Origin of the sequence: Clostridium sp. MCC328 (genome assembly GCF_018785465.1) — a bacterium.
Classification (GTDB): Bacteria; Bacillota; Clostridia; order Lachnospirales; family Lachnospiraceae; genus Pilosibacter; species Pilosibacter fragilis.
The window spans coordinates 1-43,132 of record NZ_WQPW01000002.1 but is presented as its reverse complement, the minus strand read 5'-3'; the positions used below and the strand labels follow the sequence as shown (position 1 = coordinate 43,132).

General features: G+C 39.2%; 41 protein-coding genes and 2 pseudogenes. 7 read left to right on the top strand and 36 right to left on the bottom strand.

Annotated elements, in window-relative coordinates; all coding sequences use genetic code 11:
- Positions 1-406 precede the first annotated feature (406 nt).
- Both GPK83_RS00640 and GPK83_RS00635 read left to right on the top strand, forming a co-directional pair.
- Positions 407-1,273 (top strand): transposase, encoded by an 867-nt coding sequence (locus tag GPK83_RS00640; protein ID WP_252196183.1) that lies wholly within the window; start codon positions 407-409, stop codon positions 1,271-1,273.
- Complete coding sequence (locus GPK83_RS00635) at positions 1,266-2,054, top strand: transposase (protein ID WP_345941739.1); 789 nt, start codon at positions 1,266-1,268, stop codon at positions 2,052-2,054. Before GPK83_RS00640 ends, GPK83_RS00635 begins: the two co-directional genes overlap by 8 nt.
- Before the next feature lie 215 nt (positions 2,055-2,269).
- Here the strand turns inward: GPK83_RS00635 and GPK83_RS00630 are convergent, their stop codons facing one another.
- Genes GPK83_RS00630 through GPK83_RS00620 form a run of 3 tightly spaced genes read right to left on the bottom strand, consistent with a single transcriptional unit; the run spans position 2,270 to position 4,280 of the window.
- Positions 2,270-3,298, bottom strand: coding sequence for an NAD(P)-dependent oxidoreductase (locus tag GPK83_RS00630; RefSeq protein ID WP_215703741.1), 1,029 nt, complete (start codon positions 3,296-3,298; stop codon positions 2,270-2,272).
- Positions 3,299-3,306: 8 nt separating this feature from the next.
- Positions 3,307-4,029: an IspD/TarI family cytidylyltransferase gene (locus GPK83_RS00625; protein ID WP_215703740.1), complete on the bottom strand. Its 723-nt coding sequence runs from the start codon at positions 4,027-4,029 to the stop codon at positions 3,307-3,309.
- An 11-nt stretch (positions 4,030-4,040) separates the two neighbouring features.
- Positions 4,041-4,280 carry a hypothetical protein gene (locus GPK83_RS00620; RefSeq protein WP_215703739.1) on the bottom strand — a complete coding sequence of 80 codons (240 nt, stop codon included), beginning with the start codon at positions 4,278-4,280 and terminating at the stop codon, positions 4,041-4,043.
- A 315-nt stretch (positions 4,281-4,595) separates the two neighbouring features.
- Here GPK83_RS00620 and GPK83_RS00615 point away from each other — a divergent pair, with 315 nt between their 5' ends.
- The 4 genes from GPK83_RS00615 (at position 4,596) to GPK83_RS00605 (ending at position 7,302) form a co-directional block, all read left to right on the top strand.
- On the top strand, positions 4,596-5,153 hold the full coding sequence (locus tag GPK83_RS00615) for a DUF6431 domain-containing protein (RefSeq protein ID WP_215703738.1): 558 nt from the start codon (positions 4,596-4,598) through the stop codon (positions 5,151-5,153).
- A 75-nt stretch (positions 5,154-5,228) separates the two neighbouring features.
- Positions 5,229-5,555 (top strand): helix-turn-helix domain-containing protein, encoded by a 327-nt coding sequence (locus GPK83_RS16730; RefSeq protein ID WP_252196182.1) that lies wholly within the window; start codon positions 5,229-5,231, stop codon positions 5,553-5,555.
- Complete coding sequence (locus GPK83_RS00610) at positions 5,552-6,496, top strand: DDE-type integrase/transposase/recombinase (RefSeq protein ID WP_252196181.1); 945 nt, start codon at positions 5,552-5,554, stop codon at positions 6,494-6,496. The genes GPK83_RS16730 and GPK83_RS00610 overlap by 4 nt, the downstream gene beginning before the upstream one ends.
- Entirely contained in the window at positions 6,496-7,302 is an 807-nt protein-coding gene (locus tag GPK83_RS00605) for an AAA family ATPase (RefSeq protein ID WP_215703737.1), read from the top strand. The genes GPK83_RS00610 and GPK83_RS00605 overlap by 1 nt, the downstream gene beginning before the upstream one ends.
- A gap of 186 nt (positions 7,303-7,488) precedes the next feature.
- Here GPK83_RS00605 and GPK83_RS00600 read toward each other — a convergent pair whose 3' ends face one another.
- From GPK83_RS00600 to GPK83_RS00445, 33 genes and pseudogenes are all read right to left on the bottom strand, one after another.
- Positions 7,489-7,866 carry a 2-C-methyl-D-erythritol 4-phosphate cytidylyltransferase gene (locus tag GPK83_RS00600; protein ID WP_252196180.1) on the bottom strand — a complete coding sequence of 126 codons (378 nt, stop codon included), beginning with the start codon at positions 7,864-7,866 and terminating at the stop codon, positions 7,489-7,491.
- 18 nt (positions 7,867-7,884) lie between these two features.
- On the bottom strand, positions 7,885-9,507 hold the full coding sequence (locus GPK83_RS00595; RefSeq protein ID WP_215703736.1) for a sulfatase-like hydrolase/transferase: 1,623 nt from the start codon (positions 9,505-9,507) through the stop codon (positions 7,885-7,887).
- A gap of 60 nt (positions 9,508-9,567) precedes the next feature.
- Entirely contained in the window at positions 9,568-11,004 is a 1,437-nt protein-coding gene (locus GPK83_RS00590) for a lipopolysaccharide biosynthesis protein (protein ID WP_215703735.1), read from the bottom strand.
- Between the two features lie 29 nt (positions 11,005-11,033).
- Positions 11,034-12,251, bottom strand: a complete 1,218-nt coding sequence (locus GPK83_RS00585) for a CDP-glycerol glycerophosphotransferase family protein (protein ID WP_215703734.1) — start codon at positions 12,249-12,251, stop codon at positions 11,034-11,036.
- Position 12,252: 1 nt separating this feature from the next.
- Positions 12,253-13,218 (bottom strand): hypothetical protein, encoded by a 966-nt coding sequence (locus tag GPK83_RS00580; protein ID WP_215703733.1) that lies wholly within the window; start codon positions 13,216-13,218, stop codon positions 12,253-12,255.
- A gap of 13 nt (positions 13,219-13,231) precedes the next feature.
- Positions 13,232-14,329, bottom strand: coding sequence for a glycosyltransferase (locus GPK83_RS00575; protein ID WP_215703732.1), 1,098 nt, complete (start codon positions 14,327-14,329; stop codon positions 13,232-13,234).
- 28 nt (positions 14,330-14,357) lie between these two features.
- Complete coding sequence (locus tag GPK83_RS00570) at positions 14,358-15,488, bottom strand: EpsG family protein (RefSeq protein WP_215703731.1); 1,131 nt, start codon at positions 15,486-15,488, stop codon at positions 14,358-14,360.
- Position 15,489: 1 nt separating this feature from the next.
- Positions 15,490-16,545 (bottom strand): glycosyltransferase family 4 protein, encoded by a 1,056-nt coding sequence (locus tag GPK83_RS00565; RefSeq protein WP_215703730.1) that lies wholly within the window; start codon positions 16,543-16,545, stop codon positions 15,490-15,492.
- Between the two features lie 37 nt (positions 16,546-16,582).
- Positions 16,583-17,407 (bottom strand): glycosyltransferase family 2 protein, encoded by an 825-nt coding sequence (locus GPK83_RS00560; RefSeq protein WP_215703729.1) that lies wholly within the window; start codon positions 17,405-17,407, stop codon positions 16,583-16,585.
- On the bottom strand, positions 17,407-18,333 hold the full coding sequence (locus GPK83_RS00555; RefSeq protein WP_215703728.1) for a glycosyltransferase: 927 nt from the start codon (positions 18,331-18,333) through the stop codon (positions 17,407-17,409). Before GPK83_RS00555 ends, GPK83_RS00560 begins: the two co-directional genes overlap by 1 nt.
- A gap of 41 nt (positions 18,334-18,374) precedes the next feature.
- Positions 18,375-19,136 carry a WecB/TagA/CpsF family glycosyltransferase gene (locus tag GPK83_RS00550; RefSeq protein WP_345941738.1) on the bottom strand — a complete coding sequence of 254 codons (762 nt, stop codon included), beginning with the start codon at positions 19,134-19,136 and terminating at the stop codon, positions 18,375-18,377.
- A 20-nt stretch (positions 19,137-19,156) separates the two neighbouring features.
- The gene (locus GPK83_RS00545) at positions 19,157-19,714 is read right to left on the bottom strand and encodes an SIS domain-containing protein (protein ID WP_215703727.1); all 558 of its coding nucleotides are present in this window, start codon (positions 19,712-19,714) and stop codon (positions 19,157-19,159) included.
- A gap of 20 nt (positions 19,715-19,734) precedes the next feature.
- Positions 19,735-21,045 (bottom strand): HAD-IIIA family hydrolase, encoded by a 1,311-nt coding sequence (locus GPK83_RS00540; RefSeq protein WP_215703726.1) that lies wholly within the window; start codon positions 21,043-21,045, stop codon positions 19,735-19,737.
- 8 nt (positions 21,046-21,053) lie between these two features.
- Positions 21,054-22,001: an NAD-dependent epimerase/dehydratase family protein gene (locus tag GPK83_RS00535; RefSeq protein ID WP_215703725.1), complete on the bottom strand. Its 948-nt coding sequence runs from the start codon at positions 21,999-22,001 to the stop codon at positions 21,054-21,056.
- 1 nt (position 22,002) lies between these two features.
- Positions 22,003-22,431: a serine acetyltransferase gene (locus GPK83_RS00530; protein WP_215703724.1), complete on the bottom strand. Its 429-nt coding sequence runs from the start codon at positions 22,429-22,431 to the stop codon at positions 22,003-22,005.
- Positions 22,432-22,436: 5 nt separating this feature from the next.
- The gene (locus GPK83_RS00525) at positions 22,437-23,423 is read right to left on the bottom strand and encodes a GHMP kinase (protein WP_215703723.1); all 987 of its coding nucleotides are present in this window, start codon (positions 23,421-23,423) and stop codon (positions 22,437-22,439) included.
- Positions 23,424-23,739: 316 nt separating this feature from the next.
- A complete protein-coding gene (locus GPK83_RS00520) occupies positions 23,740-24,243 on the bottom strand; it encodes a DUF1972 domain-containing protein (RefSeq protein ID WP_345941737.1) in 504 nt (167 codons plus the stop codon).
- Between the two features lie 236 nt (positions 24,244-24,479).
- Positions 24,480-25,436 (bottom strand): tyrosine-type recombinase/integrase, encoded by a 957-nt coding sequence (locus GPK83_RS00515; protein ID WP_215703722.1) that lies wholly within the window; start codon positions 25,434-25,436, stop codon positions 24,480-24,482.
- A gap of 64 nt (positions 25,437-25,500) precedes the next feature.
- Positions 25,501-26,919, bottom strand: a complete 1,419-nt coding sequence (locus tag GPK83_RS00510) for a hypothetical protein (RefSeq protein ID WP_215703721.1) — start codon at positions 26,917-26,919, stop codon at positions 25,501-25,503.
- Between the two features lie 49 nt (positions 26,920-26,968).
- Positions 26,969-28,417, bottom strand: a complete 1,449-nt coding sequence (locus GPK83_RS00505; protein ID WP_215703720.1) for a flippase — start codon at positions 28,415-28,417, stop codon at positions 26,969-26,971.
- 44 nt (positions 28,418-28,461) lie between these two features.
- Complete coding sequence (locus tag GPK83_RS00500) at positions 28,462-29,529, bottom strand: hypothetical protein (protein ID WP_215703719.1); 1,068 nt, start codon at positions 29,527-29,529, stop codon at positions 28,462-28,464.
- Positions 29,522-30,610: a glycosyltransferase gene (locus GPK83_RS00495; RefSeq protein WP_215703718.1), complete on the bottom strand. Its 1,089-nt coding sequence runs from the start codon at positions 30,608-30,610 to the stop codon at positions 29,522-29,524. Before GPK83_RS00495 ends, GPK83_RS00500 begins: the two co-directional genes overlap by 8 nt.
- 68 nt (positions 30,611-30,678) lie before the next feature.
- A complete protein-coding gene (locus GPK83_RS17255) occupies positions 30,679-31,275 on the bottom strand; it encodes a hypothetical protein (RefSeq protein ID WP_345941740.1) in 597 nt (198 codons plus the stop codon).
- A 9-nt stretch (positions 31,276-31,284) separates the two neighbouring features.
- Positions 31,285-31,692 (bottom strand): annotated as a pseudogene (locus GPK83_RS17250) (glycosyltransferase family 2 protein); the annotation flags it as partial.
- 78 nt (positions 31,693-31,770) lie between these two features.
- Complete coding sequence (locus GPK83_RS00485) at positions 31,771-33,177, bottom strand: sugar transferase (RefSeq protein ID WP_215703716.1); 1,407 nt, start codon at positions 33,175-33,177, stop codon at positions 31,771-31,773.
- Positions 33,178-33,849 (bottom strand): glycosyltransferase, encoded by a 672-nt coding sequence (locus GPK83_RS00480; protein ID WP_345941736.1) that lies wholly within the window; start codon positions 33,847-33,849, stop codon positions 33,178-33,180. It abuts the gene before it with no gap.
- 245 nt (positions 33,850-34,094) lie between these two features.
- On the bottom strand, positions 34,095-34,685 hold the full coding sequence (locus GPK83_RS00475; protein ID WP_215703714.1) for a hypothetical protein: 591 nt from the start codon (positions 34,683-34,685) through the stop codon (positions 34,095-34,097).
- Complete coding sequence (locus GPK83_RS00470) at positions 34,672-35,958, bottom strand: AAA family ATPase (protein WP_215703713.1); 1,287 nt, start codon at positions 35,956-35,958, stop codon at positions 34,672-34,674. Before GPK83_RS00470 ends, GPK83_RS00475 begins: the two co-directional genes overlap by 14 nt.
- Positions 35,959-36,151: 193 nt before the next feature.
- Positions 36,152-37,147 carry a kinase gene (locus GPK83_RS00465; RefSeq protein ID WP_117515547.1) on the bottom strand — a complete coding sequence of 332 codons (996 nt, stop codon included), beginning with the start codon at positions 37,145-37,147 and terminating at the stop codon, positions 36,152-36,154.
- A 224-nt stretch (positions 37,148-37,371) separates the two neighbouring features.
- Positions 37,372-38,679: an HAD-IIIA family hydrolase gene (locus GPK83_RS00460; RefSeq protein WP_215703712.1), complete on the bottom strand. Its 1,308-nt coding sequence runs from the start codon at positions 38,677-38,679 to the stop codon at positions 37,372-37,374.
- Positions 38,680-38,746: 67 nt separating this feature from the next.
- Positions 38,747-40,363 carry an O-antigen ligase family protein gene (locus tag GPK83_RS00455; RefSeq protein WP_144364151.1) on the bottom strand — a complete coding sequence of 539 codons (1,617 nt, stop codon included), beginning with the start codon at positions 40,361-40,363 and terminating at the stop codon, positions 38,747-38,749.
- A gap of 216 nt (positions 40,364-40,579) precedes the next feature.
- Positions 40,580-41,236, bottom strand: coding sequence for an RloB family protein (locus GPK83_RS00450; RefSeq protein ID WP_215703711.1), 657 nt, complete (start codon positions 41,234-41,236; stop codon positions 40,580-40,582).
- 2 nt (positions 41,237-41,238) lie between these two features.
- Positions 41,239-42,540, bottom strand: a complete 1,302-nt coding sequence (locus GPK83_RS00445; protein ID WP_144364148.1) for an ATP-binding protein — start codon at positions 42,538-42,540, stop codon at positions 41,239-41,241.
- A gap of 269 nt (positions 42,541-42,809) precedes the next feature.
- Between GPK83_RS00445 and GPK83_RS00440 the strand changes: the two are divergent.
- Positions 42,810-43,132 (top strand): annotated as a pseudogene (locus GPK83_RS00440) (glucan-binding protein); the annotation flags it as partial.

The window sequence follows — 43,132 nt, the reverse complement described above, 5'->3', positions numbered from 1 at the left end:
TTGTATTGCCTACAAATAGGATAGCACATTTTGTTGAAGTTTCTTTATATTATTTTATCTAGCACAACAGGTTAATTTAGTCTTTGCATATCAGCATTTAATACATGTTGAACATTTACAGATATCTCTACAATCTCATCATCTGACACCAAAATCTGTACTTTTCCATCAGGAAGAAAAATTTGTGTTTTTTCTCTAAGCGTATCTAATCTTTTCGATATCAAATTAGCAAGCCAATAGCCATATGGCAAATAATTGTAATTTCTTTCATTACATGCATATCTGAGTATTCCGTTTGAATAGTGCATCCTTTTCGGAAATTCAGGGTTCTTCCGCAATCACCCGTTTTTTACTTCCAATGAATTTATTTCTGTGATAAAATATTGGTATCAAATAAAGGCGGTATATGATAATGAAGAATGATTCGTTAAAGTTGGATATGTTTTTCCCGGATGAGTTGCTGTCAACTACTTCTGTTAACCATGATGACAGTTCTATTCATATTAAAATGCGATCCAAAACACATTCTTCCAAATGTCCAGAGTGTGGTCAGGAAACCCAAATTTATCATGGGACATATTTACGCAAGGTTCAGGATTTGCCGATTCTTGGAAAAACTGCACGACTTCATATAACAGCTCATGAGTATGTTTGTAATAATGAATCCTGTTCAAAAGTTACATTTGTTGAAGATTTTGACGGGTTTCTCAGTTATTATGGACGCATGACAGAACGATGTGCTGATTTCATCTGCATGCTGGCCATGGAAACCAGTTGTGAAGGATGTGCCCGTATCTGTCGAGCAATGAATCTTCAAATCAGTGGAGACAGCGTCATCCGCCTTTTAACCAAACGTTATCGTCTGCAGCCTGTCTCAGAATGTGGAAGTGTCATTGGTGTTGATGATTTTGCATTTAAAAAGCGACATACATATGGAACGATCATTGTAGATCAGGCTACCCATAGATCTGTTGCGATTCTTGACGGGCGTGATGGGATGAGTCTCAAGGAATGGCTTAAGAATAATCAGCATATTAAAACAGTTACACGAGACAGGGCAAATGCCTATTCATCTGCCATCCAGGAAATTTTGCCGGATGCTATGCAGATAGCGGATAGATTCCATCTGCATCAAAACCTTTTGGAAGCTATTAGGAACACAGTTAATTCTGTTATTCCTGTAGATGTCCGAATTCCTATAAATTATGAAAAAAAGGAAATGACCGCTGAGCTCGAAGAGACTTGTAAAAAAAATGCATTGCAATGTGGATAACCTTTTAGATTACAATGAAAAAAGTGTACAGTTATACAATGCGATCCACGAATACTCAGAAGCAGGGTACAACAAATGTGAAATATCTAAAATGCTTCATTGCAGTAGGAATACAGTAGCGAAATATCTTGAAGGTAACTATGATTCTTTATGCTGCAAACACTTTTATAGCGGAATGGATCAATTTTATGATTATATCATCAAAGAACTATCATCTGGTGTGAGTAGAAAAGATGTTTTACGACGTCTCATCCCAAAAGGTTACAAGGGCGGTCATACAGCTGCTTATGATTACATGAATAAGATCATCGAACGTTTTCATATTGATATTGCGGTATATAAAAGTTCCTCATCCGATGCAATTCAGAAAAAGAAAAAGCTTCAGAAATATGATCACCTGTCAAGAAATGGTATTTTTCGTTTTCTTTGGATGAATCAAGAGATAACTGATAGCCATAAATCATATCTAGTGGAGACTTATCCGCAACTTAGAACTCTGATGTCATGTATTCGGGAATTTCGGGAAATTTTTCAACGAAAAAGCATGCCTTGCTTATATCTGTTTATTGAAAAACATAAAAACAGCGATCTTAAGGAACTTTCCCGTTTTGCTTCCGGACTGGAGAAAGATTTATCTGCCGTAGAAAATGCTGTAGCCAGCCCCCTATCGAATGGTTTTGTTGAGGGTACAAACAGCAAATTGAAAATGATAAAACGTACCATGTATGGTCGTTGTGGTAAGGAGCTATTAGCCGCAAAGCTTATATTGTCAAATGGATAAAACGGGTGATTGCGGAAGAACCCTATTCAAACGGAATATGCAACTTTCACTGTTGATTTTGAGGCAAGACTGCCGGAATATCTGCGTAATGCGCTTCACCCAGAGGTTGCAATAGCATAAATCACTATTTTGTTAGCTGAAATATTGAATTTTCAAGGTGCGAAGCCCATTTTAGGTATGGGAAGTCTTAGTCAGGAATCAAATATTTTCGTAAATTATCCCATTAGTTCCTTTAATATATAAACTGTATGTTTAAGTCCCTCTTCAACAGTGAAACTATCTCTATACCCCAATTGCTTAATTCTATTATTGTTCAACGACGAATTATTCATTGGATTAAATGCTTTTAATTCATTCTCTGTTGGATCAGCAATTATCAATTTCACATTACCTGCTTCAGCGTATATTTTCGCCATCTGTCTTATCGTTGTAATTTCATCATGGCCTATATTATATGCCTGCCCTTTTTCTCCTTTTAATAATGCTGTAAGTATTTGGATGGCACAATCTACCGAATAACAATATGATCTTTTTTGTAATCCAGAGCTTTTCATAACAAGTTTCTCTCCAGTTGCTGCTTTAAATGCAAAATCAGAAGAGATACGTTTATCTGCTTTTTTTGCAGACGGTCCATAAATATGACCTGGCCGTGCAATTACGCAATCCACACCAAATTCCGACGCATAAGACTTGCACAGCATTTCCGAAGCTCTTTTAGCAACAGTATATGAAGACCGAATATTGTCAATATCTACTTCGCCATAATCACCTTCCATAAATGACTCTACCGTCTTTTTGTTTCCATAAACTTCACTTGAAGAAATATAAAGCAGTCTTTGAGTTCCATTATTCTTAGAATAATTCAATAGTGCATGTACGCCATCAAAATTTGACAAAATAGTTTCCACAGGTTTTTCTGTATATAACTCTGGAGAAGCCAATCCAGCTCCAGAAATAATATAGTCTGGTTTTATATTCAAATCTATTTTTTTTAATGCATCATAGTGAACGTACTCAACCTTATGACATCCATCAAATCTAAACTGGAATTCTTTTTCACTTCTTGCTCCAACGTATACCTTATCGATTTTATTATACGTAACAAGCACATCAACTATTGCAGAACCTATCAATCCTAAACCACCAGTGACAAATATTTTTTTTCCATCAAGTTTAGTTAAATCTGAATTTTCAACCGCCCTCAGCAAATCTGCTTTGTAAAGTGTAGATTCTAATAGCCTCATAATTCGCCTCACTTTTTTATCCATTCATCATTCTTTGCATTTAATAAAGCTTTAAAAATCTCAATATCTTCTACTGTAGTAATCTTAATATTTTTTTCCGATCCTTTTGAAAAATAAGTCATATAGCCATATTTCTGCATCAATGAACATGAGGCAGCCATATTGGTTACTCCATCTTTAATTGCTTGGTTGTGAACCTTCCACAGTTCATCAAATGCGTACGAATGCGGTGTTTGGGTTCGCCACAGTTCATCTCTATTTAAAGCTTCGTTCGATTCTATACCATCTTTTGAAACAAAAACTACTTCTGTAGTAGGAATCACGGCAACCGCAGAACCATATTTTTTTTGCTTTACAAGATTATCTGTAATCACATCCTGCGGAAGCATCGGCCTATTACCATCATGAATCATAACAACAATATCACTTGTCGATTCATGATCCTCCTTAATTGCTTTTAAACCATTATAGATTGATTCCTGACCAGTGGAACCTCCCGTAACAATTTTCTTAAGTTTTGTAATATTAAACTGTCTTGCATATGCATCAAGGACTGCACTCCAGCCTTCAAGGCACGCAACATAAATTTCATCAATACTGGGATGCTGTTGGAATGCTTCTAATGTATATATAAGAATCGGTTTATTTTCAACAGTTAAAAATTGTTTGGGCAGGTCTTGATGTGTCCTTGTTCCCGTTCCTCCAGCAGTTAAAATAGCAATATTTTTCATAGCGCAATTCCTCACTTAATACTTTGATATCCATACTCATTTGGCAAAAGTTTACTACATTTGCCGCTATTTGATTTCCAATTCGGATTAGGAATTCTCCAATCTTCGTTATAAATACATTTTAAAATGTCTTCTGCATTATCTGGAACCGGGACTGCTACACCATCAACGCTAATTAGTGTGTCACGCGTCGAATTATAGTTCCTATCTACCGCAGCTTTACCGCAGATTAAATCCGGCATCTCCTTCATATCATCTATCTTAACGTGCTGTTTTTTACGGCACGTTTTTATCTGCTATATTGACTATTCCCATTTTTTCCCATATAGTCTTTTCGTAACCAATAAAAAAGAGAAAGAACAGCCCCTCCTACAGTTCGTTCTTTCTCTTCACCAATTCAAGTGCTGCAAAGCAGGTCCTCTGCAGGGCCATGCCCTAATAAATGGTTACCTGTCATATAAGCAGTCACTTCGCATCGTTATGCAATTACTATGATAAGAAAAAACTTACTGTTATGCAAGATATTTCGTATAAAAATTTCATCAAAATCTCTGTTTGACTCCTACATGGATAAATTTCAGCCCTGTCTTGAGACCTGCCCCATCTGTGGAAGCACCGGTAACTGTCATATCCACGACTACTATGACCGTTCCCTGATTGATTTTCGGTTCGGAGCTCCAGAAATATACAGTCTTTGTGTGATGAGGGTCTTCTGTGACAGCTGTGAGCACGCTCATGCAGTCCTTCCGGATGTCATCATCCCCTATTCCGTCTACAGCCTGCTCTTTGTTCTGCGTCTTCTCGGACAGTACTTTGCAGGCCGTTTTACCGTGGAACAGCTCTGTGAAAGATATGGCATCTCACAGAACCAGTTCTACAAGTGGCTCGCCTTATGGAAATCACACAAGCAGGACTGGCTTGGGCTCCTGGACAATTATGCAGTCTCTGACCTTTCCTTTCTCAAAGGCATCCTTCTGGCAGACTCCTTCTCGGATTTCTCCATGAGGTTTGTCCGTTGTTTTACGTATTCCTTCCTACAGTCCCATAAAAATCCAGTTCCTGCCGGTCTGAAAAACGCACGCTACCATCAGCTGGTGTTTGCTCCTGACATCTCCATCTTCTGACCACACGACTGGGGGATGGATGGCTCCGTGATCTCCGCTTATGATAAAGAAAAACCTAAGAAGGAGGCTTTTCCCATGAGCAAAGACACTGAAACTCTCAAACATGACGCCGAAGTGGCTCAGTTCCGCTTCGCCCTGATAGCTCCTGTCATCCAGGGGCTTTATCCTGATGCCTCGGCTACGGCTTACTACAAAAGGGTCACCGCGTCCCCGCTGACCCTTCCTGATGGTTCCACGGTCACCTACAGCTACAAAACACTGGAAAAATGGAAGTCCCAGTACAAACTCGGTGGACTGGATGCCCTGATGCCGACTGTCAGATCGGACAAAGGGATTTCCGTTCCCTCAATGACGAGTCCATCGCGGAAATCTACCGGATCAAGAAGGAGCATCCACGCATGAATGCCACGCAGATTTATGAGCATCTCGTGAAGGAATCCTTTCTCCCGGCAACCGTCAGTGTGGATTCCGTGCAGCGTTTTATCCGGTTCAACGATCTCAAATCGGCAAGAGATCCGAACCTCCGGGACCGTAAGGCCTATGAAGAGGACGAATTCGGCAAGATCTGGCAGGCGGATACCTGTTACCTTCCCCACATCACGGAAAACGGTCAGACCAGACGCGTTTACTGCATCATGATCATTGATGACCACTCAAGGCTCCTGGTCGGCGGAGAACTGTTCTATAACGACAATGCCTGTAACTTCCAGAAAGTTCTCAAGTCTGCCATCGCTGCCTATGGCATCCCGGACAAGCTCTACGTTGACAACGGCTGCAGCTATTCAAATGAACAGCTGTCCATGATCTGTGTCTCCCTCGGCATTCTACTCCTTCACACAAAGGTCCGTGATGGCGCTAGCAAGGGCAAGGTGGAACGCCATTTCCGTACCCTGAAGGAGCGCTGGCTCTATACCCTTGATATCAGTTCCATCACTTCCCTGACACAGTTCAACGGGATGATACGGGATTATATGCGGTCCTATAACACCACCTTCCACAGGGGCATTAACTCCACTCCCATGGAGCGTTTTCAGGCTTCTAAGGATCATCCCCGCAGACCACAGTCTGTACAGTGGCTGGATGACTGTTTTTATAACCGCATCACACGCAAAGTCCGCAAAGATTCTACCATTACCATCGACTCTGTCTGCTACGATGTTCCCATGCAGTTCATCTCTGCAAAGGTGGATATCCGCTATCTTCCGGATGACATGGATTCCGCTTACATTCTGTCGGATGGTAAGAAGTTCCCCATCCGCAGGACCAACCGCAATGAAAACTGCCATACGAAAAGGAACAATCTTCCTGGTATCGATTATTCCAGAGCCGGAGGTGATGCCTGATGTACAACTCCTACTACGGACTCACCTTCAATCCTTTCGACAAACAACAGCTGAAGGAAAAGGACCACTTTATTTCCAGGAACTTCACCGAAATGACTAACCGTCTGAATTATCTTAAAGATATCCGGGGAATCGGAGTATTTACTGCCAGACCGGGTATGGGAAAGTCTTTTTGTCTGCGGTGTTTTGCTTCCAGCCTGAATCCAAGCCTCTTCCACATGGAATATCTGTGCCTGTCCACCATTAGCGTGGCTGACTTTTACAAGCAGCTCTGTTCTATCCTCGGGGTCTCCGACAAAGGCGGTAAGACCGGTATGTTCAAGGCCATCCAGGAGCAGATCACCTATCTTTACAAAGAAAAACGCCAACCCCTGCTCCTTGCAATTGATGAAGCACAGTACCTGAACACCGGAATCCTGAACGATATCAAGATGCTCATGAACTACGGCTATGATTCCGTAAATTACTTTACACTGATCCTGTGCGGGGAATCCCATCTCAATGACACACTCCGCAAACCAGTGCATGAAGCACTCCGGCAGCGGATCACTGTCCACTACAACTACGCCGGGCTTTCTGATAATGAAGTTTCAAAGTACATCCTGCACAAGCTTCAGCTGGCAGGTGCCGCTTCCACCATCATTGAGCCGGCGGCACTTGCTGCAGCACACAGCTTTACGCAGGGGAATCCCCGGCTCATTGACAACCTGATGACGGATGCCCTGACCATCGGCTTCCAGCAGGACAGGAAAGTCATTGATGCCGAAACCATCCGTGCTGCTGTTGATAACCAGGGACTTTATTGATGAGATTTTCAAAGTGCATTTCTAAGGCCGTGACTCAGGTCATGGCCTTATTTCAAAAGCAGCGTAGCTGCCTTTCAAACAAGGCTACGACAATCTGCGGGCAAGCCGCGGAGAACCTGCGGCAAGTGCCGATACGGCACGATCGGGAAGGCAAGTTCGCCGAAATCAAAGTGCGGTTTGTGCCTCTTACAATGTGCCGTCTGACATCAAAGGACGAACGCCATCATGTATAAGGACAATACTTTTTTCATTTCCGGCTATCTCTTTTGCCGCTTTTAATCCATTGTAAATAGACAACTGTCCTGTTGTACCGCCCGGAACAACTGATTTCACTTTTTCGATTCGGAATTTGTATAACAAATCTTTTAAATATTGAATCCAGCCATTAATACGCACAACTACAATCGCATCGATATCTTTATGCTTTTCAAAATGTTCCAGTGTATGAATAATGATTGGCTTATTATACATTTCTAAGAACTGTTTTGGTCTCTCTTTACTGTGCATTCGGCTTCCAACGCCTCCTGCAAAAATAACAGCAATGTTCATTTCATTTTTCTCCATTCGATTATTAATATACAGTCAATAAACTATTTCTTTTGCTTTTATTGTATATGACAAATAGCCCTTTATTATTGGATTTACAATATTGAATTCTGCCTCATCTAATTCGGATATACCACTTTCACTTGTAATGCGATAACGTTCCTCATCAGGTATTGCGTATACTTTATCAATTAAGTTATTTACATCGTTATTTGAGAAAAGGGAGTCCCCTAAAAAATAGTTATCCCCATCAATATCAAGAAAATCCAATAATGTTGGTGCAAAGCATAAGCTATTTCTTCCTTCGGCATTAATTTCTTGTGCTTCTATTTTGTTGTACCAAATCAACAAAGGAATTTGATCACAAAAATAGTCCTCTCTTGTATAACTTGGCTCAAATGTCCTAATAAAATCTTCATCTTCGTACGTACAATGATCCGTAGTAAAAACAACCACCAAATCGTTGTATTTATCATTATTTTCAAAATTTTTCATGAATTCGCCAAAATAGTAGTCTGCATTTGCAAACCTATTTAACAGCCCGTTTTTTCCATCTCCATATTTAACTTTTGATTCATCAAAAGTTGCATGTGTGCCAAACGTATATATAACAATAAAATCAGGCTTGCTATTTTCATAGGACTCTTTCACTTCATTCTCAAGCAATTCATACGCCTCATCATCTCTTAACCATGTATTCGTATTATTCGATGTAATAATTCGATCGAAATCAAATGTTTTTAAATAATTTGTAAAATCCTGATTGTTTGGTTCCGTATTAATCAGTGTTGTTTGATAGACATTATCATGCATTATTTTCTGAAGCGAAATCAAAGTATTTTCATCATTGTTATTATATTGATGCCCTGAATATAATTGTCCAATGAGTCCCCTATAAGTTGCTGCCGTGTGATTATAATAGTTTGTAAAATTCAACGACTTATCTTCGTACATACGAACATTAGGCATTATATTTCTTTCATCATCTATAATATTTTGGGATAATCCTTCTGTAAAAATAAGCACAACATCTGGATTTTTCTTTTGTAACGGAGATGATACATAATTTCCGATTGTATCCTTATAAAACATCGAATCTAACATCTCAAAATCAGAGTTACCACTTTGTGCAATTTTATTGTACCTTGCTTGTCTTGCATAGATATTTCTAAATAGTAAAATACTATTTTCAATAGGTGAAGCATTTTCTCCGGAATTCCATATTATAAATTCCATGAGTAGTAAAACACATACTAAACCACATTTAGAAAACGACTTATAAAACCTCCCCTCTATTTTAGGAGTTGGAATGCACAATGCGACTATGAAAGGAATAATATATAACAAATACAGTATAGCTTTTCCACTAATTCCCTGTATAGACTCTAAGTTAGTCACCATTATCAATGAGACAAAGTTTCCCGCAAAACGATATACTATAATCTCAATTCCAATGATTAAAAGTAAAATACAGTTTATTAAATATCCCAATATTTTGTTAATGGAAACTAAATATCCGCTTGCAAGTAGAATTAAAGTTAATTCTACAAGACCAACTAATATAAGTATTGTTTTTTTATACATATATGTAACTTGTAAAAATAGAACAAGAAAAAATATATATTTAAAAAACTGTGCTATACGCAATTTATTTTTCATAAAAAGAACTTACCTCGCATCTTCATTTAGTTGTTCTATTTTACTGTTACATATCTCTAATTATTTAATAAATTTCTTCTTAGCAAAACTTACTAAATAGATAAATTCTTGGCTTCTAGTAATTGATGAAATCAAGATATAAACCGCTACTCCTACACAAGCCTTGATTACTATTTCTAAAACATAATTATAAAACGTCATTAAGCCACAAATATAAACTGCAACTCCCATTATCAATGACAGAATTGCAACACTCAACACATCTTTAACTTGCTCGCTAAAACGATAATTTATAAGCTTTCCCATCGTTCCAAAATTCATAAGCATTGCATAGAAAGAATAAATTGCAGTTGTTACAGCAACCCCCATAGTTCCATAATTTAATCCCAGAACTAAAAGAATTAAAAACACTGGTTTTTTCACAAACTCTAATTTCAATAACACATCGCTTCTTCCAATTGCCTTGATAGTTTGAAGTCCAGTATCACCTACTAAGCCAAATGCTACAGAAATACTTAATATTTTCATGTACTCAATAGACGGTTCCCACTTTTCTGTAAGGAGCAAAATAATTAAAGGTTTTGCTGTCATGGCTAATCCTATCATTATGGGAAAGGAAATATATGTCATCATCCTAATCGCTCTTCTTGTTATGTTCCTAATTGAATCGTAATCATCACTATAATTAGCAAATGCCGGAAACAAAACTGTCATTACTGAATTACTTACATTTGAAGAAACCAAAGATGGTAATTGATTTCCTTTGTTATAATAGGCCAAATCTGCCGATGAAAACGCTTTTCCTATTACCAATGATTGTAGTTGATCGAAGAAAGTCCCAATTACGCTTGTGCATAAAACTTTCCATCCATATGACATTAAGCTTATTGCACGTTCTAACTTAAACCTAAAAGATGGTTTCCAATCAATTGTAATCGATAAAACAATCGTATCTACAATCGTATTACCCAAATTTTGTGCCACTAATGCCCATGCTCCAAAACCTTTATATGCCATTATAATACCTATAATTGCTGAAACTACTGTACCGCCAAGCGTTGAAAAAAAGAATTTTTTAAACATCATATTTCTTGAAATATACGCACGTTGAATTGTATTATAGCCACTTATTGGGATTCGTAAGGCCATAACACGCATCAATGGTACAATACTTTCATTATTGTAAAAGCTTGCAATTATAGGTGCTAAAAAATAAATTATAAAATAAATTACTATCGACGATATAACACTACATATCAGTAGTGTTGAAAAGTCCAACTGATCTGCATCCTTTTTTTGAATTAACGCTGCTCCAAAACCATTTGATACAAAAACATCTGCTATACTTATAAATATTAGTAAAATAGCTACCACACCATAATCTGTTGGTGACAATAACCTCGCCAAGACAATTGAAACAACGAAAGAAACTATTTGAGCTATGCATCTTTCACCCATTGTCCAAAACACACCACTAATAATGCTATTGTTACGCATAAATCAAATTTCTTCCTCCATAATTTCGATTAAAATTCATCGTCTATACCCAATTGCGAACAAATCCAATCAGCCGCATGTTTTGATGCCATACCATTATCATACATGGTGTTTATTTTAAAGTAATCATCCAATTTAATCTGGTATTCTTCATTGCTAAAACGATTTACGGCTTCAATTGCTTGCTCATTTGACAGACAAATGCCATACGGGAGCTGATAAAATTCATCATATACGCCTCGTAGTTGCTTATACTTCTCAAAATCTAAGCAAATACGAAAAATAGGTTTTCTTAATATCAGAAAATCATATGCGACAGAGGAATAATCCGTTATTAAGCAATCCGCAGTTAGCGACAACTCTTTAAGATCTTCATATCGAGTAGCATTTATTAGATTATCTGTAAAAGCAAATGATTTTTCATGTTGTACGACATCTGGGTGAAATCTTATTAACATAACACATTTTCGTCGAGTGTTATTTTCAAATGCATGTATCAATTTCTGGAAGTCCAATTTATATCCATCAAGAGAGCCATCATCTCTAAATGATGGAGCATACAAAACAATATAGGTTTCCTCTGATATTCCAAATTTTTGTTTAACTTTTTTCTTTATTGAAACGTCATTTTTTGCACAAAATAATGGATCTATTGATGGAGCTCCTATTTTTAAATATTCCACTTTATCATTAAGCCAAAATGATCGTTTGGCCAAATCCAAGCTTTGTCTATTTGCAACTATAAATGCATTTGTGATCATACCATCATATTGAGCTACCGGAATATACCCAGGCCACAGTTTATCTTCTGCATCTTTTTCACATTTTTTCCCAAGAAGATTTCCATGCCATGTTTGCATATATTTTTGACTCGGTCTTTTCTTTGTCCTATGTCCAGTTCTGGTATTATCTACCCACACTTTTGCCGTGGATTGATGATATATAGCCCTGATAGAATTGATTTTAACCTGCGTAACCCCGTCTGGAAAATTATCATGATACTTCCTTACAAACCAAATAATTTTCAGATTGAGTTTTCTTTGCAACAATTCCTCGCATATAAATTTAGGATCACCACCAAATCCAGTTCCCTCAAAACTATCAAACGTAATTTTAGAATCATCTATTGGCAATTGACGAAAAACGCAAGAAAACACCGGTTGAATCAAAAAGAAACACTTGTCATGTATTTTAGGCCAAAAAGTCTTTTCCTTTATGTTCTTTTTTATTTTATTGTAGATAACCATTTTAGCTTTTTATAAACCTTTCAATTTTCGTGATTATTTTGAAAATCCTATTTCCAAGAAAATAATACAATTTATAGTAAACAGGTAGTTCGTTAAAGATCATAAAATCTATGATTTCATAATGAGCAGAACAGTTGTATGTGTGTATTCCCTCTATTTTTCCATTATGATCAATATGCATTATATGATTACATGCTTTTTTATAATCTATATTTGCCAACTCATGCTCTTTATAAGGATTGTACGAATCCAACGCCCAAAAGACCAGTCCTTTCCCATACATACCTTCCGTACAATTTTGAGCTATACGAATTAAATTACTTTTAGTTTTAATTACTTTACCCGCATTGCGTATGCCATAATCGCCTTCTGATAGTTCCCTTTTGCTATCGGGAATAATATTAAGGTCTTCATCTAACTCATACATCACATTATGTACATAACAGAAATTTTTTCTTTCGTTAGTACTTTTCTCATCCATTAGTGAGGTTATAAACAGATACTGTCCCAAGTCATTTTGAAAAACAACGCTATCGCATGCCTTCACATTATTTAAAATCACTTTATCTTTTTCCCATTTGTATGGGAACGAAATACATTTATACAAAATAACGCTATTTGATGCCTCACTCTCCGGTATCATATATAAATGATTTTTGTTCTCAAAAATCATTGGAAATGATAAATGAAATGCCTCATCGATAATGATGACTGGTTTACTTGCAACATTATCTACGACTTTGCTACAAGCAATCGATCCCTTACCTCTAAATTCATCAAAATATTCATAGAAAATATATACATCCTCACCATTTTCTACAATAAACGGATCTGCAGCCCAATATCTTTTTCCAAAAGGAAATTCGATTTCCTTAAAATTATAATTATCTGTTAGGTAAAAGAAATCATCCGGATCACTTTTTTCCCTCAATCCCAAATAATAATACTGAACATGAATCTTCGCCATACCTTCAATCCTCTTATAGTGACATCTGTTTTAATAATTTGCATAATTGAATTGCTGCCTCAGGCAAATTAAAACCATTTGCGGACATAATCACATATGCCTTTTCTCGTTCTTCCGCTTTTCCATTTACTATTGTTTCTGCCCACTTTTTTGCTCCATCAGCCAGTCGTAACATCTTTGTTGTATCTAATACACATATCTGTTTTGTTATTCCTTCTGATGCAGCAACTAACGGCAATCCTGATGTCTGTGCCTCAATAGCCACCATAGGCATACCTTCAAAATATGATGGAATAATTACATAATCTAAGGCTTGCATTAATTCATTTACATCATTTCTGAGTCCCAATAATTTCACGTGAGCTTCTAAATTATGATTTTTAATAGCTTCCTTTAGTTGATTTTCAAGCGGTCCTTTTCCAATAATATAAAGTATGCAATCTTTTTGCTTGTTGATTTCTTCACATACTTTTATTGAAAATATTGGATTTTTTTCAGGGCTTAACCTTCCAATAAATCCTATCGCCAACGTTTCGTTACAGCCGATTTCACGTCTTTTTTTGTTTCTTAGTTCTTCATTAAATCTGTACTTATTGCCATCGATTGCATTAGGAATATATACCACTTTAGTTTTTACAACATTTTTCGGAAACATCCATTTAGCAGCAAAATCTGAACATGCCCAATAATCTGTAACATATTTCTTTATCTCTATCCTATGAATATAATGGAAAAAAGTCTTTTTTATTTTATTGGCTCCCGTTCCCATCATAGAAGAGCAGTGACTATGTAAAATTATTTTTTTAATACCGTAAATTTTTGCATACTTAATAATGTTAATCGTACTCAAATCAACAGCCAAACTCCACAGCACATCATAATCAGGGGCATGTTTTTCCATAAAATTCTTAATTTCGTTCTTAGAAAAACTGCTTACCGTAAAAACACTACCACCAGCTGCGATAACTTTGTCTGCATCGACAACACCTTTATAACCTAAAACATCAAAGGTAATATCTTCATCAATTTTAATTATTTCGTTAAAATATCCATAGAAGAATGATTCTACTCCTCCATAGTTTCCACATAATCCTGTAACTAAAATTCTCATCGTCAAATTCCTTTAGTTCGTAAGCTCGCTAGAAAATACTATTTATAAGTATATTATTTTGTAAGATGGGTTTTAAAATCGTAGGAATCAAATACATACCAACAGAAATGTACGCTATTCCCAGTATGAACACAAACACACCCATAAATACTAACGCATTATTTTTTGATATTTTTCTTTTAGATAAACCATCTGATTTTAATGCATTAAACAAAATAATTAAGTTCATAATAGTCATTGACTCTTGTAATCTATAAACCTCACCTGTATATTTTATAATCAGTCCATATATGCAAAGAATACTAATGTTAGCTTTCATTGCGAGCATAACTTGGCTCTTATTAACATAGCCGGATTTTTTATTCAGTATGTAAAAACATAAGAAAATAAGCAATGCTGCCGTAAATGTAACATTTAATAATGCACCACCATAATGTCTCCAAGAAGATGATTGATATTCAGCAGAAAAGTAAGCTCCCATTCGACTGCCTGCACCAAATACTTCAAGTATTTTCATAATATTTTGGGGCGAAAGTAAAAATACTATTAGGAAGTTAAAAAATGCTGTAAAAACAATATTCGTTTTGAGATCAAATTTTTTAGCCACTAACAAAACAAGCCAAATCAAGCTGGCAGAATGTATGCATGCTGCAATCAAGATCAAACAAATATATTTAAAATCACTTCGCGATAGCTTAAATTTGTTAATTTTTATCAAAACCTTGTCGTCCTCAAATAGATAACGAATTGCAAAAACAAATATGGCCGTTGCCAAAGCATGACGCATCTGAGCAATATTTAAAGGAAATGGATATATCATGTACAAACAACATACTATATTCGGATACTTTGAAAGTTTCCAAACTGTTGTAAAAATTAGTAATAGCTGAATAAAAGTAATTATGGCCTTGTATTGATAAAACGTACACCCGGCTTTTCGGAATAGCAAAATGATTGCATTGTATAAAATTTCACTATTTCCCGCCCATAATTCCGGGGAAGCATACCTACTCATGTATACTTCCTGTTCATCTGCAATTCCTGTGGTAAATGCCATTAAAATCCACATCCAAATAAATAGAACTATGTACAGAGCTTTATTCTTTTTTGAAAATATACTCATCAAAAATAGCAATATTGTAATACATCCAACAATCATCTTAACCCTCTTGTTGAGAAAATATCTTTTCTAATTTTTCCACAGACTTTTCCCAATCTAATGTCATAATTACATTTTTCATTTCATTTTGAATACTTTTTTGTAATGCTTTATCAACTATAAGTTTTTCTATATTTTGAATCATCTGTTCAATGTTTCCAGGCTCTGAAATCATCATATTCCCTTTATGAACTCCAATATCTTGTACGAAGCCCACATTAGTTCCCACAACAAGACAACCACAAGCCATTGCTTCCAAAGGAGTAAGCCCCCAGCCTTCCTCTAAACTCGGGAAAATAAAAATATCTGACTCTGAATACATTTTAACCAGTTCTGCTTTTGTTGGATTCTGATGATATTCAACATAAGATGGAATGTTTGAACTATCGCAGAATCCGAACATTCTCAATTTGCTGTTAGGATATTTTTCTCTGATTTTTTCAAATACTTTAATTCCTTCAGCAACCCCCTTTTTAGGTAATGTATGATTTAGCATTAAAAAACATATGTCATTAGTATCTTTATCAATATTTACATGATGATATATCTCTGTATCTAAACCGTTGTAAACAACTGGATATGGTCCTATCCCCAGATTCTGTTTCAACTTTTGATTAATCCAAGACGAAACAACAATTTTATTTAATGGTAACTCATATGACTTTTTTACAATCTCTTCATTATCCCATATTTCAAAGTCCTGAATAAAATAGAATTTTTCCCCTTTTTCAGGCGATAACCGATCTACCTTATAGGCTGTTGGCCAAGCCGTAGCAATAATTACATCAGCAGCTCGAATAGATTTATCTGTAATTTTCCAAACAAAATGATCTATCTTATTGCTATATTTCTTATAATTAAAAATTGCTTTTACTGTACAATAAGCTTGATGTATTCCATTTACAAAGGCACTTTTATATCGATGCATATTACTTGCTTTAATTTCTTTATACACTCGAACATCGTGACCTCTTTTTATAAGCAAATCAGCATATTTATATACCACATCAATTCCTCCAGATGAGCCTATCGGAGGCAAAATAAAATCTATAAGCATTTTCTTACTATATGATTATGAAATCATTTTTCCTTTCTCAATACGCATTTTTCCACCCTGATAAAATTGAACGTATTTTTTCTTTCTTATTATCTTCATACAAAAGAACAATAGCAATCATCTTTAAATTTCGATAATTTCCTCGTATAAAGCGAATCCATAAATGATGCTTTTTCGGATAATATACATTATTCCTGGCAATATAATATTTTCTAAATGCAGAATGTCCTGTAACATCTATCTTCCAAAATAAAAAACGACATTTAACACTATTTCCCAACTCATGCAAAAGATGAACGTCTTTTACTTGAATTACCCCATACCCATTTTTTCGCATGCGATAACAATATTCAAAATCGACAGAATCTATAAACATGCTTTCATCATATTCACCGATTTGTTTCCAATACTCAATTTTTGAAAATGCACCTGACGTAATGCAAGTATTAACATGACAATATTCTTTATTGGGATTATGACCAACTACTCCGACATTTCTGTCAACAATAACAGGTGCAACAATCCCTAGTAAAGGCTCTACATCTAAATACTGTTTCATTTTATTGACATATGATGCATCACATACAGAATCTTGATCCAAACTAAGCATCCAGTCATAATTATTATTGGATCCCCATTGCATTAGTCGATTCAGTGCCGCGGCTATACCTATATTTTCATCTGAATGAATTAAAATCGCATTATGAAATACCGATATGCACTCCTGTATATCTGCAAAATTACTTGATCCATTATCAAAAATTACGACCTCAGGAACTTGGATACATATTGCACAAACATTTTCTTTTAGACGTTCAATATCTGGATTGAACGTTACAATTCCTGCATATATTTTTTCCATTACTCCACCATATTTTTCCCTTTAACTGACCATTCACTTGGTGTAGCTGCCATACCATCTTTAACGCCTTTAACGGTAGCCTTTAATACATCTATTTTTTTCCCAGCCCTAAGAATACTTGGTATCATAAATGAAATAACAAAACCAATATAGCCTTTGCAATTATAGTTTTCATATCCTACCGAGCCATATTTTTTTAATTTTTTATTCACATAAATAATATTTCTATTTGTATAGTAAACTCTTAAAGGACTTACTGATTTTTTATATGAAAATTTCGCAAAATTCTGATTATGCATAATTTTGCTCACGCCAACCCAGAATTGTTGTTTCCACTCACTTTTGGGAGTTATTTTTCCAAACTCCTGATCCAAAATCCACTTGTTGAGTTTCAAAATTTTGTATCCACTTAGCGTAATTCTCTTGCAAAAGTCGTTATCAACAAGATCTATAAACATCCATTCGTCAAACTTTCCACATTTTTCCCAAGCTTCTATTGATGTACACGATGCAGATGTAATACAGAAATTCACATACTCTTCCGCTTCATTATCTTCTGCCTGTAGATATGTCCTTCGCCTGTCGATAACCTGTGGGCAAACAATACCAATATTTTCGTGTGTTCTTATACTCTCTTCAAAACCATGAACCATCCCATCTGGAATCAATGAGTCCTGGTCCATAGTTATCAGCCACTTATATCCATCAGCCTTTGCCTGCTCCATGATTCGATTAAGCGCATATGCTATGCCACAATTTTTATTTTCTGAAAGATAAGTGACACCATCGTAATCGCCATCTGATATATCAGAATTATCAAATATATATATATCCTTCACTTGCTTTTTTAAACGGGATATATTTTTTTCAAGTCGTTCCTTCTCAGCATTAAACACCACTATACCAGCAGCAATACCACCTATCATTCCAAGAATTCCCCCTTTACAATGATCCTGTATACATTGTATTAACTGTTATGTTTTTGATACTTCCTTGCTAATTCAAAAATTCTTATATCGTCAACAAAGTATCTACGGAACATTCTCTTCGGCTCTTGTAAGAAACGATAGAACCATTCCAGTCCAATATTCTGCATCCAAAGCGGTGCCCGCTTCACTTTCCCAGCTATGAAATCGACACAGCCACCCATGGTAATTGAAATTGGCACTTGATATTTATCTTTATTCTGGTAAATGAACTTTTCCTGCTTCGGACATCCAAGGAAAACGATTAAAATATCTGCATCACTAGCTTTGATTCGCCTATTAGCTTCTTCTAACATTTCCTCATTTTTTTCAAATCCGAATGGAGGCGAATAGGAATCCACAATATTTAATTCAGGCAACCTCTTTTTTATATTTTCCGTTGCCTTGAATAAAACATCTTCCTTACCGCCAAACAAGAACACCCTATAATCTTTTTTAATTGCTAGGTCAAAAACATCCCAGACAAAGTCTGTCATACATACACGTTCTTTGATTGGATTACCTAAATACCGCGAAAGTTTGACTACAATTTGTCCATCGGTCAAAATCAGATCTGCTTTATCACAGATTTCTTTTAATTCCGTATCGTCCTGCATTTTAACCACAATATCAGAATTCGGAGTTACTACATAATGATTGCCGCCAGCCTGAATCAAACTATCGACTGCATTTTTTGCTTCGGACGCAGTCAGATTATCAATGTATGTATTTAAGAATTCAATTCTATTAGTATCAACTACCACTATCTTCTCCTCACTAACTTTTAATGGCTTAGAACATACATCATCATGTGATCCAACATCATATGGATATCTTCAGAAATCTGCATATCATTGATATTTACATGAATATTATAATCGGCCATTTCTTTCATTTTTCCGCCAGAGTATCCAACAATAGCAATCGTTGTACCACCGATGCTTTTCGCATACTCAATCGCATTGACAACATTCTTAGAATTACCTGATCCAGAAATACCAATCAAAATATCTCCACTCTTCATTTTATTTTTAAGTGGAAATCTGAACACTTCTTCATAACCAATGTCATTTGCAACCGCCATTAATGTCGGGATGTTGTCATTCAAGCATTCAAAATTGTATTTAACATTCTGATTTTCACTTACACCCTTATTAAAGTCACAACAATAATGGCTTGCCGTTGCAGCCGATCCACCATTACCACAAATGAAGATTTTTTTTCCCTGCAAACGAGCATCTTCTAAGATATTCATAACACAACTAATCGAATTCAAATCAAGCCCTTCGAGTACAGCCATCTCACGCTCACGGTAAGCATTAAGTGCCTTAGTATAGTCCATTTGTGAATATTCCTTTCTATTCAATTGCTTAAAATAAACTGAACCGCCTCTAATAAATTTTCTTTTTCTGATGTTGGTACAACATCATACTTTCCGTCTTTGCCAGCTTCCCCTGTTTTCACAAGAACCGTCCTCATTCCTGCATTGATTCCAGTCTGAATATCTATTGTCGTATCTCCAACATACCAGGATTGAGTCAAGTCGATATTATACTTGTCTGCTGCTCTTTGAAGCATTCCAATTTTGGGCTTTCTGCAGTCACAATCAATCTTTAGCTCCGGTACTTCACCCAAATATCCCTTATGTGGGTGATGCGGGCAGAAGAAAATATCATTCAAAAATGCGCCTTTTCTTCCAAGGTCTGTTTCCATCTTTTTATGGATGTTATCAAGTTCTTCAAAGGTACATTCACCTCTTGCAACAACCGGTTGGTTCGTTGCAACAATCACCAAATATGGAGACTGATTCAACAGTCTTATACCTTCAGCCGCCCCTTGAATAAGCTCGAATTCATCAACACTTTTCAGAAAGCCCTTATGCTCATTGATTGTACCGTCCCTATCAAGAAATACGGCTTTCTGTTTGTTTTTCAGGCACTTGGCATCCCAGACACCATCAAGCTGTTCTTTGCACACCGCTGTAAACCGATCAGGTGTCCCTGCATCTTTAACATACTCTGGCGTGTTATATGCAAAGACGTGTCCATTTCCCATTAATGGCTTTACTAGCTGCGACTCGTAATCCACCCCTTTTTCTTCTGTTATTTGCGTCAGCAGACTACTTTTAAAGATTGAGAGTCCTGCATTTACACAATTTTTATAATTGTAATCCCTTATGCTATTTTTAGAATCGATTCCGGTCACCCTGTCATCTTTATCCACAATAAGCAAATCCGAATCATATGGATGAGCATTTGGATGTGCTAAGAGTGTTACCACTCCATTTTTTTGCTCGTGAAATGAAAGAAAGCGATTCCAATCTAGTTCAAACATTACATCGCCAAAAACAAGAATTACATCTTTGTTTTTTGCATACCTTTTTACATAATACAGTGCACCTGCTGAACCAAGTGGAATGCTTTCTCGGATATACGCTATACTCACACCCAACTTAGAGCCGTCCGAGAAATATTCTTCGATTTTTTCGCCCAAATGCCCAGTTATTAGCACAAACTCTTTTATTCCGTACTCCTTCAGTTGGAGAATTTGCCACTCTATCATAGGCTTTCCATTAACCAATAACAGTGGCTTCGGAATTTCATCATGCGTCAATTCACGCATTCGTGTTCCTTTTCCCCCTGCTTGAATAACGGCAATATACTGTCTTTCCATCTTTCTCCTTACATACCTGCTTCTACTGCATCCTTAACAGTCTGCCTTACTGCCTCATCCGAAGTATGCTTCGGCTTCCATCCTGTTGAGAGGACCTTAGAAATATCATAGCTGAATCTGGGCACATCACCTTTCCAGCCTCTATCGCCGCCCGTGTATTCAAACTTGACGTTGGAAAGCCCCAAAACGTCTACAACAATCTCAGCAATATGTGTTACAGTTGTTCCTTCACTTTCTACACTGATATTGTAAACATCTTCGCCCGACTTAAAATCTTCTGTTAGCTTAACAATAGCTTCTACAAGATCAAGTACATAAATATACGGCTTGCACTGTGTACCATTGCCCAAGATTTCAAGAAAATGCGGATTCTTTCTCAGTTTTCTGATGAAGTCAAAGACCGCGCCGTGAGTCAGTCTCGGTCCAATTACATTCGGGAATCTGAAAATGACTACATTCATGTCACACATTGAAACATACGAAGAAATCAATGCCTCCGATGCCAGTTTTGCTCCACCATAATAGGAAACAGGCTTAATTCCTCCAGTCGTCTCTGTCAATTTGACATCCAGCATTTCTCCGTAAACTGCAGATGTTGATGCAAAAAACATGTTCTTTACATTATGTTTGCGCATTCCCTCAAGGATTGCTCTCGTAGTAAGAAGTGTGTCATTGAAATCAATCGACGGTTCCTTGCCGCCCTTCTGAATATCCGAGTTGGCTGCCATATGATATACAGCATCAATCTTATTTTCATCAAAGATCTTATCTACATTGTTCTGATTTGCCAACTCCACCTCATAGAATTTGAAATTAGGGTTATGCATTAGGTGTTCAATATTCTGCTTACCCATAATCAACTTATCTGCAACAATAACTGTATTACCTTTCTTGAGAAGCGCATCACACAGGTGGCTACCAATGAAACCTGCACCGCCGGCAACAAAAATATTCATATTAATTCCTCCGTTTTTTAATTTGAGCAGGAGCTCCAACTGCCAAACAATTATCTGGTATGTCTGTCAACACAACAGAGTTTGCTCCTATTTTGACATTATTTCCAACTTTAACATCTCCAAGAATACACGAACCAGCACCGATTACTACATTATTGTCTATAATTGGAGCTGAGTATTCCTCACCGTTTACTTTCGCACCCAGTGTGACATTCTGGAAAATTGTAACATTATCTCCTATCACAACTGCCGGACCGATAACAACACCTAGTCCTTGGTGTGGCAGTCTTAAATTATTTCCAAGTGTTATGTTAAAGGCTATATCACAGCTATAAAAAACTCTATTGATATTTTTTAGTAACTGCGCTACCCCCCTATGATATTTGGAATAGCATTTGTTCGATACGTATACTAATTTACTTGCACTCATAAGTCTTAAATAAAATCTCTATCAGTCATGACAATCGATGCACCCGAATTGTCCATTTCGAACTCCATCTCTCGTAAATGAGAAAGCGCTTTTCTTACTGTGTCATGTTTCTCTTCCGGAACATAAAAAAGCATAAAGCCTGCGCCACCTGCTCCAAGCAGTTTTCCACCGGCTGCTCCCGCCTTCACAGCAAGTTCATAAGTGTCATCAATAAGGGGATTTGAAATTCCTGATGCCAGAGAGCGTTTCAGCATCCAATTTTCATGCAACAATTCTCCCATTGCATCCACATTGTTATTCTGCAATTCATTTTTCAGAGACCTTGCAATATCACACATTTTCTTCTGAACCGTTGCTTTATCAACTACCTGAACGTTTTTAGATTGTTCTTTTAAGATTGCAGAAGCCGAATGCGTTCCACCAAGGTAGAACATCATCAAGTTGTTTTCCAGTCTGGAATAACTTTCTGGCTTCATAATGATAGGCTCAACATTTACAAACCCGTTCGGCATAAACTCATAAAACCTGAGCCCACCGAATGCTGCAGCAAACTGGTCTTGTTTTCCAATTGGTTCACCGAGTTTCTCGATTTCGACTGCGCATGCATCTTTTGCAAGTTTGTATTTAGATACATACTGCCCTGTGTAGGTATTAAGAAGCTGTAACAAAGCGACAGTAAAAGTACTGGATGAGCCAAGGCCTGTTCCTGCTGGAATATCTGCCATTGAAGACAACTCAACACCTTTCAACCCAAAATCTGAAAGGCATTGCTTAAAAATGCGATGTTCGATTTCCGAGTAGTCGTGAACAATTTCCGTTTTGGAATATTTCAGTACAATCTGATCTTTTTCAAAGTAGTTATGGATGGTAAGATACATATATTTTCGAATTGTTGTGCTTAATACACACCCACCATATTTCTCATAAAAACTCGGTAGATCGCTACCTCCTCCGCAAAAACTAACTCGAAATGGTGCTCTTGTAATTATCATGTTTTTTCCTTCCTTAATCTGCTTATTTCGTAACTTTCAAGACTTGCTTAAACTCTAGTCTATTCATCAACCGTTTTGTTTCTATTATGATATTCCTCCGCTATGCTGTTCTTCATTGCACAACAACAAGCCTGTATACAGATTGCCGCAGCAATCTATACGCAAGCATGTCCTCGTTCCTCCTTATTCTGTTTTCTGCTCTATCAGCTTTCGCTGTGGTGGGTTAAGTATAGAGCGCAACCAGAAGCCATTAGCACCTAAAATCACACTGGCCGCAACGCACCATGACAGGCAGAAACAGGTTGAGGTGAAAAGGTCAAGCCGCGTAAACCCGCATGAAATCAGGCCTTTCTCTGGTTGTCCATATTATTTCACACTCCCCATCCGGGTTCAGATATACAGTGCCACCTAACTTATGGATTTCTCTGTAAAAGTGACCCGCAAAAGGTCCAATACGGCATGCCAGTATGTAAACAATCGGGTGAGGAATATGATTTTTCCTGATATGCTCACAGCAAGCCTTTAGTGCAGCAACATCATAATAAATTGCCTGTGCAGGACCAATTTGGGGGACATTAATTTTAAAACAGCGGGCATTGTGAAGTTCAAATTCATGGTCATTGATTTTTGTTACACCCTCAAACTTGTTTTCATCCATGCAGCCATTGCCATTGGCCTTACAGGCAACATGGTATTTAATATTTTTTTTATTCTGGTAGTACTCTGTGAGTTTATATACAAACGTTTCATAACCGCCATATGCTCCGAGACTTTTTGCACCAACGAGATACACATGTTGCACTTCTATTTTTGCACCCATTCCTCTATTCCATCCTCGATTACTCTTTCTAATAAAAAAAGACCCGCATTCAGATTTCCGCTCTCAATGCAGGCCACTCATCCCATCTTTGTCATCGTTTTCGGATATCTCAACCTCAAATAATTGTTATTATTTGGACTAAAAAAGTAACATCCTACTGCTTCGTCTATATTACCATTTTTTCGTCCAAACTTCAACCCCTAAAATGAGTTTCTGGTATTTTCCTGATATTTTTTCTACTCAACTCCCAAATCATTTCGTCCATTGTATTTCATCAGCACTTCCCTCTTTCGATTCAGGGATATTTCCGTATAGATCTGGGTTGTCACAATGCTGCTGTGTCCAAGAAGCTCCTGAACGTCACGGATTCCTGCACCATTGTTTAAAAGCTGTGTTGCAAAGCTATGCCGCAGTGAATGTGCTGTTGCATGTGGATCGATCCTGGCGACTTTTTGATACTTGGAAAATATATTTTCTACACCGTATACCGACATACGTTTTCCGAGACGGCTTGGAAAAAGAGCCGAATCTTTTAACTTCCTTGTTGTTCGAATTCTCAGCCATGTACTGATCTTATGAGACACAGCCTCCGATGAAAGGAACAGAATCCGCTCTTTATTCCCCTTTCCGTGGATCAGAACGGATCGTTCTTCTTCCCGATGGTCTTCTACATTCAGAGCTGCTGCCTCTCCCACCCGCAGGCCGAGGCTGAATAAAAGTTCCAGAATACACATATCCCGCAAGGTAATCCAGTTTTGATACTCGGATTCTACATTCTGAAAAGCTGTTGTTGCAGTCTGTAAAAGCATCTGAATTTCAGATTTCGCCAAAGTCTTAGGCAGCCGTTTTGGCATCTGGAATTTTCGTGATGAAAATCGAAATAACTTTTCATGGGTATCATATTGCTCCTCAAGATACTGGGCAAACTGCCGGATCGATACATATTTTCTACGAATCGACCGGGCACTCAGACGTCTCTCATCCTGCAGATAATTGAAATACTGCAAAGTTACTTTATCATTCAGAATCTGAGTCCTCGTTTCACCAATCCATCTTCGAAAGTCGCAGAGATCACATTCGTATGCCTGTAAGGTGTGTTCAGACAGATTTCTCTCAACCTTAAGTTCTTTTTTAAAGTTTTGAATGTCCTGCGCCAATTGTTTCATATCCACCAGCATATCGTATCCTCCCATAAAAATCAATTGCGCCTGCTGCAAGAAGCAGCAAGCGCAAAGTGTAAAATCGTTTCAGATCGTTTTAATGATCCTCATTTTTCTCTATACAGTTCTTTCTCTGTTCCATTCCGACAGCCGCCAGCACAAATATATCATAGGAAATATCCATCAAACGATGAGCGATCACACAGTTCACTGCAATCAATGCAATTGCGTATTGTAAATACAGATCTTTGCTGTTTTTCCAGCATGCATACCAGAATAATGCAAGCACAATAATGAAAAGCAACACTCCCCAGGTCATTAAGATATTTACATATGAACAGTCTAAAAAGAAATAATCTCCCTGCCAGTCCGTCGTGAGTCCGGCTCCTATCATTTCGATCTTCTGACCAAATAATTTGATTCCATATTCAACAAATGCTTTTTTTCCAAACATAAGGCGTGCAACAAGTGTACTGTAAGCGCTTTCACTAACCTGTTCCCAGTTATACGCATTCGTGGCCGCAATGGAAGCGATTGCTAAAAGCGGCATGATATATGGTCCAAACCACCCCCAGCACTTTTTCCAGATCTTTTGCATCAAACTATCTTTTTCCGATTTTCTCTTCTTTGTAATCAGATTTCCGATTCCAAACAGCATGGATGCCATAATAATGCATCCGGAATCCACTCTGGCATTGCAATACCGGTACACCAGGAAGCCCGCAAGAAGGCCTATCATATAGTGATACCATTTCAGCCGTTCTCCCCAAAGATAAAAGAATGATAACAGGAGGAAGAATACATGTGCCCCAAAATCTGTAGGGTACATAATTCCAAAGGAATTTCGAATTCCACGTTCTCCCGCCTCATACTGAAGATTCTCAATAATCCCCAGCATAGATCCCGCAAATGCCAGAAGACAGATCCCGCCTGCAATCATGAGATATACCTGAATGATCTTCTTAAATGGGACATTCCGGCTTCCAAGGACCAGCAGCATCCACATCAGCGGATCAAGGTATCGCGATGCATATAAATTTCCGAGCACACATGCCCCAGCGAGTGCTATAAGAAGTAGCTCTTTGATCCGATACTTGTCATACAGAAAAATTTTCACTCCCATACATCCAAGAAAAGTCAGCTTACACACTTTAACGATCACACCGCTTCTGGGAAACATGGTTGTTGACCACACGCTGACACTCAAAAGCAATGCAAAGCCGACCAGTGCAAGCGTCTCACCTGCGCGATAATCGCTATACCATCTATCCTTTCTTAAGCGAAGCCATTTAATTTCCATATCCGTATTCAGACGTTCCAGATCCGTTTTACTGTACTGTGTACTCTTAAAGATCCTGACCGCAGCGACCCATGCAAGTGCCACAATGATACCCGCTATGATTCCAAACTCTGTATAATGAGTGGCGATCTCCATCCCGCCTTGCTGCATTCCCAGACTATTGAAGATCATGGCACTTACAACAATGATTAAGGCCGCCAGCTCTTTTCGCTTCAAAAAATCTTTCCTTATATTTTGCATTCTGCTTTCCCTTTTCTTCATCTATTCATTTCATCTGTATTTTCTTCAGTATCTGTCCCCATATTTCTTTAAGCAGAGGTTCTCCCGCAACGAGCAATATAGCACCATAGATTCCAAAATAAATAACAGCAGACAATACCAATGTGAAAAACACACCTAAATTCAATACTTTCACCCAGATAGCCACTGCTCCGGCGATCAGAACCGCAAAAATCAGAATCTTCCAATGAACCTTTTCCAGAATTCCACACGTAAGATCTTTTAATTTCCAATATTGATATACCAATACCGCAGCCTCCGCTATCAACGTTCCGATTGCCGCCCCCGAAGATGCCATGCCTGGAATCAATACTGCATTAATGAGCATATCTACAATAGCCCCCAGCGTTACAGAATATAATACCCATTTTTCTTTTCCCAACGGAACCATCACCTGAATTCCCATAATATTAGTCAGCCCAATAAAGAAAAGCGTCGGCATCAGGATCTGCATAGGAAGAACGGAACCTCCATAAGTATCACCAGAGAGGAAATAAATTCCTTCTCTTGCATATAAAATAAAGTACACCATCATTGGAAGCGCTGCCACGCACACAAAGTTGATTGCCTTTTTCGTTATTTCCTCAAATTCCCTTTTTAGATTGTGTTCAATATAGTATGAAGCTCTTGGCAATAATACTGTTCCCAGCGACGTAATAATGCTTACCAGTATTCCCTTGATTTTAACCGCCGCATTATAATATCCTACATCTTCATCCGTCTTTATAAAGCCAAGCATGACCGTATCAAGATTTGTATAAACGGTTGTTGCGCAGGACATTGCGAAAAAAATCATGATCGGTTTCATATGCTGGCGAAAATTATATTTTCCTGTTGGACGCAGTAATACATATTTATGTGCGTTCATAAAATTCAACACATTAGAAGCCGACGATGCAAAAATTGATATGCCACCATAGATTACATAGTCTTCTTTACTTTTAACCAATAAAAACATTGCGCCTACAGAGATTATTTTCACCATGATCGATCTTATTGTTATATAACTATATTCTTCCAGTCCTTTGTACAGCCATTCCATTCCAATAGAGTTAAAGAGTATCATTGTGCTTACGATCAAAAACAATGTCTTATCCGCCCTCATTCTCGGAACAGTCCAAAGTCCGATGAAGAACAAAAGGTATGCTGCTGCCGTTGTCCATATACTGATGCCCAGCAATTCCTGAACCGTTCGTGATAATTTTTTCTTATCGTCGCGCACCTGTGCACATACTCGAATTCCGTATGTTGGAATTCCAAGCTGTGCAAACATAGAAAAATATGTCACTATTGATGTTGCAAATGCTACTTTTCCTGTGCCGATTGGGAGCAGGATTCTCGATACATACGGAAATGTAATCAATGGGAATATGAAATTCGACATTGTCAAAACCATATTCATAATAAAATTAAATTTTACAGATTTTTCTTTCATTCTTTTATAATTCCTATCATAGTTTCACATACCGCTAATGAGAGTTATTTTAACATCCCACATCCCTTAAGCGCTGTTTTCAAATAGATTCCCTTGAGCACTCTTGCTTGAATTATCATTGCATGTTTCTTCATCTCTTCATAATCCTTTATCGTTAATCCTGCTAATTTTTCAGAGAGTTCATGCAGGTCATGAACTGTGATCCCCAGCTTCTCTCTCTCCACAAGCTCCGCCATCGCCGCGTGTTTTCCAATAATCACCGGTATCCCGGCTGCCATATACAGGGAAAATTTATGCGGACAGTTGTACTGGAGATATCGCCCTGCCGCTTCCTGTCCTTCTTCGAGGTTTTCGCCGTCCCACACAAGACCAAAGTCACCTTCCAGCACATCCGGAAGCCGGTCCGGTAATTCGACACCTCTATAGAAGCCCGATTCCAGAATCCTGTCAGACGGTTGGATTCCGTACAGTGCGAACTTCAGAGAAGCATGATTCCCGTCGGCGATCAATTGATCCAGAAAACGGCTTTTTCCAAGATTTCCAGCAAAAGCAATTGTATATCCATCTCTGGCTTTTTCCATTTCCGATGTTGCTTTTTGTTGATTCGAATCCTTTATCTCCGCTCCTGAGGTTTGTCCATCTTTCTCTACAAGATAATCAAACATCTGCAGCATTACCATCTTCTCATCCGGTATTCCCTGGCCTGCCAGCCATTTTTTCATCCGTATGTTATGGACGATAATCTTCCTGAAGCGATTGATTGCTCTGATCTCCCTCTGGACTGCTTTTTTCGGCATCTCATAGCGTAGACTGCTGATATCGTGAATCAGAAGAACTGCTTTTTTCGGCAGTACCTGATAACAGATCCTATTAAACCGCTCGTTCGCATAGAATGGATACTGAATCACAATTTGAGACCGGGCATAAATCTTCGGAAGACTGGCATATAGTCTGAAAAGACTATATGCATAATCTCTGATCTTTGATTTCTTCTTGATATAGCAGTAGAAAATATCCCCGTCTATGATTTTTCGCACATCCTGCCGCGCCTTTGTACCGGAAGTAAATCCCTCCTCATACAGATCTTCAATCAAAAGAATCTTCTTATCCATAGTACAAATATTCCTCCATCTGTTTTGCTGCCTGAGTGATATCGTAACCGGCTGCCTTAACACGTTCGGATACATCCCTTCTCCCTGTCGCAATTGTAAGCACTGCCTCTGCCCTATGGCCTCCGTTCAATCCATTGATTCCCAGAATCGTTTCTGCCCATATCTGCGCACCACCATTTAACGGAATTTTATGATAATTTTCTTCAACAATTTTTGTCTCATCTGAAATCGTATCTGTCAGAAAGCATGGCAGATCAGCAGCCTGTGCCTCGATTAATGCTACCGGAAGTCCCTCATAGAGTGACGGAAAAATAAATGCGTCCATTGCCTGATAGTAACCGGAAGTGTCATTTACCGCTCCTGTAATAAGATAAGCTTTTTCCAGACCATATTCTCCAATCTTCTTTTCTATCTCTCCCCGCAAACTTCCATCTCCGACATGAATAAACCGGCACTCTGGATCCTTTTCATGCAGACATCGAAAGACATCCAGAATAAAACCTGGATTTTTTTGTTCTTCCAGCCGTCCAACTGTTCCATACAGCCGTGTATCTGGTGAAATTTTCAGCTGAGTCCTGATCTGATTTCTTTTCTCCTGACTAAAGCAGAATCTTTCCGCATCAATAGCATTGTGTATCACCTCAAAATTTGCATTTTCTCCGAACATGAACCAGCCAGCCATATTAGAACACGCAAACAGTTTTTCTGCATACTGATCCAGCTCTTTCTGGTGTGTCTGATGCAAGCGTTTCCGAATTCCCATAAGATCCCATCCTGTATCGTTGGAATTGTGAGAATGCGCAATGATTCGATTTATTTTATTCTTTTTTGCATAAGTCAAGTCATCGATATTTGCCAGTGACAGAAGATTGCAGTAAATTCCATCATACCGTTCTCCGGCGTTTTTAAAGAACTTCCTGTAGACGGTCCGATGTGCGACAGGATGTTTTCTTCTCCCCGGAAGCCGGATAATATCGGCTCCCATCGTCCTAAGTTCCTGTTCATATGCAATCACTTCTTCATAATTGACCAGATAATCAAATTGAACTTTTTCCGGGTCAATATGTCGTACAAGATTCATAATATATGCTTCTACCCCACCTGGGTTAGGCGTCATACCTGTCATTAAATATCGCTTTACCGTCACCTCTAGTTGCCTCCCCTCAGGATCTTTTTGGCAGTTTTTCTCATCTCCGCAAACACGCAAACTAAAAAAGCGCTTTTACTTCCAAGGAAAAAGTGGTATAACTGCATATCAGCCTTCTTCGATTTTTCTGCTTTAAGAACTCTGAGTAATGTCTTTTGCCTCAACAGGTCTATCGCATATTCTTTTCTCTCTGAAAATGAAAATCTTTCCAGATAATTCATACAATCTTTATAATAGACCTTCCACAACCTCTCCCTGACCTGCAGATAAATTCCTTTTTCATTCGCAAGTTCTTCCGCCGCGTTCAGCACATTTTCGCTGAGCACCAATCTGGTCTTTCCGTCATCTTTTGTGAGGCTTCCGGATCCTGCACGCTGATTATATACGTAGAGAGCGCTATTTTCTACAGCAATATTGCCGCAATCTTTTAAAAATTTCAGGTTGAACAAAGCATCCTCTCCAAGGGAAAGATCTTCCCGAAATACCGGCATATGTCTTTCCAACGCCTGTTTCCGGTACATTTTCGCCCACACACTTGTCAAGAGTGTTGTTTCGTATAGTCTGCCAAAATATTTTCCTAATGTCTCCTGATCCGTCAAATTTTTACATTCCGGCAATATATCATATTGCGACACAAAATATTCCCCTCTGTAAAACATACGCTTAAATCCACACAGGATCAAATCAACACCTTCTGCGATATGTCCGGCCAGCTTTTCGCATGCATCATTCGTAATCGTATCATCCGCATCAACAAACATGACGAAGGTTCCGGTCGCCTTTTTAATTCCATGGTTTCTCGCCGCAGAGACTCCTTGATTTTCCTGTTCAATATACTGGATTCTTGCATCATGCACTACATAGGATCTGCATATCTCCCCAGATCTGTCCTTTGATCCATCATTTACCAGAATGATCTCCAGATTCTGATATGTCTGCCCCTGTATACTCTCAATACACGTTCCAATATACTTTTCACAGTTATAAACAGGAACAATGATACTTATCTTTTCCATACGACATATTTCTCCTGATACGCCACAGGGGCACTGTGTTCCTTTTCTCTGCCCACATGCCCCTGTACTGTAAATTCTTTATTTGTCTTCTTTTAGATCCGGATCTTTTAATGCTGGGTCCTCAAAACCGCCATTCTCAAAACCTTCTGTTGCTTCCTTCATAAACAATACTTTTGGAGTCATTAAAATTAATTTTAAGTCCATCCATATCGAATAATTTCGAATATAGGTAAGGTCAAGCTTCAATTTATCATAGCTGGTCGTACAATATTTCCCGTAGATCTGCGCATATCCTGTAAGCCCCGCCTTTACTTTTAAGCGGTATGAAAATTCCGGAATATTCTTCGTGATGATTTCTGCAAGCTCCGGTCTTTCCGGTCTCGGTCCAACCAGGCTCATATCACCTTTCAGGATATTTAACAGCTGTGGCAGTTCGTCCAGTCTCGTCGCGCGAAGGAATCGGCCTACCGGGAGAATCCTTGGATCTTTGTCCCCCGCTTTTACCGGTCCGCTCTTCTTTTCCGCGTCTACGACCATCGTGCGGAATTTATAGATTGAAAATACCTTGCCGTTTAATGTCAGTCTCTGCTGCGTGTAGAAAACAGGTCCCTTATCCGTACACTTGATCATCAGCGCGATGATAAGGAAAAACGGGCTGGTGAGGATCAGCATGATCCCAGACACGAGAATGTCTTCCATTCGCTTCAAAAATGCCTGATCCCAAGGAAGTCCATCAATATTTCTCGACAGATACAATGGTGAATCAAAAATATTCAGTTCCACTGATGTGCGCAAAAGAATATCACTGATCTTCGGTACGGTGTAGCTGCGGATATTGTTGGCGTAGCACCGCTTCATCAGTTCATTTCTGTCCCCTGCCGGGATATCTCCGATGATCACACCGTCATAGTTCTCGGCTTTTCGGATGATCTCTTCCACATTGTCCTGCAGCCGTACCGTTTCCTTGATCTCATATTTGTCTTCGCGGGATTCGATTCTGCCCATTAAGTGGAACATCAGCTTGTCCGCATGGACAAGAAGAAGCTTTTTCTTCGGGAACAAGGACGCATAGATCTTCTTGAATGCAAAAGCCCACAGCATAACAACCAGGAAGTCCGCAATCGTCAGTATTAGAAGTGCCGTTGGGTTATGCATTTTTTTATCAAACAGAACCACCTGCACATACGAGAAAGCATTTACTCCAACCAGAGAGATCATATGGGAATATACCAATGTCCAGTATTTATAAATTCCGATCTTCAATCCGCCGTACATCCGGTGCAGAAGCAGCAGCAGACTGAGGTACTCTCCCGCTATCAGCCAGTTTCCGCGTCTCCAGAACGCCACTTCCATATTTCTGTTGTAATAATTCATCCAGACATAATAGTACAGCGCAAGTTCCAGGAGTACGATCATTAACGATCCCAGAAATTTTACAAGCCTTTTATACTGTTCAAATTGTCTGCGTTCAATTTGTGCACTCATCTACATATGTTTCCTTAATTTTTTATCATATAAATATTTTCGCATGAAATTCGGAATCAGGCTGATTAGCACCCGCGCAGCCGTCATCGGCAGATATTCCGCAAGATTCAGAAGCCCATATTGGTACATCCGGTTCCGGAACGAGATAATTGCTTTTGCGTACTCTACTCCCCCCCTCCGCTGATGCATTCCGTTCACACGCATGTATAAAAGCGTGTCCGGGAGGTTCGCAAGCACCGCATGATCCCGGTACATCCGCACCCACAGATCATAATCCTCAAAATACGGACACGGCTGATATCCGCCAGAGAGCTCCACGCTTGATTTCTTGAACATCACGCACGGGTGGTTGATCGGATTTCTCTGTTTGATATACCCGGAGATCTCCTCCGGCGTCTGCGGAACAGTTTTATAGGAGGTAACTGCCCTTTCCGCCGCCTGCACATCCAATGCGTCCCCCTGAAACTCCGCAATCGTCCCACTCAGCGCATCCACGTCCGGATGCCTTTCCAGATATCTCAGCTGCCTTTCACACCGATTCGGTGCCGCAAGATCGTCCGTATCCATCCGGGCGATCCACTCGCAGGTACAGTGGCGGAGACCTTCATTCAGAGCCTTTCCAAGTCCCTGATTCTCCGTGAGACGGACGACCCGAAATACTGTTTCCGGCATGTCCAACTGCTTATCCGACATTGCACAATCATCCGTATCTGTTCGTGCGAGCCTCGGAATATCTTTTAAATAGCAGCCTTCATATTCCGCTATCACAGCATTTAACGTAGCTGTTAAAGGGCCATCGCATACCAATACAATTTCTGTCGGCAGAACTGTTTGATGAAAAATACTGCTTAATGCCGCCCGGAAGTATTCCGGATTTTCTTTCTGATATACAGACATCAAAACTGAATACTCTTTTTTCACGATACTGTTCCACCCGCAAATTTTTCTTCTATGTACTTATCAAATTCAGCTTTTGTGTAAGTATGCACTTCGCGGAAATATAAATGCTTATAACGTTCCAGATCGAATCGGATAAGTTCCTCATTTCCTTTACTAAGGAAATATTTACCGATTGCAATTCGCGATGACGCATCTGATACTACCTGTTTTTTAAATTGATTAGGAAGTGGATTCTTTTCTTCATTGTATACTACAATAAAGTCAAGATTTTTTCTAGTGCCAGATATCGTCTGCTTTGTAAGATCACAAAACAGCAGTAAACTATCACGGATCTTATCTTTTATATTTCGATTATTGACCTTTCCGTTTTTAAACTCGACAAAAGCTATATTCTCATCCGTTTCCAGCAATGCGTCTACTGAAGCAGCACATTCTTCCGAAAGCACCAGATCATTCGCATATTTCGTTTTAACTGTATCAAAATTTATCGCCTCTAACTGAGATTCTGTCATAAATTTGATGCAGCCCGGATCGCTATGATCTATTGAGCACTCTTTTAATGTAGATATATGCTCTCGAAATGTTTCATAGAGATTATACTCCCTCATAGCGATACCTCTCATTTTCCAGCACCTGCAACGGTCTTGCAAGTTTACTGTAGATCTTCTCGATATTGTCTGTCACGTCTTCGATCTGAGATACTTTGTCCACATTTTCAGTAAGATAATATTTGCACTTATCCGAAACCTGGTACTTTGCTGCATATACCTCAATTGCATTGAGGAAATATGGGCTGTGCGTATTCAGAAGAATATGAAGACCAAATTCTTTGTGCAGAAGAACGATCAGCTCTGCAAATAGCAGCTGCCATTCTGGGTGAAGATGGATTTCGGGTTCGTCTAAGATGATGGTACCGTTTGTTTTAATGTATCCACTGGTCAAAAGGCTTTTTAGTATCGCAAAGGTTTTTAAGCCCGTTGACATATTTCTTACATCCAATTGATGATTGTCAATCCGATAGCCAACCGACGATTGCTTTTCCTTCACAATATTTCCCGCGCAGACAGTTGAAATTTTCTGATATATCTGTTCAAACTTTTCATTTGCGACAATCTCATCAACAATATTAAACGTATTCACACTCGCGTTGGAAGCGGTGTTCAAGTAACTTTGCAGACAGGATCTATGATCAAGGAATTGCAATGTTCCAAACCATATTCGCGGAAGTGGTTCTGAAAGTTCATCTAATATAAACGGATCATCAATATAAATCACTTCTGTATTCAATCTGATTGGATTTTTTATGCCCGTAACTTTATTATCAGATATCCCTACTTCTGTATTTTCATTGTGGATTACAAGTTGTATGGAACTATCCTTTTCAAGAAAGACATTCCCTATCTGTCCGCGGAATTCGGCATCCAATTTTTTTTGTAAAACGCTTCTTAGAATCTCTTCATTCGGTACTGACAACACTTTTATGATATGATTAACAGACGTAAGTATTACATCTTCTGGAACAGACGCCGAAATCTTATCATTATGTGCGGCAATGGCACTATAAATTGCTTTTTGAAGTTCGCTTTCTAATTTCGTTTTTTCTTCGATCGCAATGATTTCTTTTGCTAATGCACTCGGATTAGTATTAAAGAACTCAAATGTTTTTAAACTTCCAAGCATCAATGCAAGCTGGCTTTCTATACTCTTTTCTCTCTCCGATATGATTTCTTTATCTATATTGTAAAAGCCGTTAAATACAGAAAACAGTGCTTTCCCAACCGTACTTTTTCCCGTATCATTCTCACCTGCAATGACCGTGATACCGTTAATTTCCACCGTGGCATTCTGCACTTTTCCAATATTTTTCAATACCAGTTTCATATACTCCTCCTGATTTTGAACCCCGCTACAGCCCTTACACTGTATGAACCGTAACCATTTTGGCCAATACTTTGCATTTCAAATCGGCAAAGTCTACCGCTTCCACAATATCATACAGAATTTTCATTTCAGAAAATCACCACATATTTGCAGCAGCCGAAATCATGCCTCATACCAATTAATTATATGTGCCCTACCGCTTTTCATACGTCTCCGGCGTGTAATGGATCACTCTCGTACCGCTGTTCTCAAACTCAAACGGAACATATAAGAGTTCCTCCATCGCCTTATGAACCGCCTCCTGCTTATCCGGCTCTACATAGAAGAGCAGGAATCCGCCGCCGCCTGCGCCGAGAAGCTTTCCGCCGAGGGCACCTGCTGCCATTCCCTTTGCGTAGAGTCCGTCGATAGAATCTGTTGAAATTCTATTGGAGATTCCGCGTTTCAGCTTCCATGTATAGTCGAGAAGACGGCCAAACTCGTTGAGGTCTGTCTTGGATGTAAGGACTTTTTCCGCGTCATCCACCAGGGACAGCATCTCAAGAAGCTGCTTCTGCTTATCTACCAGCGCTTTTTCCGTTGTCTGCTGGATATCGGAAGAAAATCTGGAAAATCCGGTAAAGAACAGCATCAGATTCTGGTTTAACTGCTGCTTCCTCTCCGGAGAGATAATAACCGGGTTTACCTCATATCCGTCGGCATTAAAGTTGATCCTGTTTAATCCGCCAAACGCCGCCGCGATCTGGTCCTGAACGCCGCCGCTCTCGTTGCAGAGAACTCGCTCCAGATAGATCGCATCATCCGCAAGCTTTCTCTTATCCGCATATTTTCCCTTCAACGCATAGAACGCGTTTAACATTCCAACCGCGAAGGAACTGCTCGTTCCAAGTCCGGATCTTGCCGGAAGGTCAGCCTCATAAGTAAGGCGGATCTCCTGCATATCCAGGTACTTCATCGCCTCGCGGATCGCCGGATGATTGATATCGTTGACATCCGTCACACGCTCGATCTTTGAGTAGGAAAGCTCTGTGGAATAATCGAAAAAGCGCGGTAAATGACGCACATTTACATAGCAGTATTTATCAAAGGTTGTTGAGATTACGGCTCCGCCGTGTTCCTTATAAAAGTCCGGGAAGTCAGTTCCTCCTCCGAAGAAGGACATTCTAAAAGGGGTCTGTGTGATGATCATAGTTAACTCCTAATTACTTGATAAGTTATGCATCTATGGAACCATCTGTTGTTTCCTGGCACATAAATGTTTACCCATTTACGTTTAGATGATCCTGTATTGATGCTTTAATTCTTCGCAACAGTTCAATATCATGATACTTACTGGTTTATAAACCTGTCTTGTCTTTATCGTTTCAGTAAACCAGTCTGGTATTCTCAATTCTCAAATGAGTTTTACCATCCTCAATCCATCTGCAGAATCTTCTCTACAGCATCCAAAAGGTCCCTGCAGACAAGCTCCGGCTTCACATCATATTTCTTATCGTTTCCGGTCTCACCGGTCAGTACCAGCGCCGTACGCATTCCTGCGTTGATCCCGGTCTGGATATCCATCGTCGTATCACCGATCATCCAGGATCCCGCGAGATCAATATTATACCGCTCCGCCGCCTTCTGGATCATACCAGTCTTCGGCTTTCTGCACTCGCACGGGATCTTATAAGCCGGATTCTCCTCCGGATATCCCTTATCCGGGTGATGCGGGCAGTAGAATACATCATCCAGGAACACTCCCTCTTTTCCAAGAAGTGTTTCCATTTTTTTATGGATATTCTCTACATCTTCGATCTCACAGAGTCCCCGCGCAACCACCGGCTGGTTTGTGATAACGATTCCAAGTCTTCCCGACTGGTTGATCTTCCGGATCGCGTCGACTGCACAGTCTTCCAATGTAAAGTCCTCTTCCTTGTATACAAGACCTTTATACTGGTTGATTGTGCCGTCCCGGTCCATAAAGATACAACGCTGTTTGTTTTTGAGACATTTTCCCGCAATTACACCGCGCTCAATATCTGCCAGTGTCTGATTTACGCGGTCCACAGTGCCGACATCCTTTACGTACTCCGGAGAACAGTATCCATAGATCGGCTCCCCCGCCTCTAACATTCCCTTGATCACATCATTCTCAAGGTTCCTCTTCACCGGCTCCGGGACATAATCGCAGATCTTCTTTTCAAATACAAAGATACCTGCGTTTACGCAGTTCTTATACCAATAGTCCCGCACATTGTGCTTGGAATCAAATGCTGTGATCTTGTCATCCTTATCGAGCACAAGAAGATCCGAATCAAACGGATGCCCATTCGGATGTACAAACAGCGTCGCCACCGCACCTTTTTCTTCATGGAAGCGGATCATCCGCTGAAAATCGATATCAAAGAACAGATCGCCGGACATCATGACAAACCGTTCTCCATGGATCATATCCTTTAAATAATAGAAAGATCCAGCCGTTCCAAGCGGCTCCGTCTCCTCATAATACCGGATCGCAACGCCAAATTTCTCACCGTCACCGAAATATTCCTTGATCTTATCTCCAAGGTGTCCGATCACCATGATAATATCTGTAATTCCTTTCTCCTTCAGCCGCTCCACCTGCCATAAAAGCAGCGGTTTTCCGGCTACCGGGACCATCGGCTTCGGAATCTCATCCTTTGTAAGTGCTGCCAGTCTCGTTCCCTTTCCACCGGCCATGATGACTGCCTGCATCATAATATTTCCTCCCATGGGGCAGGAATCTGCCTGCCCCATTATTGTCTCATATGTTTTATTTACTTACTCAGTCTTTCTTCTCTTCACTGACCGCCGTCTTCCTGCATCCAACACCCATAGCAAGCAGCTGCAGAATAATCGGCATAGCGATCGGCAGATTGATGTTAACAGTCGCCTGGATCATGTATGCTAAAACAGCCAGCATAACCGCCGCAACGACCGGCTGCTCTTTCATTCGCTTTGCCATAGCCACAACGGAAGACACCATAAATACAATATAAGATGCCATACCGGCAAATCCAATGGTAACTAAATAATGCAAATACTCGTTATGAGCACTGTCAAAGATAACCATTTTTCCATTCTGCATGTCCGCCGGGAAATAGTACTGCATGAGAAGCGCAAATGTATCTGCGCCGTATCCGAATACCTTCTGAAGCGGAGTCAGCTTCTTCGTAAAGAGCTCGATCGCACGTTTCCATACGTATCCACGCTGTGTTCCCCAGTTATCATCAAAAACAACATAGGAACTGATCGCTCCGTATTTGTCCGCATGTCCCGCTGCGTTTGCGTCGTAGAGTACGAAAACTACCACAAGGCACACAACAACAATGACGCCAAGCCAGATATAAACCGCGATCTTATTCATCTCATCAGAGCTCGTTCTGTTCATCAGCGCCTGCGGCTTTCTGCTCATGGCAACAAGCGCCGCGCTCACGATCCAGAGAAGTACCGCAATAACCGGAAGGAATTTCTGCTTCGCGATAAGACCAAATGCACTGTCGATTCCAAGTACGGAAGACGCATATGCCTGGTTGATCCCGTTGATGCAAAGGATCACCGTAACAAATGTGGCCGCGGAGATCACATATCTGCGGAGTCCTGTCTTCGTCCTGAATAACCATAACGGAGCCAGGCCAAAAATCGCCGCTAAGGACAGGTACGCGTTATCACTGGTACCCATGATCAGCGCAAAGCTTGATAATACCATATTTCCGAAGTACCAGAGCATTCTCTTCTGGTTCTTCTCCTGCGTGAACAGGATCATGGAGACAGCTAAAAGCGCTGCCGCATAGATCGTATAGGTATTGATGTTACCGAATGTGGCTGTGTAGATCGCTTTCTGCTCATCCACCATGTTTACCTTAAATCCGAGAACATCCATCTGGAAGTAGTCTGTAATTCCGAACACGCAGACAAGAATACCGACTGCAAGGAACGCATCCAGATACCACTGCTTTAATTTAAAGAATCTAGTTACAAGGAAGTAGGAAGCCATGTAAACGGTCATAAGGAACACACCGTTATAACGTCCGGATGTTCCCCAGAACGCCTCCCATTTCCAGTCTTTACAGAATACCCAGGAGAGCACATTGCAGAGCCAGAATGCCAGCATTGCCCAGTCGCACACGTTCATGCTCTTTCTCCATGTCTGGAAATTAAACTTTGAGAACCACTCGATCATCTTCCCGCTCGCCAGGCCATATCCGCCCATGATCACAAGCGCCGCGATCGCAACCACACTATAAAACTGATATTTGGTTTCCAGGATATCAAAATAGAAATCATGGAACACTAACGGAAGCACGCAAAGAACGATCAGCGTGAACACTCCCATAATTAAAGCAACATTATCCTGATAGCTGCTTTTCGTCTCCTCTTTCTTCTTTATTCTGTTTGCCATGAATTTACTTCCTTTCGTCACGTCTTAAAAACTGTGTCCCTTCAGCGGCCCCTGGATCTATAGAGAAAGCGGTACACCCGCCCCTGTCCGCCAGCGTCAAACCACGCATCTCTGCTGAAAGGTCACAAAATCTATTTTATTATATCATCCTTCGACTTTTATAGCAACTTGCGGCGAAAGGGATTTTACTTCCTTTTTATGAAATTATTCTAAATTTCAGGCTAATGAAATTAGATGCTGCACCGCCTGATGTACATTGGTAAACGTACTGTCACTAAAATAGAGTTTTTCCGCTATTGCGTCTTCGGTCATCGTACCTTGCATTTCATCCGATATTCTGTTTAGACACCACTCCCCATTTTCAATGGCTGTTTCATATCTTTCTGCAATCTGCCATATGGAATCCTTATCGCCTTTTTTGTATGTCGAACAATGGTCCTTCGTTGAAAGTCGCTTTAAAAGATTCTCTTTATCTTGAACCGTCGCAATGAGAGGCTGTGTTTTTTCATAATGCAAAAGGAAATAGTACTCAATGCAGCCTTTTGTCATATACATTTTAACTATCGCGTTTTTACACTTTTTCCTTAGTTTTTTTACGATATTCCAGTTTTCCTTCCACTTTACCCTCATTTCGATCTCAGTATCAAATACAAGCCAGATTTCATCCACGTCCAGAACATCATCCGCATAAATACCTTTAGCACTGAATGCCTTATCCGCCACTGCAAACAAGCCCTTTTTATTGTGAATATTTAAATTTGCTTTTTCATGAAATCGATCCTTTAGAAACTTAAAATACTGTTCTTCGCTTTCGCCTTCCCAAAATATGATAATATAAGGATTTCGGGATCTGTTTTTACTTTTTCGTGCCATAATTATCTCTCCCTGATATAAGGTACTGCGCCATATTTTCCGAGCAAGTATGCTTTCCCTACCTTTTCATCATTTCTGACTGAGAAATCTGATACTGCATACAGTTCAGAAACACCCGTTTCACAGTTTTTATCAACAAGATAATATTGGTCTCTTCTTAACAGTTCACGATTCATAATATCTACACTATGTGTTGTAAAAATCAATTGAGCTTTTAACTCATTATTGTATTGAAATCTTTTAATAATATATTCTACGATCATCGGATGCAGCCTGTCTTCTATTTCATCAATTACTAACACCCCCCCATTGTTAAGTGCGGATTCCATTGCCGCAGCTCTTGCCATCAAACGAATCGTACCATCTGACTCATCAGAAAGGTTTAAGGGATATTCATTCTTGCTTCCCTGCGAATCGATACCTGTGTGAAATGATATTGCTTTCAATTCATTATATTGAATCGCACCGCTCACATTATCTGCATCTCCAGCCAGACTTTCTTTAAATTGGGCTAATGCTTTCTCTATTTGTTGCCTTGTCTCCGATGGAATATCATCCGGCAATTCATCCAGACTTGTAATTGCCTTATTATTGATTTCAAATTTCATATCCGAAATGCCAAGATCCGCCACTCTGGCAATTGATGCAATAGACTTTAACATTTCAGGGTTCTCACTATATTCCAATAAATTTTTACCCAAATCTGAATAATCCCTGGAGAAAAACAGCTTTGTTCTGAACCATTTCATTGCCTTAATACATGGTTCGTAATTCATTGTACAGGAAACTGCAAAAAATAGTTGATTAGGAGCAACTGCTTTGCCGATCAGTTCTTTCATTTTCTTATCACCATTAACCGGAAATGAAAACTCCTGATATTTCCTGTCAAATACAACAGATCTCTGTCCCTTCGGTGCCCAATATAAATGCTCTTCACAAATACATTTTCTGGTTGCAGAAAAGCCATAGCAATACCATATACCTTTTTCCTCATATTCAAACTCAAAAGAGGTAGGTTCTTTCTTTGAATAGTCATTTAATTCAAATGGTCTTACCGGAATCTCTGCTGCCTCATATTGTGTACGCTGCGCATTTTTTATAAACTGTGCTGCCAGCCACATTGCGCGGATGACATTACTCTTTCCACCGCCATTTTTTCCGTTGATAGAAATAACTGGAAGATATACGTTATTTTTGTATTTCAACAGGCACTCCTTGTGATCTCCAATGCCAGCCGCTTCCATATCAAGCACAGCCTCATCTCTTAACGACCTGTAATTTTTCACCTTAAATTTTAACAGCATATGTTTTTCCTCCTTTAATCAGTATAATATGCTATTTTTTAAAGTAATTCAATATATTATTGCAGGATTTTCACATTTTTATGTCTTATTTATGTTGAAAGTTTCTTTTTGATACTAATGTTTTCTTGCCACCATCACCTGTTTAGGCCCCATCATGATAGCCACAACGAACTTGTGATAGTTTTACTTATCGGAAGTATAATGGCTTCGTAATGCAATTAGGAATTTCAAAAAGCGTTTCAAAAAAACAAAAGGAGAGTGCATTAATTATGAGAAAGCAGACTAAAATTGCTGCAGTAGTATCCGCAGCAGCTCTGTTAGCATTAGGCGCTTCCATGACATCTTTCGCAGCTTCCAAGGGAACCTGGATGATGGTTGATGGCGAGTGGTATTGCTATGACAAAAACGGTGACGCATATACAAACGTATTCTGCTCCAGCAATGGTAAAGAGTACTACGTAGGAGATGACGGACAGCTCGTTCGTTCCGCGTGGGTTGAGTACGATGGTTCTTACTACTTCGTAAACAGCAGCGGTGCTAAGATCACAAACGACTGGAGATTAACAACTCCGTACGATGACGAGAGCGCTGA

Coding starts and splice junctions, on each gene's coding strand:
- GPK83_RS00520 (WP_345941737.1), bottom strand. CDS start 24,243: ATGGGTGCAAAAATAGAAGTGCAACATGTGTATCTCGTTGGTGCAAAA.
- GPK83_RS00590 (WP_215703735.1), bottom strand. CDS start 11,004: ATGCGTAACAATAGCATTATTAGTGGTGTGTTTTGGACAATGGGTGAA.
- GPK83_RS00535 (WP_215703725.1), bottom strand. CDS start 22,001: ATGAATATTTTTGTTGCCGGCGGTGCAGGTTTCATTGGTAGCCACCTG.
- GPK83_RS00470 (WP_215703713.1), bottom strand. CDS start 35,958: ATGAAACTGGTATTGAAAAATATTGGAAAAGTGCAGAATGCCACGGTG.
- GPK83_RS00615 (WP_215703738.1), top strand. CDS start 4,596: ATGGATAAATTTCAGCCCTGTCTTGAGACCTGCCCCATCTGTGGAAGC.
- GPK83_RS00450 (WP_215703711.1), bottom strand. CDS start 41,236: ATGGCACGAAAAAGTAAAAACAGATCCCGAAATCCTTATATTATCATA.
- GPK83_RS00625 (WP_215703740.1), bottom strand. CDS start 4,029: ATGAAAAATATTGCTATTTTAACTGCTGGAGGAACGGGAACAAGGACA.
- GPK83_RS00495 (WP_215703718.1), bottom strand. CDS start 30,610: ATGAATCTTGTACGACATATTGACCCGGAAAAAGTTCAATTTGATTAT.
- GPK83_RS00600 (WP_252196180.1), bottom strand. CDS start 7,866: ATGGAGAAAAATGAAATGAACATTGCTGTTATTTTTGCAGGAGGCGTT.
- GPK83_RS00560 (WP_215703729.1), bottom strand. CDS start 17,407: ATGGAAAAAATATATGCAGGAATTGTAACGTTCAATCCAGATATTGAA.
- GPK83_RS00445 (WP_144364148.1), bottom strand. CDS start 42,540: ATGCTGTTAAAATTTAAGGTGAAAAATTACAGGTCGTTAAGAGATGAG.
- GPK83_RS00515 (WP_215703722.1), bottom strand. CDS start 25,436: ATGGGAGGATACGATATGCTGGTGGATATGAAACAATTGGCGCAGGAC.
- GPK83_RS00485 (WP_215703716.1), bottom strand. CDS start 33,177: ATGAGTGCACAAATTGAACGCAGACAATTTGAACAGTATAAAAGGCTT.
- GPK83_RS00555 (WP_215703728.1), bottom strand. CDS start 18,333: ATGATAGGTGGTATTGCTGCTGGTATAGTGGTGTTTAATGCTGAGAAG.
- GPK83_RS00540 (WP_215703726.1), bottom strand. CDS start 21,045: ATGGAAAGACAGTATATTGCCGTTATTCAAGCAGGGGGAAAAGGAACA.
- GPK83_RS00545 (WP_215703727.1), bottom strand. CDS start 19,714: ATGGACTATACTAAGGCACTTAATGCTTACCGTGAGCGTGAGATGGCT.
- GPK83_RS00460 (WP_215703712.1), bottom strand. CDS start 38,679: ATGATGCAGGCAGTCATCATGGCCGGTGGAAAGGGAACGAGACTGGCA.
- GPK83_RS00640 (WP_252196183.1), top strand. CDS start 407: ATGATAATGAAGAATGATTCGTTAAAGTTGGATATGTTTTTCCCGGAT.
- GPK83_RS00605 (WP_215703737.1), top strand. CDS start 6,496: ATGTACAACTCCTACTACGGACTCACCTTCAATCCTTTCGACAAACAA.
- GPK83_RS00505 (WP_215703720.1), bottom strand. CDS start 28,417: ATGAAAGAAAAATCTGTAAAATTTAATTTTATTATGAATATGGTTTTG.
- GPK83_RS00620 (WP_215703739.1), bottom strand. CDS start 4,280: ATGAAGGAGATGCCGGATTTAATCTGCGGTAAAGCTGCGGTAGATAGG.
- GPK83_RS00455 (WP_144364151.1), bottom strand. CDS start 40,363: ATGGCAAACAGAATAAAGAAGAAAGAGGAGACGAAAAGCAGCTATCAG.
- GPK83_RS00500 (WP_215703719.1), bottom strand. CDS start 29,529: ATGGATAAGAAGATTCTTTTGATTGAAGATCTGTATGAGGAGGGATTT.
- GPK83_RS16730 (WP_252196182.1), top strand. CDS start 5,229: ATGAGCAAAGACACTGAAACTCTCAAACATGACGCCGAAGTGGCTCAG.
- GPK83_RS00610 (WP_252196181.1), top strand. CDS start 5,552: ATGAATGCCACGCAGATTTATGAGCATCTCGTGAAGGAATCCTTTCTC.
- GPK83_RS00530 (WP_215703724.1), bottom strand. CDS start 22,431: ATGAGTGCAAGTAAATTAGTATACGTATCGAACAAATGCTATTCCAAA.
- GPK83_RS00630 (WP_215703741.1), bottom strand. CDS start 3,298: ATGAGGCTATTAGAATCTACACTTTACAAAGCAGATTTGCTGAGGGCG.
- GPK83_RS00575 (WP_215703732.1), bottom strand. CDS start 14,329: ATGAGAATTTTAGTTACAGGATTATGTGGAAACTATGGAGGAGTAGAA.
- GPK83_RS00595 (WP_215703736.1), bottom strand. CDS start 9,507: ATGAAAAATAAATTGCGTATAGCACAGTTTTTTAAATATATATTTTTT.
- GPK83_RS00565 (WP_215703730.1), bottom strand. CDS start 16,545: ATGCTTATAGATTTTATTTTGCCTCCGATAGGCTCATCTGGAGGAATT.
- GPK83_RS00465 (WP_117515547.1), bottom strand. CDS start 37,147: ATGATCATCACACAGACCCCTTTTAGAATGTCCTTCTTCGGAGGAGGA.
- GPK83_RS00570 (WP_215703731.1), bottom strand. CDS start 15,488: ATGATTGTTGGATGTATTACAATATTGCTATTTTTGATGAGTATATTT.
- GPK83_RS00525 (WP_215703723.1), bottom strand. CDS start 23,423: ATGATAATTACAAGAGCACCATTTCGAGTTAGTTTTTGCGGAGGAGGT.
- GPK83_RS00585 (WP_215703734.1), bottom strand. CDS start 12,251: ATGGTTATCTACAATAAAATAAAAAAGAACATAAAGGAAAAGACTTTT.
- GPK83_RS00480 (WP_345941736.1), bottom strand. CDS start 33,849: ATGCCGGAAACAGTATTTCGGGTCGTCCGTCTCACGGAGAATCAGGGA.
- GPK83_RS00475 (WP_215703714.1), bottom strand. CDS start 34,685: ATGAGGGAGTATAATCTCTATGAAACATTTCGAGAGCATATATCTACA.
- GPK83_RS00580 (WP_215703733.1), bottom strand. CDS start 13,218: ATGGCGAAGATTCATGTTCAGTATTATTATTTGGGATTGAGGGAAAAA.